The 56,804-nt window shown below is 65.5% G+C and carries 49 protein-coding genes and 3 pseudogenes (2 of these 52 cut by a window edge); 22 read left to right on the top strand and 30 right to left on the bottom strand.

The genetic code is table 11. The annotated features are described in order from the left end of the window. Positions 1-291 carry the start of an FtsX-like permease family protein gene (locus ACFLEY_RS45495; RefSeq protein WP_060909448.1) on the bottom strand. It extends 2,172 nt beyond the left edge of the window, so the window shows 291 of its 2,463 coding nt (coding positions 1-291); it begins with the start codon at positions 289-291; the stop codon falls past the left edge of the window. Then, positions 288-941 (bottom strand): ABC transporter ATP-binding protein, encoded by a 654-nt coding sequence (locus tag ACFLEY_RS45490; RefSeq protein WP_060909447.1) that lies wholly within the window; start codon positions 939-941, stop codon positions 288-290. Before ACFLEY_RS45490 ends, ACFLEY_RS45495 begins: the two co-directional genes overlap by 4 nt. A 145-nt stretch (positions 942-1,086) precedes the next feature. On the opposite strand from ACFLEY_RS45490, the gene ACFLEY_RS45485 reads away from it, so the two are divergent. Further along, the gene (locus ACFLEY_RS45485; RefSeq protein WP_060909446.1) at positions 1,087-2,421 is read left to right on the top strand and encodes an MFS transporter; all 1,335 of its coding nucleotides are present in this window, start codon (positions 1,087-1,089) and stop codon (positions 2,419-2,421) included. A gap of 206 nt (positions 2,422-2,627) precedes the next feature. Here ACFLEY_RS45485 and ACFLEY_RS45480 read toward each other — a convergent pair whose 3' ends face one another. From ACFLEY_RS45480 to soxX, 11 genes are all read right to left on the bottom strand, one after another. After that, on the bottom strand, positions 2,628-4,346 hold the full coding sequence (locus tag ACFLEY_RS45480; protein ID WP_060909445.1) for an amidohydrolase family protein: 1,719 nt from the start codon (positions 4,344-4,346) through the stop codon (positions 2,628-2,630). Between the two features lie 195 nt (positions 4,347-4,541). After that, a complete protein-coding gene (locus ACFLEY_RS45475) occupies positions 4,542-5,750 on the bottom strand; it encodes an MFS transporter (protein WP_060909444.1) in 1,209 nt (402 codons plus the stop codon). A gap of 307 nt (positions 5,751-6,057) precedes the next feature. Beyond that, positions 6,058-6,240, bottom strand: coding sequence for a hypothetical protein (locus tag ACFLEY_RS45470; protein WP_028172674.1), 183 nt, complete (start codon positions 6,238-6,240; stop codon positions 6,058-6,060). 89 nt (positions 6,241-6,329) lie between these two features. Further along, complete coding sequence (locus tag ACFLEY_RS45465) at positions 6,330-7,367, bottom strand: MBL fold metallo-hydrolase (RefSeq protein ID WP_011083827.1); 1,038 nt, start codon at positions 7,365-7,367, stop codon at positions 6,330-6,332. A 291-nt stretch (positions 7,368-7,658) separates the two neighbouring features. Further along, positions 7,659-8,117 (bottom strand): hypothetical protein, encoded by a 459-nt coding sequence (locus tag ACFLEY_RS45460; protein WP_211433536.1) that lies wholly within the window; start codon positions 8,115-8,117, stop codon positions 7,659-7,661. Then, complete coding sequence (soxB, locus tag ACFLEY_RS45455) at positions 8,114-9,865, bottom strand: thiosulfohydrolase SoxB (protein WP_028172675.1); 1,752 nt, start codon at positions 9,863-9,865, stop codon at positions 8,114-8,116. The genes ACFLEY_RS45460 and soxB overlap by 4 nt, the downstream gene beginning before the upstream one ends. A gap of 44 nt (positions 9,866-9,909) precedes the next feature. Continuing rightward, positions 9,910-10,215 (bottom strand): hypothetical protein, encoded by a 306-nt coding sequence (locus ACFLEY_RS45450; protein ID WP_011083830.1) that lies wholly within the window; start codon positions 10,213-10,215, stop codon positions 9,910-9,912. Continuing rightward, positions 10,212-11,075: a sulfur oxidation c-type cytochrome SoxA gene (gene soxA / locus ACFLEY_RS45445; RefSeq protein WP_060909443.1), complete on the bottom strand. Its 864-nt coding sequence runs from the start codon at positions 11,073-11,075 to the stop codon at positions 10,212-10,214. The genes ACFLEY_RS45450 and soxA overlap by 4 nt, the downstream gene beginning before the upstream one ends. After that, positions 11,075-11,386, bottom strand: a complete 312-nt coding sequence (soxZ, locus tag ACFLEY_RS45440) for a thiosulfate oxidation carrier complex protein SoxZ (protein WP_011083832.1) — start codon at positions 11,384-11,386, stop codon at positions 11,075-11,077. Before soxZ ends, soxA begins: the two co-directional genes overlap by 1 nt. Before the next feature lie 10 nt (positions 11,387-11,396). Then, positions 11,397-11,888, bottom strand: a complete 492-nt coding sequence (gene soxY, locus ACFLEY_RS45435) for a thiosulfate oxidation carrier protein SoxY (protein ID WP_011083833.1) — start codon at positions 11,886-11,888, stop codon at positions 11,397-11,399. Between the two features lie 25 nt (positions 11,889-11,913). Further along, complete coding sequence (soxX, locus tag ACFLEY_RS45430) at positions 11,914-12,267, bottom strand: sulfur oxidation c-type cytochrome SoxX (protein ID WP_028172677.1); 354 nt, start codon at positions 12,265-12,267, stop codon at positions 11,914-11,916. Positions 12,268-12,528: 261 nt separating this feature from the next. Here soxX and ACFLEY_RS45425 point away from each other — a divergent pair, with 261 nt between their 5' ends. After that, positions 12,529-13,203 (top strand): DUF938 domain-containing protein, encoded by a 675-nt coding sequence (locus ACFLEY_RS45425; RefSeq protein WP_211433537.1) that lies wholly within the window; start codon positions 12,529-12,531, stop codon positions 13,201-13,203. Between the two features lie 242 nt (positions 13,204-13,445). On the opposite strand, the gene ACFLEY_RS45420 is transcribed toward ACFLEY_RS45425, so the two are convergent. Next, positions 13,446-15,515 (bottom strand): prolyl oligopeptidase family protein, encoded by a 2,070-nt coding sequence (locus ACFLEY_RS45420; protein WP_060912781.1) that lies wholly within the window; start codon positions 15,513-15,515, stop codon positions 13,446-13,448. A 197-nt stretch (positions 15,516-15,712) separates the two neighbouring features. On the opposite strand from ACFLEY_RS45420, the gene ACFLEY_RS45415 reads away from it, so the two are divergent. Both ACFLEY_RS45415 and ACFLEY_RS45410 read left to right on the top strand, forming a co-directional pair. Beyond that, positions 15,713-16,960 carry an MFS transporter gene (locus ACFLEY_RS45415; protein WP_060912780.1) on the top strand — a complete coding sequence of 416 codons (1,248 nt, stop codon included), beginning with the start codon at positions 15,713-15,715 and terminating at the stop codon, positions 16,958-16,960. A 220-nt stretch (positions 16,961-17,180) separates the two neighbouring features. Beyond that, positions 17,181-18,419, top strand: a complete 1,239-nt coding sequence (locus ACFLEY_RS45410; RefSeq protein ID WP_060909442.1) for an MFS transporter — start codon at positions 17,181-17,183, stop codon at positions 18,417-18,419. A 96-nt stretch (positions 18,420-18,515) separates the two neighbouring features. Here the strand turns inward: ACFLEY_RS45410 and ACFLEY_RS45405 are convergent, their stop codons facing one another. Further along, positions 18,516-19,010: a VOC family protein gene (locus ACFLEY_RS45405; protein ID WP_060909441.1), complete on the bottom strand. Its 495-nt coding sequence runs from the start codon at positions 19,008-19,010 to the stop codon at positions 18,516-18,518. A gap of 90 nt (positions 19,011-19,100) precedes the next feature. Beyond that, positions 19,101-19,646, bottom strand: coding sequence for a carboxymuconolactone decarboxylase family protein (locus ACFLEY_RS45400; RefSeq protein ID WP_396604452.1), 546 nt, complete (start codon positions 19,644-19,646; stop codon positions 19,101-19,103). A 137-nt stretch (positions 19,647-19,783) separates the two neighbouring features. On the opposite strand from ACFLEY_RS45400, the gene ACFLEY_RS45395 reads away from it, so the two are divergent. Both ACFLEY_RS45395 and ACFLEY_RS45390 read left to right on the top strand, forming a co-directional pair. After that, positions 19,784-20,998 carry an acyl-CoA dehydrogenase family protein gene (locus ACFLEY_RS45395; RefSeq protein WP_060909440.1) on the top strand — a complete coding sequence of 405 codons (1,215 nt, stop codon included), beginning with the start codon at positions 19,784-19,786 and terminating at the stop codon, positions 20,996-20,998. A gap of 123 nt (positions 20,999-21,121) precedes the next feature. Continuing rightward, complete coding sequence (locus tag ACFLEY_RS45390) at positions 21,122-22,261, top strand: acyl-CoA dehydrogenase family protein (protein WP_060909439.1); 1,140 nt, start codon at positions 21,122-21,124, stop codon at positions 22,259-22,261. Between the two features lie 276 nt (positions 22,262-22,537). Here ACFLEY_RS45390 and ACFLEY_RS45385 read toward each other — a convergent pair whose 3' ends face one another. The 10 genes from ACFLEY_RS45385 to ACFLEY_RS45340 form a co-directional block, all read right to left on the bottom strand. After that, positions 22,538-23,575: an amino acid ABC transporter substrate-binding protein gene (locus ACFLEY_RS45385; protein ID WP_011083843.1), complete on the bottom strand. Its 1,038-nt coding sequence runs from the start codon at positions 23,573-23,575 to the stop codon at positions 22,538-22,540. A gap of 57 nt (positions 23,576-23,632) precedes the next feature. Further along, positions 23,633-24,226, bottom strand: coding sequence for a L,D-transpeptidase (locus tag ACFLEY_RS45380; RefSeq protein ID WP_060909438.1), 594 nt, complete (start codon positions 24,224-24,226; stop codon positions 23,633-23,635). A 444-nt stretch (positions 24,227-24,670) separates the two neighbouring features. Then, positions 24,671-25,645: a hypothetical protein gene (locus ACFLEY_RS45375; RefSeq protein ID WP_060909437.1), complete on the bottom strand. Its 975-nt coding sequence runs from the start codon at positions 25,643-25,645 to the stop codon at positions 24,671-24,673. A gap of 103 nt (positions 25,646-25,748) precedes the next feature. After that, the gene (locus ACFLEY_RS45370; RefSeq protein WP_011083846.1) at positions 25,749-26,312 is read right to left on the bottom strand and encodes a thioredoxin family protein; all 564 of its coding nucleotides are present in this window, start codon (positions 26,310-26,312) and stop codon (positions 25,749-25,751) included. Between the two features lie 30 nt (positions 26,313-26,342). Continuing rightward, complete coding sequence (locus ACFLEY_RS45365; protein WP_011083847.1) at positions 26,343-27,041, bottom strand: cytochrome c biogenesis CcdA family protein; 699 nt, start codon at positions 27,039-27,041, stop codon at positions 26,343-26,345. Positions 27,042-27,525: 484 nt separating this feature from the next. Then, a complete protein-coding gene (locus tag ACFLEY_RS45360) occupies positions 27,526-28,137 on the bottom strand; it encodes a sigma-70 family RNA polymerase sigma factor (protein ID WP_011083848.1) in 612 nt (203 codons plus the stop codon). Between the two features lie 447 nt (positions 28,138-28,584). After that, positions 28,585-29,322: a response regulator gene (locus ACFLEY_RS45355; RefSeq protein ID WP_011083849.1), complete on the bottom strand. Its 738-nt coding sequence runs from the start codon at positions 29,320-29,322 to the stop codon at positions 28,585-28,587. Between the two features lie 10 nt (positions 29,323-29,332). Then, on the bottom strand, positions 29,333-31,078 hold the full coding sequence (locus tag ACFLEY_RS45350) for a DUF3369 domain-containing protein (RefSeq protein ID WP_011083850.1): 1,746 nt from the start codon (positions 31,076-31,078) through the stop codon (positions 29,333-29,335). After that, entirely contained in the window at positions 31,048-33,126 is a 2,079-nt protein-coding gene (locus tag ACFLEY_RS45345; RefSeq protein ID WP_060909436.1) for a HAMP domain-containing sensor histidine kinase, read from the bottom strand. The genes ACFLEY_RS45350 and ACFLEY_RS45345 overlap by 31 nt, the downstream gene beginning before the upstream one ends. A gap of 6 nt (positions 33,127-33,132) precedes the next feature. Beyond that, the gene (locus tag ACFLEY_RS45340; RefSeq protein WP_060909435.1) at positions 33,133-34,128 is read right to left on the bottom strand and encodes a TRAP transporter substrate-binding protein; all 996 of its coding nucleotides are present in this window, start codon (positions 34,126-34,128) and stop codon (positions 33,133-33,135) included. A 187-nt stretch (positions 34,129-34,315) separates the two neighbouring features. Between ACFLEY_RS45340 and ugpB the strand changes: the two are divergent. The 12 genes and pseudogenes from ugpB (at position 34,316) to ACFLEY_RS45280 (ending at position 47,106) form a co-directional block, all read left to right on the top strand. Next, positions 34,316-35,655: pseudogene (ugpB, locus tag ACFLEY_RS45335) on the top strand (sn-glycerol-3-phosphate ABC transporter substrate-binding protein UgpB). A 205-nt stretch (positions 35,656-35,860) separates the two neighbouring features. Next, positions 35,861-36,892, top strand: coding sequence for a M4 family metallopeptidase (locus tag ACFLEY_RS45330; protein ID WP_161532981.1), 1,032 nt, complete (start codon positions 35,861-35,863; stop codon positions 36,890-36,892). Positions 36,893-36,918: 26 nt separating this feature from the next. Continuing rightward, positions 36,919-37,194: a protealysin inhibitor emfourin gene (locus tag ACFLEY_RS45325; protein WP_060909434.1), complete on the top strand. Its 276-nt coding sequence runs from the start codon at positions 36,919-36,921 to the stop codon at positions 37,192-37,194. Positions 37,195-37,218: 24 nt separating this feature from the next. After that, a pseudogene (locus ACFLEY_RS45320) lies at positions 37,219-38,226 on the top strand (aminoglycoside phosphotransferase family protein). Between the two features lie 408 nt (positions 38,227-38,634). Continuing rightward, on the top strand, positions 38,635-40,257 hold the full coding sequence (locus tag ACFLEY_RS45315; RefSeq protein ID WP_060909433.1) for an ABC transporter substrate-binding protein: 1,623 nt from the start codon (positions 38,635-38,637) through the stop codon (positions 40,255-40,257). Between the two features lie 269 nt (positions 40,258-40,526). Then, positions 40,527-41,540 carry an ABC transporter permease gene (locus tag ACFLEY_RS45310; protein WP_060909432.1) on the top strand — a complete coding sequence of 338 codons (1,014 nt, stop codon included), beginning with the start codon at positions 40,527-40,529 and terminating at the stop codon, positions 41,538-41,540. Positions 41,541-41,543: 3 nt separating this feature from the next. Further along, on the top strand, positions 41,544-42,443 hold the full coding sequence (locus tag ACFLEY_RS45305; RefSeq protein WP_011083858.1) for an ABC transporter permease: 900 nt from the start codon (positions 41,544-41,546) through the stop codon (positions 42,441-42,443). Positions 42,444-42,553: 110 nt separating this feature from the next. Continuing rightward, positions 42,554-44,388 (top strand): annotated as a pseudogene (locus tag ACFLEY_RS45300) (dipeptide ABC transporter ATP-binding protein). Between the two features lie 15 nt (positions 44,389-44,403). After that, positions 44,404-44,583: a DUF4089 domain-containing protein gene (locus tag ACFLEY_RS45295; protein WP_028172697.1), complete on the top strand. Its 180-nt coding sequence runs from the start codon at positions 44,404-44,406 to the stop codon at positions 44,581-44,583. 7 nt (positions 44,584-44,590) lie between these two features. After that, a complete protein-coding gene (locus ACFLEY_RS45290; RefSeq protein WP_060909430.1) occupies positions 44,591-45,985 on the top strand; it encodes an AtzE family amidohydrolase in 1,395 nt (464 codons plus the stop codon). A gap of 1 nt (position 45,986) precedes the next feature. Further along, positions 45,987-46,379, top strand: a complete 393-nt coding sequence (hpxZ, locus tag ACFLEY_RS45285; RefSeq protein WP_011083862.1) for an oxalurate catabolism protein HpxZ — start codon at positions 45,987-45,989, stop codon at positions 46,377-46,379. Between the two features lie 4 nt (positions 46,380-46,383). Beyond that, complete coding sequence (locus ACFLEY_RS45280; RefSeq protein WP_028172700.1) at positions 46,384-47,106, top strand: GntR family transcriptional regulator; 723 nt, start codon at positions 46,384-46,386, stop codon at positions 47,104-47,106. Between the two features lie 107 nt (positions 47,107-47,213). Here ACFLEY_RS45280 and atzF read toward each other — a convergent pair whose 3' ends face one another. Together atzF and ACFLEY_RS45270 are read right to left on the bottom strand one after the other, a co-directional pair. Then, positions 47,214-49,022, bottom strand: a complete 1,809-nt coding sequence (gene atzF, locus ACFLEY_RS45275) for an allophanate hydrolase (protein WP_396604451.1) — start codon at positions 49,020-49,022, stop codon at positions 47,214-47,216. A gap of 207 nt (positions 49,023-49,229) precedes the next feature. Next, entirely contained in the window at positions 49,230-49,745 is a 516-nt protein-coding gene (locus ACFLEY_RS45270; RefSeq protein ID WP_082755660.1) for a MarR family winged helix-turn-helix transcriptional regulator, read from the bottom strand. Positions 49,746-49,892: 147 nt separating this feature from the next. Here ACFLEY_RS45270 and ACFLEY_RS45265 point away from each other — a divergent pair, with 147 nt between their 5' ends. Beyond that, on the top strand, positions 49,893-51,749 hold the full coding sequence (locus ACFLEY_RS45265) for a feruloyl-CoA synthase (RefSeq protein WP_060909428.1): 1,857 nt from the start codon (positions 49,893-49,895) through the stop codon (positions 51,747-51,749). A 408-nt stretch (positions 51,750-52,157) separates the two neighbouring features. Here the strand turns inward: ACFLEY_RS45265 and ACFLEY_RS45260 are convergent, their stop codons facing one another. Further along, on the bottom strand, positions 52,158-52,664 hold the full coding sequence (locus tag ACFLEY_RS45260) for a MarR family winged helix-turn-helix transcriptional regulator (protein ID WP_060909427.1): 507 nt from the start codon (positions 52,662-52,664) through the stop codon (positions 52,158-52,160). Between the two features lie 83 nt (positions 52,665-52,747). On the opposite strand from ACFLEY_RS45260, the gene ACFLEY_RS45255 reads away from it, so the two are divergent. The 3 genes from ACFLEY_RS45255 to ACFLEY_RS45245 are packed head-to-tail and all read left to right on the top strand — an operon-like array spanning position 52,748 to position 55,556. Continuing rightward, complete coding sequence (locus ACFLEY_RS45255) at positions 52,748-53,956, top strand: cytochrome P450 (RefSeq protein WP_060909426.1); 1,209 nt, start codon at positions 52,748-52,750, stop codon at positions 53,954-53,956. Between the two features lie 12 nt (positions 53,957-53,968). After that, positions 53,969-54,292 (top strand): 2Fe-2S iron-sulfur cluster-binding protein, encoded by a 324-nt coding sequence (locus ACFLEY_RS45250; protein ID WP_028172706.1) that lies wholly within the window; start codon positions 53,969-53,971, stop codon positions 54,290-54,292. 52 nt (positions 54,293-54,344) lie between these two features. Continuing rightward, a complete protein-coding gene (locus ACFLEY_RS45245) occupies positions 54,345-55,556 on the top strand; it encodes an ABC transporter substrate-binding protein (protein ID WP_060909425.1) in 1,212 nt (403 codons plus the stop codon). Positions 55,557-55,846: 290 nt separating this feature from the next. Here ACFLEY_RS45245 and ACFLEY_RS45240 read toward each other — a convergent pair whose 3' ends face one another. Continuing rightward, a protein-coding gene (locus ACFLEY_RS45240; protein ID WP_060909424.1) for an NAD(P)/FAD-dependent oxidoreductase crosses the window boundary here: on the bottom strand, positions 55,847-56,804 show its 3' portion. It continues 308 nt past the right edge of the window; only the last 958 of its 1,266 coding nucleotides appear in the window; its start codon lies off the right edge, out of view; it ends in the stop codon at positions 55,847-55,849.

The following is a 56,804-nucleotide window of genomic DNA, read 5'->3' as shown; positions in this document are numbered from 1 at the left end:
CTGGACGCGGCCCTCCAGCACCGGCGAGACCGGCCAGCCCGCGCGTCGGAGCCTGACGAACAGGTCTTGCGAGAAGGTCGCCGCATTGGGTGCGACCAGCATCGGCGTCCGCACGCCGCCGAACGTCGCCGCGGCGCGGTCATAGGCATTGCGGGCCTGCTGGTTGATCGCCTGCACGCCGCTCCACAGCGCGGTCGCGGCGATCAGCCCGATCAGAAGTGTCGCGAACTGCATCCTGTGCCGCCGCCAATGGCTCAGGAGCACCGCGAGGACCCACAGCGCGCGCCTCATGCGATTCGCCCCGCATGCAAAGTGAGGTGACGGTCGAGCGTGCCGGCCAGATGCAGGCTGTGCGTCACCATCAGGAATCCGCAGCCGGTGCGCGTGACGAGGTCGCGCGTCAGCGCCAGCACGTCCTCGGCGGTCGCTTCATCCAGATTTCCGGTCGGCTCGTCCGCGAGCAGCAGCGAGGGTCTTGTCGCCAGCGCCCGGCCGATCGCGACCCGCTGCTGCTGGCCGCCGGACAATTGCTCGGGATAGCGCTTCAGGAGGGCGCCGAGCCCGAGCCGTTCGACCAGTTCACTGGACCAGGCTGCGTCGTGCCGGCCGGCGATCCGCGCCTGGAAGGCCAGATTGTCGGCGACCGACAGGCTCGGGATCAGGTTGTACTGCTGGAACACGAGGCCGATCCGGTCGCGCCGGAGGCTGGCGCGTCCCGCGTCGGACAGCTTGGTGACCTCGGTGTCTTCCAACCGGATCGAGCCGCTGTCGGCGGCATCGAGCCCCGCGATCAGGTGCAGCAGCGTGCTCTTGCCGCTGCCGGATTCGCCGGTCAGCGCGACGCGTTCGCCGGCCTTGAGGTCAAGGTCGACGCCGCGCAGCACGTGGACCGGTTCGGCGGCCGAGGAGAACGTCTTGGAGAGATTTCGGATGCTCAGCACGATGAATGGCGCCGGACGGAATTAACGGAAATGCTGCGTAGCACACCTGCCGCGGAAATGCCGGGGTTGCGTTGCCGTCGAAGCCGTTGTTAGCTCCAACAACGGCCAAATCAAAAAACTGCCAAAAAGACAGACGGGGAGAACGATGAGCGCTCAGGGAACGCCCATGGTGGCGGGCAAGACGACGACATCCAGGGAAACACCAAAGGGCGCCTGGACGGTCACCTTTCTGCTGTTTCTATTTATGCTGGTTAACTTCGCCGACAAGATCGTTGTCGGCCTCGCCGGCGTGCCGATCATGGCGGACCTGAAGCTCTCCCCGGAGCAGTTCGGCCTGCTCGGGTCTTCGTTCTTCTTCCTGTTCTCGATCTCGGCCATCGTGGTCGGCTTCATCGTCAACAAGGTGCCGACGCGCTGGGTGCTCCTGACGCTGGCGGTGGTCTGGGCGCTGGCGCAGTTTCCGATGGTCGGCACCGTCTCCTTCACCACGCTGCTGATCTGCCGCATCGTGCTGGGCGCCGGCGAAGGCCCGGCCTTCTCGGTCGCCGCGCACGCCATCTACAAATGGTTCCCCGACGAGAAGCGCACGCTGCCGACTGCGATCCTGTCGCAAGGCTCGGCTTTCGGCGTCATCCTGGCGGTGCCGGCGCTGAACTGGGTCATCGTCAATCACTCCTGGCACTACGCCTTCGGCGCGCTCGGCGTCGTCGGCCTGATCTGGGTCTGCGCCTGGCTCGCGCTCGGCAAGGAAGGCCCGCTGGAGGACACGCACACCCTTGCCGCCACCGAGACGAAAATTCCCTATCTTCAGCTTCTCACCTCGCGCACCTTCGTCGGCTGCGTCGCGGCGACCTTCGGGGCCTATTGGGCGCTGTCGCTGGGGCTGACCTGGTTCACGCCGTTCATCATCAAGGGCCTCGGCTTCTCGCAGAGCCAGGCCGGCTGGATTTCGACCCTGCCCTGGGTGTTCGGCGCCACCATCGTGATCCTGACGGGTTGGATCTCGCAACTGATGATGGCCCGCGGATCGACCACGCGCGTCGCCCGCGGCGTGCTCGGCTCGGTCCCGTTGATGGTCGGCGGCCTGATCCTGGCTGCGATGCCGTATGTTCAGGGCGCCGGCCTTCAGCTCGCCTTGCTCGTGGTCGGAACGGGCCTGTGCGGCGCGATCTACGTCGTCTGTCCGCCCATGCTCGGCGAATTCACGCCGTCGTCGCAGCGCGGCGCGATCCTGGCGATCTACGGCGCGCTCTACACGCTCTCGGGCATCATCGCGCCCGCCGTGATGGGCACCGTGATCCAGCGCGCCGGCAGCATGCTCGACGGCTACATGACCGGCTTCACCATCAACGCCGTGATCATGGTCGGCTCCGGCCTGCTCGGCCTGGCCCTGCTCTGGCCGAACAGCGAAAAGGCTCGGCTGACGCGCGCTGCCGCCTCGCAGGCAGCGGCGCTGAAAGGCGCGGTGTCGCCGACGTAAGGGGTGGCAGGCGTTCAAGGCCCGCCACAAACACCGCTGTCGTCCCGGCGAAGGCCGGGACCCATAACCACAGGGAGTGGATTGAGGCGAAGCTGATAACTCCGAGTCTTCGCAAAACAATTGCCGCGGCGTATGGGTCCCGGCCTTCGCCGGGACGACACCGAATGTGAGGCGCGGCCTTCGCGTCTCACATGCATCCTACCGCGCTAGTTCACCACCCCCTGCGCGCCACGAATCAACTTCCCCGGCCGGCGCCCCGTGGCCGCGCCATGCCGCCGCGTCACCACGCCCGACACGATGGTCGCTTCATAGCCGTCGACGTCCTGCAACAGCCGCCGCCCGCCGACCGGCAGATCGTAATGCACCTTCGGCGGATGCAGATGCAGGCGGTCATAGTCGATCACGTTGACGTCGGCCTTGTAGCCGGGCGCGATCAGCCCGCGATCGGTGAGGCCGACCGAGAGCGCGGTCTTGCGTGACTGTGCCGCGACCACGAACGGGATCGACAGCTTCTCGCCGCGCTTGCGGTCGCGTGTCCAGTGCGTCAGCAGATAGGTCGGGAAGCTCGCATCGCAGATGATGCCGCAATGCGCGCCGCCGTCGGACAGGCCCGGCACCGATTGCGGATCGATCAGCATCTCGCGCGTCGCATCGAGATTGCCGTCGGCATAGTTGAGGAACGGCACGTAGAGCATGCCGCGGCCTTCGTCCGACAGCATCGCGTCATAGGCGAGTTCCTCGGGCTTCCGGCCCTGCTTGCGCGCCCGCGGCCCCAGCGCGTTCTCCGGCGGCTGCTCGTAATCGGGAGGATCGCCGAGCAGGAACATCTTGTCGTAGTTGGGCCGGAAGAACAGCGGATCGTCGGTCGCGGTCGCCGTCTCGCTCAGGATCGCCTGACGGATCTCGCTCTGATGCAGCCGCGCCAGCCGCTCCTTCAGCGGCAGATGTGCGATCGCCTTGTAGCTCGGATGGGTCTGGAATGGGTTGCGCGACAGCTCGAGCCCTAGCAGCAGGCCGACCGGGCGCGCCGCGATCTGCGCGGTGATGGAGAGGCCGCGCTGTGCGGCGGCATTGATCTCGTCCAGCGTCTGGCGCCAGCGCTGCGGCGCCTTGTCGTTCTGCGTGATCGAGAACGAGATCGGGCATTTCGTCGTGTCGGCGACCCGCAGCATCATCGGCAGGTCTTCGTCGATGGTGGAGAGATCGAGCACGAATTGCAGCACGCTGCGGCCCTCGCGATGCATCGCACCCGCGATCGCGGTGAGCTCGTCTTCGCCGGCCTTCAAGGTCGGCGTGAAATCGCCGGTGGAGGTGCGGTGGTTGAGCGTGCGCGAGGTCGAGAAGCCGAGCGCGCCGGAGCGGACCGCTTCGCCCGCGAGCTTTGCCATCGCCGCATTGTCTTCCGGCGTGGACGGATCGCGGCGCGCGCCGCGCTCGCCCATGACATAGACGCGCAACGCCGCATGCGGCAGTTGCGCGCCGACGTCGATGTCGAAATCGCGCTTCGACAGCCAGCCCATGTAGTCCGGAAAGCTCTCCCAGGCCCAGGGAATGCCGGCGCTCAGCACCGGCTCGGGGATGTCCTCGACGCCTTCCATCAGCTGGATCAGGCGGGTGTGGTCGGCGGGCTTGCACGGCGCAAAGCCGACGCCGCAATTGCCCATGATCGCGGTGGTGACGCCGTTCTGCGAGGACGGCGTGATATCCTGGCTCCAGGTGACCTGCCCGTCATAATGGGTGTGGACGTCGACGAAGCCCGGCGTCACCAGTTTTCCGCGCGCGTCGATTTCTTCTTTGCCCTTGCCGGAGATCTTCCCGACCTCGCTGATCCTGCCGCCGGTGATGGCGACGTCGGCCTCGAACAGCTCGCCGCCGTTTCCATCCGCGACCGTGCCGCCGCGGATCACGAGATCAGGATTGGTCATGAGGTTTCTTCCCGTTTTGTTCTTGTTACACGCAGTTCTCTCTACTCGTCGTCCCGGACAAGCGTCAGCGCAGATACGGGACCCATAACCACAGGGAGTAGTTTGGCGAAGACTCGGAGTGACCAGTCTCGCGCGACAGATTCTCCCTGGGGTAATGGGTCCTGGCTTTCGCCAGGACGACAGTTGAACTTGTGGCTACGCCGCAGCCTGCCGCTTCCGCTCGGTGAACGGCGACAGCACCACCGTCGCCAGCATGAAGATCACGGAGGCGCCGAACACCCAGTGTGGCGCGCTCTGGTCCATGATCCAGCCGAACAAAAGCGGGCTGACGATGCCGCCGAGATTGAAGCCGGTGGAGACGATGCCGAAGGCGCGCCCCGCAGCGCCGGCGGGAGCGGCATTGCGCACCAGCATGTCGCGCGAGGGGGCGATCACGCCGGAGAGGAAGCCCGCCGCCGTCATCGTCGCGGTCAAAGCCCAGCCGGGCAATGTCACCAGTGCGATCAAGAGCACGATCGCCGCGTTTGCGGCAAAGCAGGCGGCGGCGACATAGCCGTGACGCTCGGTGTGGTCGGCGAGGAAGCCGCCTGCGAGCACGCCCGCGGCGCTGGCGCCGAGGAATGCGGTCAGCGCGATGTTGGCGATCGAATAAGAGGCGCCGTAGCCGCTCATCAGCGCCACCACGCCGAAATTGTTGATGCCGGCCACCGACAGGCTGAGCAGCATGAACAGCGCGGTCAGCGTGATCAGCGCCGGCGTGATGACGGCCTGCTTCGGCGCGCTCTCGTGACCGGGCTTTTTCTTGTGCGCGCCGGCCTCGGGAATGCTCATGGCGACCAGCAGCAGCGCCACCAGCACGCCGATCGCGCCCGACGCGATCAATGCGCCGACGCCACCCGATACGGTGACCAGCGCGGCGACGATCGCCGGCGTCACGGCGCCGCCGAGATAGCCGGCAAAGGTGTGGATCGAAAAGGCGCGGCCCATCCGCGCCTCGTCCATGTGCTCCGCCAGGATGGCGTAGTCGGCGGGATGATAGACGCTGTTGGCGAGCCCGAGCAGCACGGCGCAGGCGATCAGCGAGGCGTAGCTGAGGTGCAGGCCGAGCAGGATCAGCGCGCAGCCGCCGAGTGTCAGCCCGATCAGCAGGATCTTGCGCGCGCCGAAATGGTCGACGAGATAGCCGGTCGGCGCCTGCGTCAGGCCCGATACGACGGCAAGGGTCGTGAGCGCGAAGCCGAGCTCGACATAGCCGACGCCGAGCCTGTCCTTCAGGAACGGAAACAGCATCGGCAGAACCAGCAGATGGAAATGGCTGACCCAATGCGCGATCGAGATTCCCGTCAGCGTGCGCAGCGCGCTGTCCGCCTTGCCTTGCTGCGGTGCGGCGAGAACATCGACCATTGCAGTTCCGATTCACTCCCTGAAGGGAGCGCAAACTATCGGGCACAGCGGTTATTTGTCCATGAACGCAGGCGCATGGCAGGTAGTGCGGGTGGCGCCGCTGTCTCAATCATTACCCGATGATGCGATCGGGCACACTGCGCTCCCTCCGCCCTTGCGGGGGAGGGCGGGAGCCCAGCAAAAGGTCTATCCGTGGTCGATGCAAAGATCGTCGCGCTCTCGAAAGAGTGTGCCGTGTGGCACCCCTCTTCCTAACCCTCCCCCGCAAGGGGGGAGGGAACGCACCATTCGTGGAGCAGGCTTCAACTCACAACGGCTCGTCATCGGGACCGTACCGGTCACGCTTCGGTGTTGCGATGTCGCCGTCTTCGTAATCGTCGTCGTCGGTGTCGCGCGGCGGCGGCTTCTTCGCCTTGTCGTCCGCCGGCTTCTCGCTGGCGGTTTTGGGCGGCGCGCTCGGCTTGGCGGTCTTGTTGGCGATCTTGGCCATGGCTGTTCCCGGATGGTGATGCTGCATCCGATCCTAGTCCCAATATGTGGGCGGTTCCTGACTTATCTCAAGAATGGCGCGCCGGGGCGTCAGTGCACCACCGGTCCGCCCGCCTTCTTCCAGGCATCGATGCCGCCGGCGATATGGGCGGTATTGGCGAGGCCCGCCTCCTTCGCCGCAGCGACGGCCATCGCCGAGCGTTCGCCGAAGGCGCAGAAGAACACGATGCGGCGGCCGGTGGCGGCCGCGACCTCGCGCAGCATGCCGCCGGGCTTCAGGCTCTCCTCGACGGACGGATAGGGCGTGTGCAGGGCGCCCTCGAGCATGCCGTGTTTCATCCGCTCGTTGGTCTCGCGCAGATCGACCAGCAGGATATCAGGCCGGCCCAGGACGCGGATCGCCTCGCTGGCGGTCAGCGCGCGGCCCTCCTTTTCCAGCTCCTCCTGATGCAGGCCGACGCGCATGTTGGCGGGCACCGCCACGTCCATCATCTTCGGATTGGGCAGCTTCAGGTTCGCCATCAGCTCGATATATTCGTCGACCGAGCGCACCTGGAGCCGCGGATTGTAGCGCTTCTCCTCGCCGATGGTGGAGACGGTGTCGCCCTTGTAGTCATGCGCCGGGAACACCATCGTCTCGTCCGGCAGCTTGAGCAGGCGATTGAAGATCGAATCGTACTGCGCGCGCGAGGAGCCGTTCTGGAAATCGGTGCGGCCGGTGCCGCGGATCAGCAGCGTGTCGCCGGTGAAGACGCGGTCGCCCATCAGGTAGGAATAGGAATCGTCGGTGTGGCCGGGCGTGTACATCACGTCGAGCGACAGCCCCTCGATCGTCACCTTGTCGCCGTCGGCGACGCGCATCGCCACCACGTCGGCCTTGGTCTGGTCGCCCATCACGGTCATGCAATGGGTGCGGTCGCGCAGCTCGCCGAGGCCGGTGACGTGGTCGGCATGAAGGTGGGTATCGACCGCCTTGACCAGCTTGAGGTCGAGCTCGCGCAGCAATTGGCAATAGCGGTCGACCTTCTCCAGCACGGGATCGAGGATCAGCGCCTCGCCGCCGTGGCGGCTGGCAAGGACGTAGCTGTAGGTGCCCGAAACACTGTCGAAGAGCTGGCGGAAGATCATGGCAAGACCCGGCGTGGAACTGGCTTCCAAGATTCTACTATGTTCCGGGTTAGAAAGAGAAGCAATTCACTGTGTGAACAGGTAAATTTGGAAGATTTTTATTGCTTGCGAGGCGGGGATAAGCGCCACACACTCAGTGTCGTCCCGGCGAAGGCCGGGACCCATACCGCGAGATCCTTCGGGAGGGGCGGTGGGAGTACCGAACGACTGATCTTCGCCAAACACCTGCCTGGGAGTATGGGTCCCGGCCTGCGCCGGGACGACAGGGGAGTGTGACGCCCTGGCGACCCCCTACGGCCGCACCACCGTGTACCCATTCTCCGCCAGGAACAGGATCTGTCCGACCCCGACCTGCACCGGCGTCGCGGCGAGGATGAACTCCGGCCGCTTGCCTGTCTCCCGCTCGACCGTGTCGACGGTGTTGAGGCAGATGTCGAAGCGCACGCCTTGCGCGATCAGGCTCTCGACCTGCTTACGGCGCTCGCTGTTTGACAGCAGCAGGTCGATGCCGGGTCCGAATGCCACCACCTCGATCGCGACCTTGTCGGGGGCGTAGGCCTTCAGGAGATTGTTGGCGACGCTGAGCACCAGCGCCTGCTTCCTGGCGTCGCCGTCGGAGAGCTGCAGCACGATCTTGTGCTCGGCGAACGGCTTGTCCTGAAGCGGCACCTGCTGCGCAAAAGCCGGCGGCATCGCGGCCAAGGCGAGCAGCGCCAGCATCATCGCGCGAAACATTTGCGAGCGCGTCATCCCTGTCCCGCAATGCCCGGATTGTTCTCGACGCCCTTCAGCGTGACGCCGGAGCCGAGCCGCTCCGAAAGCATCCGGCCCGAGCGCAGATATTTGGCCACCACGTCCCACACCGGTGCGCCCTGCTGGCCGTTGACCGAGGCCCAGCCCGCGACCTTGTAGCGGTGGTTGGCGCTGATCGCCTTGCCGTTGTTGAGCTTCAGCTCAGAGATGCGGCCGCCGATCGCACCCGCCGGCGTGCAGGTGTAGCTGAGGCCGCCGGCGCGCACCATGTCGCCGCCCTGCTGGTAATAGGGATCGGCGTTGAAGAGATTGTCGCAGATGTCCTCCAGCACGTCCTTGATCTGGGCGCCGGTCATTTCCTGCACATAGGTCTCGGGATAGCTGATCGCGGTTTCCGCGAGCACGTCCTCCATGGTCAGCGCCTGGCCGGACAGCGCGGTGACGCCCCAGCGGAAGCCCGGCGACAGCGCGATCTCGGCGTCGAGCTCGCTGCGCAACGCGGTGCAGATCAGCTCGTCGACCGGGCCGGAGAAATTGCCGCGGCGATAGAGCAGGCGGTCGAGCGTTGCGATCTTCTCCGACCAGTCGGCCACGTGCGGCGCGCGAACCCGGCCGATCAGCTCGGCCATCGCCGGATCAGGCTTCAGCAGCTCGGAATAGACCGGCAGCAGGTGATATTTGACGCCACTGACCTTGCCCTTGTCGAGCGCGAGATCGAGCACGCCCAGAAATTTCCCGTTGGAGCCGGCATTGGTGACGAGTGTCGTGCCGCCGGCGTTCGTCACGGGAATCGGCTGCGGCACGGCGTCGTGGGTGTGGCCGCCGAGGATGACGTCGATGCCGGTGACGCGGCTCGCGAGCTTGAGGTCGACGTCCATGCCGTTGTGCGACAGCAGGATGACGGCATCGACCTTCTCGGCGGTGCGCAAGGCATCGACATGCTTCTGGAGCTCTTCCTCGCGGATGCCGAAGGTCCAGTCCGGCGTGAACCGCTTTGGATGCGCGATCGGCACGTAAGGGAAGGCCTGGCCGACGATCGCGATGCGATGACCGCCGAGCTCCTTGATCACGGAGGGCTTGAAGACGCGCCCCGTCGCCTTGTCGAAGGCGCGGGCGTCGTTGAACGCGGCTTCCTCGGTCAGAAACACGTTCTGCGCCAGGAACTCGCCCTTGAAGCGCTCGAGATTGTCGCGCAGCGCCTGCTCGCCATAGGTGAATTCCCAATGCCCGGTCATCGCCTCGATGCCGAGCAGATTGGCGACCTCGACCATGTCGCGGCCCTGCATGACGTTGGCAAGCCCCGTGCCCTGCCAGAGATCGCCGCCGTCGACGAGCAGCGAATCTCTTTCGCCGACATCGCCGCGCAAGCGATCGACCAGCGTCTTCAGATGGGCAAAGCCACCGAGCTTGCCGAAGCGCGCCGCAGACTTCTCGAACTCGAAGCAGGTGAAGGCATAGGCATCGGCGCTGTCGGGCCGGATTCCGAACCGCTCGAGAAAGGCGCGGCCGACCAGATGCGGCGGCCGTCCCGCCATCTCCCCGATTCCGATATTGACGCTGGGCTCGCGGAAATAGACCGGGTTGAGCTGCGCATGCGTGTCGGTGATGTGCAGGATCCGGGCATGGCCGAAACGTTCGAGGTCGTAAATGCTCGCCGCTTCAGTGCCGCGCGCAAGCCGCGGCAGGCCGAGCGATGCTGCGGCAACGCCTGCACTCTTCAGGAAATCACGGCGGCGGATCGCCATCCAGAATCCTCCGCGCCTCATCGGCAGTTCAACTGAGGTCCAGTCTAGCGGATTTCCATCGCCTTCCAGGCCTCTTTTTCGGACGTGGCCTGGAAGATCGACGCCTTCGCCAGCGCCTCGGCCTCCTTGGCTGCGGCCAGGGCGCGGTCGAAATCGCCGCCATCGGCTGCCTTCTTCGCCGCCGCCAGCGTCGAGACGGTCACGGTCCACTGATTGCGCATGCCGGCTGCCTCCTTGGAGGCGGCTTCGGCGGCGGCATAGGCCGCCTTGTAATCCGCCTCATTCGCCGCGCGCGCCGTTGGCGCGAGGCTAAGGGCGAGCAGCATGGCGAGAGGAAGTGACCGCTTCATGGCCGCGCTCCCGGTCCTGATATCGGCAGTCCGTTGGCGACGTAGGACAGGAAATATTCGACGTCGCGATATTCATCTGCCTGCGGCTCCAGCGGAACCGCCCGGGTCTGGCTGTTGCAGGTGACGAAGCGGCGGCTGGTCGTGCCCATGCCGCTCCATTCGGAGCGGTAGATCGGCATCGCGTTCAAAATGCCGAGCGCCGGCGCCAGGATCTCGGCGCGGATGCGCTCGCCCGGGTTCTGCACATGGCAGCTCGCGCAGGAGAAATTCATCTGGCCGCGCCGCGTGTAGAAATAGCGCTTGCCGTTCTCGAACGCGGCGAGCGCGCGGGGATCATCGGGAATCTTGATGTCCATCAGCTTGCCGCGCGAGGTGAAGGCCATATAGGCGGTCAGCGAGGCCATCTCGTCCTTGACGTAGGAATAGGGCGCCTCGCCGTTGGCCTCGCGGCAGCGGTTGAGCGCGAGCTCCAGCGTGACGACCTTGCCCTCCTTCTCATCGAAGTAGGGATAGTTCTGGCGGATGCCGATGCCGCCATTCGGGAAGCAGTCGGCATAGGTCTTGCCGTTCTTGAACGGGGTGGCGAACATCTCCTTGCCGGCGTCGAGCGCGAACTCGTAGGGCGGGAATTCCTCCTTCTCCTGCCACTGCCGCTTCATGTCCTCGTTCATGGAATAAGGGCCGTTGACGAAATCCTCGTGCTTCACGGTCGGAAACTTCTGGAAGAAGAAGTTCTGGAACGCTTTTGCGTCGGCAACTGGATCGGCCTTGTCGGCCGCGATCACGCGCGGCGAGGTGAGGGCGACCGCGACGAGCGCGGCGCTGAGCGAACCAAGCAGGAGGGCGGAGCAGGCCTTCATCACGCGATCTTCGCGGTGGTCGTATCCGACCCGCCCTTGTTGTCGGTCCAGGAGATCTTGATGTCGTCGCCCTTCTTGGCGCCCTTGAAGCTGAACTTCACATAGGGGTCCTTGGAGATGGCGGTGCCCCAATCGGCGACGAAGACGTCCTTGCCGTTACATTCGAACTTCAGCTGCTGGATGAAATGCGCGGGGATCACCTCGCCCTTGGCGTCCTTGACCAGGCCGGTGTCCATGGGGTGCTGGATCAGCGCCTGCACCTCGGTGATGTCGCCGTTTGCGGTCGCGCGCACGCGAATGCTGGATGCCATGTCGATCTCCTTAGCCGCCGCAGCCGCCGACGGTGACTTTGACTTCCTTGGTCGCGCTGTAGAGCTTGCCGTCGGCTTCCACGATCGCGGTCACGTTGGTGGTCTTCGCCATCTTCAGCCGGTTGGCGACAGCAGGGATCGTGCCGTCGGGAATCTTGTAGGACGCGGCGAGCGCGTTCGGGTTCTCGGCCACGAAGAACGAGATCGAGGTCACCTTCTCCAGCGTCGTCGTCACCGAGATCGGAACCACGCCGCCATTCTCGGCGATCTCCGGCGCATCCAGCTTGACCTTGTCGGAGGGCTCGGCGGTCTTGCCGTAGAGCGCCTTGATCGCGTCCGCTTCGTTCTTCAGCTTGAACGCTTCTTCCGGATATTTGTCGTTGGCCGCGGCGTACGCGGGCGCCACGCCGAACGGCAGATTGCCGAGGCCGAGCAGCGCGACGGAGGCTGCGCCCTGAAGGATCAGGCGCCGCGTCGCAAGGGGGCCGGTGGTCGTGGTCATCTGAGCTCTCCTGGCGTGCCTGAAGTCACAGGGTTTGCAGGAAATCAACGATTGCGCTGATCTCCTGGTCGGTCAAAATCCGGTTCCGGCCGAACGGCGGCATCATGGTCTGCGGATTGCGTTTGGTCTCGTCGAAGATGATCGCGGCCAGCTCGTTGCGATCAGGGTATTTCGCCTTGAGGTCCTTCAGCTCCGGGCCGATCGTTCCCGGCAGGTCGCCGCCCTTGATGACGTGACAGGTCAGGCAATTGCCCTTGCCACGGTCGAAGGCGAGCTTCTGGCCCTCGGCCACGGCGGATTGCGCCCGCGCCGGGCTGGCGAGGCCGGCGGCGAAGGCCAGCAAAAGGAGCAGGGCAGGCATCCGGGAAAAGGCGGTCAAGGCGTCATTCCGAGGCGTTATGGCGATGCACTCGATCGCGGAAATAGCAGCGTTCCAAAGCACAAAGGGCATCACCTGACAATCAGGACTATGCACGCGGCAAAATGGAGTTAATATCTTCCGCATTGCAACTAAAGAGATTATTTGTTCGGCCGATTTGGCCGCGAGAGTAAGGTCCGTGAGCGCGGGCCGGCTGTTTCGAGGGCGTTTGGGCGCTCCTGCTGTTTTCATCGTGTTCTCGTTTTTTCAAGGGGACGTCACTTGGCTGAATATGTCGTCGAATTTGGCAGGGACGGCGGACGGGTCGAGCCCGATGGGCGGCTCGATGCACCGGCATTCCATCGCAATCACGAGCCGCTCCGGGCGGCTCTGGAAAAGCACCTTGCCGGCTGTTCCGGAAACGTTGTCGAGGTCGGCAGCGGAACCGGCCAGCACGTGGTCTATTTCGCCCGCCATACGCCCGACCTGGTCTGGTGGCCGAGCGACCTCAACCAGCGGCACGTGAAGAGCATCGAGGCCTGGCGCGTCCATTCGGGCCTGCCAAACATCCGCTCGCCGTTGCGGATCGATCTCTCCGATCCCGGCTGGTGTCCGGAAATGCGAAGCGGGCAGGGGCCGACGAACCTCGCCGCCGTGTTCTGCGCCAACGTCATCCATATCGCGCCATGGACCGTGGCCGAAGGCCTGTTCGCCGGCGCCGGTCGCTATTTGCGGGCCGACGGCAAGCTGTTCCTCTACGGCCCGTTCAAGCGCGACGGCAAGCATACCGCGCTCAGCAACGCCGTGTTCGACACCTCATTGCGCGAAGGCAATCCCGACTGGGGCGTGCGCGACATCGGCGATGTCGAGACGCTCGCGCGAGGCGCCGGCCTTGGTCTCGTCGATACGATCGAGATGCCGGCGAACAATCTGACGCTGGTGTTTGCGCGGGGGTGAGTCACTGCTGATCTGGGTGCACGCCGCGAAGGCGGTGCGCTCCCTCCCCCCTTGCGGGGGAGGGCGGGGGAGAGGGGTGGCCCGGGAAAAGGTCTATCCGTCTGCGACTGTACGGCGCGCGCAAATCGAGAGAGTCCCCGTGTGATACCCCTCTCCCTGCCCCTTCCCCGCAAGGGGGGAGGGAATGAGAGAGTGGTGCCCGCCTCACGTCGTGATGGTGAGAGTTCGAAGAGGCAGCGCAATCACGCCTCCCCATCCTTCCACCCGATCTTGTCCCTGAGGAATCGAAAGCCGAGCACCTCAAAACCGGCGCGCTCCTTGTTGTCCTTGCCGTAGCCGTGACCGCCGGCTGCCGGCTCGTAGAACCAGGCCTCATAGCCCATCGCCTGGAGCTTTGCCGCCATCTTGCGGGCGTGGCCGGGATGGACGCGGTCGTCGCGCCGCGTGGTGGCGATCAGGATCGGCGGATAGGCCTGGCCGGGCTTTGCGTTGTGATAGGCGGAGTAGGTCTTCAGCCACTCCCATTCGTCGGGCTTGTCGGGGTCGCCATATTCCGCGATCCAGCTCGCGCCCGCGAGCAGCTTGGTGTAGCGGCGCATGTCGATCAGCGGGATGGTGCAGAACAGCGCGCCGAAGCGTTCGGGGTAGCGCACCAGCATGTTGGTGATGAGGATGCCGCCGTTCGATCCGCCCTGCGCTGCGATGCGCTTCGCGCTCGTCACGCCGCGGCGGACGAGATCGGCGGCAACGGCGGCGAAATCGTCATGCGACAGCTTCTTGCCGGCGAGCCGGCCGGCATCGTGCCAGCGCGTGCCGAATTCGCCGCCGCCGCGCAAATTCGCCTGCACCGTCGTGCCGCCGCGCTCCAGCCACAGCTTGCCGAGCGAGGCGTTGTAATACGGCTTCACCGCGACGGCGAAGCCGCCATAGGCGCTCATATAGACCGGCGCATCGCCGGTCTCCTTGGCAGGACCGGTCTGCACATAGGGAATGCGCTCGCCGTCGATCGAGATCGCCTCGTGTTGCGTCACCACGAGGCCGTCGGCGGTGAACGTCTTCGGCGCCTGCTTCAGCACGGTCGGGCTTGCGACGCCGCGCTCCAACAGCAGCAGCGAGGGCGGCGTGAGCGGATCCTGCACGTTGGCGAGCAGGTCGCCATTGCTCTCGGAGGGATGACGGTCGAGCGGCCAGATATCGACGACGCCGATCTGCGGGAGGCCGGGAAGCGTCGCGCGGCTCCAGCCCGCGGCGGACGGCGTGCAGATCTCGAATTGCGGCTTGAGCTCGTCGAGGATCGACAGCACCAGCTTGCTGCCCGCCCAGAACAGGCCCTGCAATGCGCGCCGCGGGCCGGGCTCGAACAGGACCGCGAAATCGCGGCTGCCGGCGAGGAACGCCGAGAGCGAGATGCCGAGCACGGTGTCGGTGGCAAAGGTTCGGCCTCCGGCCGACCAGTCCTTGCGCAGCTTCATCGCGAACCAGTCGCCATGCGCCTGCATCCAGACGCCGGTCGGCAGGTCGAGCTTCGTCGTCGCACCGGTCGCATCGCGCAGCCAGATCGCGTGATTGAAGAAGTCGATCTGATCGACGATCCAGACCCGCGGCACCGATCCGGTGTCGTCGGCCATGCCGGAGACCGCCATGTGATCGGCGGTGGTCTCGATGATCACCTGCGCCTGATCGGCAGGCTGGCCACGCCGCCACAGGCGAACGGTCCGCGCATATCCGGAGCTCGTCGCCATGCCCTCGCCATGCGCGCTCGACAGCAGCAGCGTGTCCTGATCGAGCCAGTCAACGCCGCCCTTGGCTTCCGGCAGCGTAAAGCCGTCCGCCACGAAGCTCTTCGTGTCGAGGTCGAATTCCCGCAAGGTGACGGCGTCGCTGCCGCCGCGCGACAGGCTCAGAATCGCCCGCGAGCTTGCCGGCATCGTGACGATCGAGCTCAGCAGCCAATCCTCGCCCTCCTTTGCCGCGAGCTGGTCGATGTCCAGCACGATCTCCCACGCCGGGCTTGCTTTGCGAAACTCCGCCAGATTGGTTCGCCGCCACAGGCCGCGCGGGTTGGTGGCGTCCTTCCAGAGGTTGTGCAGATCGCTGCCGCGCCGGCTGACATAGGGGATGTTGTCGGGACGATCGTAGATCGCCGCGAGGATATCGCGGTCGCGCGCGAAGGCCGCTCCGCCGAATGCGTCGAGCGTCAGGCTGTTCTGCCGCTCCACGAAATCGAGCGCGTGCTTGCCTTCGATCTCCTCCAGCCAGAGCCAGGGATCGTCGTCGGGAGCGCTGAGCGTAGGCCTGTCGTCGACCGTCATGAACGAAACTCCCAAAAGTCGCGGCGGATAGGATTTGATCGAGCGCAAGCCGTCAAGAGCGCAGCCCGCTATCATCTGCCCGATTGCGTCAGAGGCATGGCCTGCGCCCGTTTGCGCCGGTTGCCCGCCCTCCCGCGCCGCTCCATAGTGCCGGGAATCAACAAAGCCCTTGTGAGCCCGTTGGGGCGGAAATGCCGATGCTTGACGTGACTTCAGCCAATCAGATCGCCGCCGACGCCCGCGTGCGTGCCAATGTGGTGCGCCTTGCTGCCGCGCAGGCGCTGACCGGCGCCAACTCGGCTGTGATCTTCGCCACCGGCGCGATCGTCGGCGCCAAGCTCGCGCCCGACATGTCGTTCGCGACCGTGCCGATCTCGATGTATGTGGTGGGCCTTGCTGCCGGCACGCTGCCGACCGGCGCGATCTCGCGCCGTTTCGGCCGCCGCGCCGCCTTCGTCATCGGTACCGGTCTGGGCGCGCTCACCGGCCTGCTCGGCTCGTTCGCCATCCTGCACGGCTCGTTCGCGCTGTTCTGCATCGCGACCTTTCTCGGTGGTCTCTATGGCTCGGTGGCGCAGTCCTATCGCTTCGCCGCCGCCGATGGCGCCAGCGCGGTCTACCGGCCCAAGGCGGTGTCCTGGGTGATGGCGGGCGGCGTGTTCGCCGGCGTGCTCGGTCCGCAGCTCGTGCAGTGGACCATGGATGTCTGGCAGCCCTATCTGTTCGCCTTCAGCTTCCTGGTGCAGGCTGCGGTGGCGCTGGTCGCCATGGGCATCGTCGCCGGCGTCGACATGCCGAAGCCGGCGCCGGCCGATCTGCATGGCGGCCGGCCGCTGCTCACGATCGTGACCCAGCCGCGCTTCATCGCGGCGGCGCTGTGCGGCGTCATCTCCTATCCCATGATGAATCTGGTGATGACCTCGGCGCCGCTCGCCATGAAGCTGTGCGGCCTCAGCGTTTCCGATTCCAATTTCGGCATTCAATGGCACATCGTCGCCATGTACGGGCCGAGCTTCTTCACCGGCGCGCTGATCGCGCGCTTCGGCGCACCGAAGATCGTCGCCGCCGGCCTGCTGCTCGAGGCCGGCGCGGCCACCATCGGTCTCTCCGGCCTCACGGCGATGCATTTCTGGGCCACGCTGATCGTGCTCGGCGTGGGGTGGAATTTCTCCTTCATCGGCGCCTCCGCCCTGGTCTTGGAGACGCACCGGCCGCAGGAGCGCAACAAGGTGCAGGCCTTCAACGATTTCCTGGTGTTCGGCATGATGGCGATCGGCTCGTTCTCGTCAGGGCAATTGCTCGCCAATTACGGCTGGTCCGCGGTGAACATGGTGGTGTTCCCGCCGGTCGTGCTGGGGCTTGCCGTGCTCTCGCTCGTCTCCTGGGCGCGCCGCCGCAAGGCGCGGCTGGACGCCGCCATGGGCGAGTTCCCGGACGCGGTCTGATGGCGGGAGGCTGTCAGCAACGTTGATACTTCGATCCAGGTCGAAGTGATTTTTGGGAGCCGCGTTGTTACATGATGCTCGTCATGAACAGGCTCGTCAGGCCAGCAACGTCCTTCATTTTCTGCCGTCATTCCGGGGCACCCGAAGGGTGAACCCGGAATCTCGAGATTCCGGGTTCGATGCTTTGCATCGCCCCGGAATGACGGCGAGGAGCAAAGAAATGCTCGACAATCCCCGCCACGCAGCTCCGATCGACGAATCCTCCCTCCGCTATGAAGGCTGGCGCATCGTCGCGGCTTGCTTCCTGCTCGCGACCTTCGGCTGGGGGCTCGGCTTTTATGGCCAGAGCGTCTATGTCGCCGAGCTCCAGCGCGCGCGGGGCTGGCCGGCCTCGCTGATCTCCGCGGGGACGACGTTCTTCTATCTGTTCGGTGCGCTGCTCGTCGTCTTCGTCGGCGAGGCCGTCCGAAAATACGGCCCGCGCCTCTGCCTGATCGCGGGCACGCTGGCGATGGCCGCCGCGGCGGTCGCGATCGGCGCGGTGCGCGAGCCCTGGCAGCTTTATCTCGCCGACGCCGTGCTCGCCTTCGGCTGGGCCGGCACCAGTCTCGCCATGATCACCAACACGATCAGCCTATGGTTCGACCACAAGCGCGGCATGGCGATCAGCCTCGCGCTGAACGGCGCCAGCTTCGGCGGCATTGTCGGCGTGCCGCTGCTGGTGACCATGATCAGCCATGTTGGATTCGCGACGGCGATGTACGCCACCGCAGGCGCCATGCTGGTGCTGCTCGTGCCGGTGATCCTGCTCGCCGTCGGCCGGCCGCCCGAGCACCATGGCTGGCATGCGGCAGCGAAGGCAAAGCCGCAATCGTCGGCGCAAATCCGCGCGCACGCGCTGCGCGACGTCGGCTTCCTCACGGTGACGATTGCCTTCGCGCTGGTGCTGTTCGCGCAAGTCGGCTTCATCGTGCACCTGATCTCGTTCCTCGACCCGGTGATCGGCCGCGAGCGCGCCGCGGTAGCCGTCGCCGTGCTGACGGCAATGGCGGTGGTCGGCCGCGTGCTGTTCTCGATGGTGATCGACCGGCTCAACCAGCGCCTCGCCTCGGCGCTGTCGTTCCTGAGCCAGGCCGCGGCGTTGTGCGTCGTCATCAACCTGCACAACGACTACGTGCTGATTGCGGCTTGCGCCATGTTCGGCTTCTCGGTCGGCAACCTCATCACGCTGCCCTCGCTGATCGTGCAGCAGGAGTTCGATTCCGCCTCGTTCGGCGTGTTGATCAGCCTGAACACCGCGATCAACCAGGTGACCTACGCGTTCGGCCCCGGCGTGGTCGGCTTCCTGCGCGACTTCTCCGGCGGCTATGCGCTGCCGTTCTATCTGTGTGTCGCGCTGGAGGTGGCGGCGGCGGCGCTGATCATGGTGCGGGGGAGGCCGCGGACGAAGCTCTCGTAGGGTGGGCAAAGGCGCGTAGCGCCGTGCCCACCGCCCGACTCTCCAATCGTGTCGAAAGAATTGGTGGGCACGCTTCGCTTTGCCCACCCTACGACATCACGCCTCCCGCTGCCGCAGCAACGCCTCCACATCCAGCCGCTTCGTAATCATCGCAAGCTTGCCATCCGGTCCGAACGGCCATTGCTCCCTCGGCCGATCCCAATACAGCTCGACGCCGTTCTGGTCGGGATCGCGCAGGTAAAGCGCCTCGCTGACGCCGTGGTCGCTCGCGCCGTCGAGCGCAATGCCGGCCGAAAGCACCCGGTGCAGCGCATCCGCCAGCGCGGGGCGCGTCGGGTAGAGGATCGCGGTATGAAACAGGCCGGTGGTGCCCGGCGGCGGCGGCGAGCCGCCCTTGCTCTCCCAGGTATTGAGCCCGATGTGGTGATGATAGCCGCCGGCCGAGATGAAGGCCGCGCCCGAGCCCATGCGCTGCATCAATTCGAAGCCGAGCGCGCCGCAATAGAAGCCGAGCGCGCGATCGAGATCGGCGACCTTGAGATGAACGTGGCCGATCCGGGTGCCGGCATGGACGGCTGGGTTCTGCGACATGGCAATGCTCCGTTGATCAACCCCACATAGGCCGCGCCCCGGGACAGTGCCACTGGCCTATCCCGAAACCCAGCGTTTCCGGATGGGAAACTAAGAGAGCTCCGGCTCCTCGCCCTCGGGCAGCCCGAACTCGAACGTGTTCAGCGTCATCGACACCATTGTGTAGTAGCCGCACAGCCCGATCACCTCGACCACGCCGCGTTCGCCGAGCAACTTCACCGCCTCATCATAGAGGCCCTTCTCGACGCCGCGGCCCTCATGCAGCGACTTCGCGACGTCGTAGATCATCCTGGCCTTGGGATCGTCGAACTCAGGCGTGCGGCGGTCGCGGATCGCGTCGATGATTTTTGGATCCATGCCGCCTGCAAGCGCGAGGCGCTTGTGCGAGTACCATTCGTAATGCGCGGTCCAGTGCCGCGCCGTCACCAGGATCGCGATCTCCGAAAGCTTGGCGGGGAAAATCGTATCGAAGCGCAGCACTTCGCCGAGCCGTGTCGCGTGACGGGCCATCTCCGGGCTGTTGAGCCAGGCCATCATCGGTGCCGGCGGCTTGCCGCGCTTGCCGGCAATCGACTCGTCATAGGTCTGCCGCTGGCTCTCGTTCATTTCGCCAGGCGAAAGAAGTGTCAGGCGCATTCTCGTTTCCTCTTTGTTTTCAAGCACCGTCGTGGTCGCGACTATAGCCGAATGCGCCTGCGGAAGTGGTTGAATTCCACGGTGCGATGGCCCAGAGTCGCGCCCAACAAGTCGATTTTGATTGATGGAAACGACCAATGACTGACTCTAAAACCAGCGATTCTGAAACGGCCGATCTCGAAACATTCCGCAACGAGACGCGCGCCTGGCTTGAAGCCAACTGCCCGCCGGAAATGCGCAAGCCCGCAACGTCGGACGCCGACGTGTTCTGGGGCGGGCGCAACGCAAAATTCTCGTCCGAGCCGCAGCGCATCTGGTTCGAACGCATGCGCGACAAGGGCTGGACCGTGCCGGATTGGCCGAAGGAATATGGCGGCGGCGGATTGAGCGCTGCCGAGCACAAGGTGCTGCGCGCAGAGATGGCCAAGATGGGCGCGCGGCCGCCGCTGTCGAGCTTCGGCATCTGGATGCTCGGGCCGGCGCTGCTGAAATACGGCAACGAGGCGCAGAAGAAGGAGCACCTGCCAAAGATCGCGGCGGGCCTGATCCGCTGGTGCCAGGGCTATTCCGAGCCGAACGCCGGCTCCGATCTCGCTTCGCTCCAGACCCGCGCCGAGAGCGACGGCGATGATTTCGTCATCACCGGCTCGAAGATCTGGACCTCCTACGCCAACTATGCCGACTGGATCTTCTGCCTCGTCCGCACCGATCCGGCCGCTAAGAAGCACGACGGCATCAGCTTCATCCTGTTCGACATGACCTCGAAGGGCGTGACGACCAAGCCGATCCTCCTGATCTCCGGCTACTCGCCGTTCTGCGAGACCTTCTTCGACGGCGTCCGCGTGCCGAAATCGCATGTGGTCGGCACCGTCAACCGCGGCTGGGACGTCGCGAAGTATCTGCTCCAGCACGAGCGCGCGATGATCTCGGGCATGGGCGAGCGCGGCGTCGGCCGTCCGCTCGGCCAGATCGCAGCCGATTCCGTCGGCAGCGATGCGCAAGGTCGCCTCGACGATGCGATGCTGCGCGGCAAGATCGCGAGCTTCGATGTCGATGAAGCCGCGCTAGCCGCCTGCGCCGAGCGTGCCGTCGATCTCGCCAAGGCGGGGCAGGCGCATCCGGCGTTCTCCTCCGCGATGAAATATTACGGCACCGAGCTCAACAAGCGCCGCTACGAGATCCTGATGTCGGCCGGCGGCGTCGATGCGCTGGAATGGGAGAGCGAGCGCTCCAAGCAGGGCGCCCGTCCGCGCGCCTGGCTGCGCACCAAGGCCAACTCGATCGAGGGCGGCACGTCCGAAGTGATGCTCGGCATCGTCGCCAAGCGCATCCTCGATCTGCCGGGGGCCTAACTCCGCCGTCGTTCCGGGGCGGTCCGCAGGACCGAACCCGGAACCTCGAGATTCCGGGTTCGCGTCTTCGACGCGCCCCGGAATGACACCAACAGATTTACAAAGACGCTAGAGACTGAAGCCATGGCCCTCGTCCTCACCGAAGAACAATCGATGCTCCGTGACTCTGCGCGCGGGCTGATCAGCGACAAGGCGCCGGTGTCGCACCTGCGCCACTTGCGCGACTCCAGGGATCCGACCGGCTTCTCCAAGGAGTTCTGGCATTCCTTCGCCGAGATGGGCTTTGCCGGCCTGCTCGTGCCGGAAGAGTTCGGCGGCTCCGGCCTCGGCTTCGTCGAGGCCGGCGTCGTGATGGAGGAGATCGGCCGCACCTTGATGCCGTCGCCCTTCCTCGCCACCAGCGTGGTCGCAGCCTCGGCGTTGAACCGCGGCGGCAATGCCGCGCAGAAGTCGGAATATTTGCCGAAGATTTCCAACGGCTCGCTGCTGGCGACGCTCGCGATCGACGAGGGCGCCAAGCATCGCCCGCTCCGGACCAGCCTCCAGGCCGTGCGCGCCGGCAACGGCTTCAAGCTCTCCGGTGCCAAGGCCCTGGTCGTCGACGGTCACGTCGCCGATCTCCTGATCGTCGCCGCACGCACCGCGGGCTCCGCCGGTGAGCGCGACGGCCTGACGCTGTTCCTGGTCAACCCCAAAGCCAAGGGCGTCGCGATCGAGCGCACCATCATGGTCGATGCGCACAACGCTGCGCGGATCGAGCTTGCCAATGTCGAGGTCAATGCCGACAGCGTGCTCGGCGAGGTCGATCAGGCTGCCGGTCTGCTCGACGGCGTGCTCGATATCGGCCGCGGCGCGGTGGCCGCCGAAATGGTGGGCCTCAGCGACGAAGTGTTCAATCGCACCGTCGAGTACCTGAAGAGTCGCAAGCAGTTCGGCAAGCTGATCGGCGAATTCCAGGCGCTGCAGCATCGCGCCGCCGAGCTCTATGTCGACATCGAGATCACCCGCGCCGCGGTGATGAAGGCGCTCCAGGCGCTGGATGCTGACGTCGCCAAAGCCACGTCAGCCGTCGCGGTCGCAAAAGCCCGCGCCGGCACCACCGCCACGCGCGCGGTCCAGGAAGGCGTGCAGATGCATGGCGGCATGGGCATGACCGACCAGTTCGACATCGGCTTCTTCATGAAGCGCGCACGGGTGTGCGAGGAGCTATTCGGGGATGCGAATTACCACACCGAGCAGTTGGCAAGGGCGCGGGGATATTGAGGCGGGTGGACGTGAGGCGCAGGACGCCGCCTCACAATCAGTGTCGTCGCCCGGCTTGACCGGGCGACCCAGTACGCCGCGGCGTCTCGATCAACAACAACTGGCTCTGGAATACTGGATCGCCCGCCTTCGCGGGCGATGACGGTTGAGAGTGTGGAAAGCTCGTGCCTCATCTAGTCATTGCGAGCGCAGCGAAGCAATCCAGACTGTCACCGCAGCGGGATTCTGGATTGCTTCGTCGCTGCGCTCCTCGCAATGACGGCGGAGGAACCGCCGTTACCGCATCGGCGGCGCGTACTGCACGCCGCCGGCGTTCCACAGCTGGTTCATGCCGCGCGGAATCTTCAGCTTCGACTTCTCGCCGATATTGCGCTCGTACATCTCGCCGTAATTGCCGACATTGCGGATGATGCGGACGACCCAGTCCTTGGTGAGGCCGAGCTGCTCGCCGTAATTGCCTTCGGTGCCGACGAGGCGCATCACTTCCGGCTTCTTCGACTTCAGCGCCTCGTCGATGTTCTCGGAGGAGACGCCAAGTTCTTCGGCGTTGATCATCGCGTACAGCGTCCACTTCACGATCATCATCCAGTCGTCGTCGCGCTGGCGCACCACGGGGGCGAGCGGCTCCTTGGAGATCATGTCCGGCAGGATCATGTGATCGCCGGGCTTCGACAGGTTCAGCCGCAGCGCGTAGAGCTGCGAGACGTCGGCGGAGAGCGTATCGCACTTGCCGGTGTCGTAGGCCTTCACCACGTCGTCCAGCTTGTCGAACTTCACCTCTTCGTACTTCATGTTGTTGGCGCGGAAGTAGTCGGAGACGTTGAGCGCCGTCGTGGTCCCGGTCTGCACGCAGACCTTGCTGCCGGTCAGGTCCAGCGACGTCTCCTTGTTGCGCGAACGCGGCAGCATGAAGCCCGCGCCGTCGTAATAGGCGACCGCCGGGAAATAGAGGTCGTAGTCGAGCTCGCGCGCCATGCTCCAGGTCGAGTTGCGCGAGAGGATGTCCACCTTCCGGCTCTGCAATTCCTTGAAGCGCTCGCTGGCGTCGAGCGCGACGAACTTCGCCTTGGCCGGATCGTTGAAGATCGCCGCCGCCACCGCGCGGCAGAAATCGACGTCGAAGCCGGTCCAGTTGCCCTTGTCGTCGGGGATCGAGAAGCCCGGCAGGCCCTTGTTGACGCCGCACAGCACTTCGCCACGGCGAACCGTACGCTTCAGGGTACGGGTGTCGTAGAACTCGTAGATGACGGCGAGCACGCCGACCAGCACGGCGACCGCGAGCCCGATGAGCAGGCCGCCTCGAAAAGTGCGCATGATGTCTCTCTCTCGAAATAATCGGGAAGAAAAGGAAGTGTTGCGAAGGCGGGGAACTTAGAGTTCGGGCTTCTGCCGGATGACCACCTTGGTGCCGACAGGGACGCGATCGTAGAGATCGGCGACGTCGTTGTTGACGAGACGGAAGCAGCCCGAGGACACCTTGGTGCCGATCGTATCGGGACGGTTGGTGCCGTGAATGCGGTACACGGTGGTGCCGAGATACATGGCGCGGGCGCCGAGCGGATTGCCGGGGCCGCCGGCCATGAAGCGCGGCAGATAGGGCTGGCGCTGGATCATCTCGGGCGGCGGCGTCCAGTCCGGCCATTCCTTCTTGTTGGTGATGTTCACCAGCCCCTGCCACTGGAAGCCGTCGCGGCCGACGCCGATGCCGTAGCGGATCGCGCGCCCGCCCGGCTGCACCAGATAGAGGTGGCGCTCTGCGGTGGAGATGATGATGGTGCCCGGCGTCTCGGTGGTGCGGAAGTAGACCACCTGCTTCTGCCATTCCGGCTCGAGCTGGTAGGCGTCGTCAGCGACCAGACCCGGCTCGTCGCCGCGGTCGGGCTGCTGCGCGACGGCCTGTGGTGCGGACAGGATCAGGCCGATCGTGGCCACGAACATCCCGGTCAGGCGACGAAAATCCGTCATTTCAAGCTCTCCCCGCTGCCACAGCGCAAATCATTCAAAGCCATCAAATCTCAGGGGCATGTTCATGGCAAGTTGATGGCGCGCCCGGCTGGTATGTCACGAGAATGCTTTGCTTTTTTGACGGGCCCACGGCAATGCCACAAACAGGGATGGCGCGAAAAGCAGTACTCGCGACATCGACCGCGGGTTGAGGCATTCCTGAGCGCGATGTTTGAAGTCCGATCGAGTTTGGCCAACACAGTGCTCTCTCCGTTCCCTCCCCCCTTGTGGGGGAGGGGCAGGGAGGGGGGCCACACGGGGATTCTCTCCGTCGCACAACCACATGCGAGGCATCGTCAATAACCGACACCTTTTCCGGGGCCACCCCCCTCCCTAGCCCTCCCCCACAAGGGGGGAGGGAACGCACCTCGGTTGGGGGGCTCGTCGAGTCTCATCCATCATCGACTAAATCTTGTTGTTCTCCGCCGCGATCCCGAGCCGCCGCACGATTTCGGCTCCCACGGCGCGGGCCTCGAGCCGCGAGCCGATGCGGGGGCTGCGAAAGCGTCGGCCCGAGCGCAACCGGATCGTGACGATGCAGTGCTCGTCCTCGGACCGGCCGCGGCGGTCGACGGTGATCGTCTTCACCTCGTGCCCCTCGATATGGTCGGTGCGCGGCTGGCCGTCGCCCCACAGGCGTTCGACGCGGATGTCGCCCTCGCGGATGATCCAGAACGCGCCGGTCACGAGGTTGGCGTAGCGATACACGGCGAACGCCGCGATCGCGCCGAGCGGCAGCAGCAGGATATCGACATGGCTCGGCGGCCATCCGCGCCAGAGCTTGTAGGCGTAGGGCACGGCGGACAAGGCGACGGCGATCAGTGTGACGATCCTTATGTCCCGTGCGGAAAACGCCTCGAGCGGCTCGCCGAGATGCATCTCGGAATTGCTGGCATCGAGCGGATTGACCGGCTCCTCGACGTGGGGAACGTCGAATTGCGTGGCGATCCGTGCCACGGTGTCGCGCACATGCGTGACATCCGAGATCGGCGGCGACGTCAGGCGCTCGCCCGAGACAAGCGTGAAGACCAGCTGAAAGCGGGCCTTCACCCGCTTGCTGCCGGGAACTTGCAACCCCGTGATGTCGTCCTTCGGAACGATCCGCGTCTGGAGTTTTCCGAAGGGACGCTGATGCCCGATCAGGATCTCGTCGGGTGTGATGATCCACACCACCGCCGGCGCCATCATGATGCCGACGACAAATCCCGCTCCCACCAGCAGCGCGACCACCGAGATGATGATTTCCAGCGTGTCGTGCGTGAACAGGCCGGGCGTGAAGCAGAGCGCAACGGCCGCCGCAGAGCCGGCCACGACCAGCCGCTGCGCGATCGATGAGCCTTCACGAAGGCGGATGTCGTTGCTGGTGGTCGCGTCGTCCATTGCGGGCGGCTGATTGCGTCGGTTGCGAAACTCCACGGACGGGTCCGTGGAGTCAAGCAACAAGGCCGTCAGGTGAAACCAGCCGCGCGATGTCCGTGCCGCGTCAGCTGCTGGTGTTCAGCAGCCTCGCCACCGTCCGGTCGATCTCGTCGTAGCGGCCTTCACCGGCATGCTGGAACACGATCTTGCCGGTCTGGTCGATGATGTATTGCGCCGGCCAATACTGGTTGCTGTAGGCGTTCCAGGTCTTCGAATCGTTATCCTGCGCCACCGGATAGGTGATGCCGTGACGCTTCAGGGCGGCCTGCACATTGGAGGCAGAGCGCTCGAACGGGAATTCCGGCGTGTGCACGCCGACCACGACCAGGCCCTTGTCCTTGTATTTTGCATAGAGGTCGGTGACGTGCGGCAGCGTGTTGACGCAGTTGACGCAGCCATAGGTCCAGAAATCGACCAGCACGACCTTGCCGCGGAGATCGGCGATGCTCAGCGGCTTCGAGTTGAACCAGGTGTTGATACCGGTGAAGTCGGGCGCGGTCTGCTGGCTTGCGGCCGCGCTGACGACAGGCGCAGCGCGTGCGGCCTCGTCGCAGATGCCGGGGATCACGGCGCCGGTCACGGCCATGCCGATCAGGGCTGCGGATACGGCGAGCAGTTTCAAGGTCATGGAAGCGTCCTCCGTTGAGATGCGAAGCAATCACAGGCCGATCTGGCCGGTGGGATAGAAGCCGGTGAGCCACGCCACGATCAGCGTGTCGTATTGGAAGTAGGCGGCGACCGCGAAGCCGATCACGACGACGCCAAAGCCCTGCTGCAGGCGTGGCGAAATGCGCGCGAGGCTGCGCACGCGCGTCGTCGCGGCCTGTCCGCCATAGGCGATCGCGAGCATCGGGATCGCCGCGCCGATGGCGTAGGCGACCAGCAGCGTGCCGGCCCAGGTCGCATTCTTCGTCGTCGCCACCAGCGTCAGGATCGAGCCGAGCACGGGCCCTGCGCAGGGCGTCCAGACCAGGCCCAGCGTGGTGCCGAGGATGAGCCCGCCAAGCGCGCCCTCGCGCTGCGCGGCGCTCGCAGCACCAAGATCGAGCCAGCCATTGAGTCGGATCGACAGCCATTCGAACGGCGCCGGCCACAGCATCAACAGGCCGAAGCCGAGCAGCAGGATGGACGCCGCTTCGCGCAGCACGTTCGGATCGAAGTCGAACAGCCGGGTGATCGCGCCGAGCAGCAGCGCTGTCGCCGAGAACGAGATGACGAATCCGAGCGCGATCATCGCCGGCCGCAGATGCCCCGCGCGTCCGATCGAAGCGCCAAGCAGGATCGGCAGCATCGGCAGCGTGCACGGCGCAGCGATGGTGAGGACGCCGGCAAGGACGGCGAAGATCAGGTCGAGCATGGGCCACTCGCGAGGGAGGTCACGAGGGCAGTTCGGGATGGGAGGGGCAGTCGTTACGTGGCGTCACGGCTTCGTGACGGGGTGCCCATCAGGGTGACGGTGCGCTCCCTCCCCGCTCGCGGGGGAGGGTTGGGGAGAGGGTGTCTCCGCAACGGGATACTCCCCGAGAGGAGAGAGCCCTCACCCGCCGCGCGCGGGACGATGCTTCGCATCGCCCGGGCACGTCGGCCTCTCCCGCAAGCGGGAGAGGCGGGGCTCGCGGTGGCCACCTCAGGCCCAAACACAAAACGACCCGGAGGGGGGCATCCCGTCCGGGTCGTTGGAAGTCTTGGGAGGTTTAAGCAAAACCGTATGTGAGCTTTATAGGAGAGAAGTTTTTCCGCCTGATGTTGTGGTTTGTTTCAATTGTTTCGTCCGCGGTAACACTTCCGTGTCCGGGAATAGGGCCGCTGGTCCGGTCCTATCCCTTTGAAATCATGAGCTTTCAGGCAGCGAAGCGGTCGACGCCGCAGCCCTTAAGCAAATCCGCCAATTGCTTGCGGGCATAGAACATCCGCGTCTTCACCGTGCTCTGGGGGATGCCGATGATCCGACCGACCTCCTCCACGGACTTCTCGTGGTAGTAGACGAGGGTGATGATCTCGCGATGCGCGGGCGACAGTTTCTGCACGCAGGCGCGCAGGATGGCGCTGGTGTCGCTGCGGTCGAGCGAGGTCTCCGGGGTGTCGGTGTCGTCAGGGATCTGGCGCACGTCTTCCTGGTCGATGTCCTCGAAGCGGCGCTGGCGCATCGCGGTCAGCGCCTTGAAGCGGGCGATCGACAGCAGCCAGGTCGAGACCTGCGAGCGGCCCTGGAACTGGCCGGCGGTCCGCCACACGTCGAGGAACACCTGGCTGACAAGGTCTTCCGCGGTGGTGGCATCACGCACGATACGCAGGATGAAGCGGTAAACCCGCACATTGTGCCGGCAATACAGGATGTGCATCGACGTCCGGTTGCCGTCGGCAATGCTTTCCAGAAGCATATCGTCCGAAGTCGCCTGAGCGGCGATGATGCTCTGGCTGGCCTGGGCGTTGATGGCGATGACGTTCGGCATAGACTTGGCTCCCCGTAGCGCCGCAACCGAGCGGCGTTTCCTTGGACCAAAGTGTTAATCAGCCACCGTTTCGGGACGTCTGCGCGAAAAGCGGAAAATGGTTTCGTGCGCCGCCAAATTGTTTCGTCGGACAGGGCGCGACGAAACATTCGGGGCAAAAAAGCGTGGAATTTCAATGTACGGAAAATACGGGGGTGGGGATTTGGCAGCGAGCGGAGGCGCCGGGAACGAATTTTCGGGGTTTGCGTTCAGTCGCGCCCCGCACTCCGCCGTCGTCCCGGACAAGCGCGCCAAAAGCGCGCGCCGATCCGGGACCCATAATCACAGGGAGGCGTTGTGGCGCGAGGCTGGTAACTCCGAGTCTTCGCCAAACCCAATTTCGTGGCTATGGGTCCCGGATCTGCGCTGGCGCTTGTCCGGGACGACAGCTGTATTTGCCTGGCGCCCCTACGTCTTCTCGCCAGCCGGCGAGAACAGATAGCCGCCGCCGCGGATGGTGCGGATCACGGCGGGTTTTGCCGGGTCGGGCTCGATCTTGCGGCGGATGCGCATGATGCGCAGGTCCACGGCGCGGTCGAAGGCTTCGGCGTCGCGCGCATTGGCCAGTTCGAGCAGACGTTCGCGCGACAGCACGCGCTTCGGATTGGCCGCGAACACCTTGAGCAGCCCGAACTCCGATGCGGTCAGCGGATGCTCGTTGCCCTCGTCGTCGCGCAGCGCCTGGGCTTCGAGGTCGAGCCATTTGGTGCCGAAGCGGACCAGCTGATCCTTGTCCGATTTCGCCGCCGCAGCCTCCGGCGCCGCGGCCTTGGCCGGCCCGCTTCTGCGCAGCACCGAGCGGATGCGCGCCATCAGCTCGCGCAGCTCGCAGGGCTTTGCCACGTAGTCGTCGGCGCCAAGCTCAAGCCCGACGACGCGGTCGATCGGGCTCGCGGTCGCCGTGAGCATGATGACAGGCACGTTGATGCGGCTCTTGAGGTCGCGGATGATCGACAGCCCGTCTTCCTCGGGCATGTTGAGGTCGAGCACGACGAGATCGGGCATGCCGCCGTCGATCGCGGCGCGCAACGACTTGCCGCCGTCGCACAGCGTCACGGTGAAGCCGTGCATCTTGAGGTAATCGCCGACCATCTCCCGGGCCGGGGCCTCGTCGTCGACGATCATGATGTGCTGGCTTTGGGTCATGGTCTTGAGATCACGGCAGTTCGGTCGCGGGGAGGGTGATGGTGAAGGTCGAGCCCCTGCCGGGGCCGTCGCTGTCGGCGGTCACCTCGCCGCCATGCATGTCGATAATACGCTTGACGATGGAAAGCCCAAGCCCCGTCGAGCTCTCGCCGGCGGTCGGTTTTGCCGACAGCCGCTGGAACCGGCCGAACAGGCGGCCGAGATCCTCCGGCGACAGGCCGGCGCCCTCGTCGCTGACGCGGACGATGGTCTCGCTGCCCTCATGGGCGACGGCCACGCTGATCTTGCCGCCGATCGGTGAGTACTTGATGGCGTTGCTGATGAGGTTGTCGATCGCTTCGCGGATGCGGTCGGTGTCGCACATGGTGACGATGTTGGACGGCGCGGCGACGCTGATCGCCTGCTGCTTGTTGACGGCGAGCGGCTGGTTGGCGTCGGCGACCTCCTTGACCAGGGCGGCGACGTCGACCGGCTCGCGGCGGATGGTGATGTCGAAGGCATCGGCCATCGCGTCCGAGATCAGGTGATCGACCATCGTGGTCAGGCGCTTGGTGGCGTCGCGGATGTGATCGACCTGGGCGACCACGCCGCTGGACGAGGCGCCGGTCGAGATCAGCTCCTTCAGCATCTCGGTGCGGCCGAGGATGACGCCGAGCGGATTCTTCAGATCGTGCGCAACGGTGCCCAGGATCTCGTTCTTGAAGCCGTTGGCGCGCTGCAGCCGCAGCCACTGCGCCGAGAGGCGGCGGTTGGCCTGCATCAGGGCGCGGGTGCGCTGGGCGACGCGGTCTTCCAGCTGCGTGTTGGCGTCCTGGAGCTGCTGATAGAGGATGACGTTGTCGAAGGCGATCGAGAGCCGGCTGGAGAAGATCTCGACCAGTGAGCGGTCGGTCTCGGACAGCTCGCGCTCGGCCTGCAGCAGCACGACCACCTCGCGGCCGCTTCCGGTGCGCAAGTAGATCACGCTGCGGTGGTCGGCGAATTCGTTCTTGCGGCGCTGGAAGGCGGCCTCGACCATCTCGCGCAGGTCGGGGTCGAGCGCCTTCGACGTCGTGGTGCCGATGAAGCGGCTGTAGCAGCCGCTGCCGGCGAGCACCGAGAGCTCGGGGTCGACGCCGCCATTGTCGCGCAGGACCAGTATTCCGGCGCAATCGACATTGAGCAGCGAAGCGAGCTGGGTCAGCACGCCCTCGGCGAGCCGCTGCATCGACTTGAAGTCGTACAGCGTCGAGGCCGCGTCGATGATGATCTCGAGGCCGCGCCGCGTCTGCACCATGCGCTCGAGCTGCTGATAGGAGCGCAGCGCCGCGGTCAGCGAGGTGAACAGCTTGTCGGCGGTGAGCTCGGTCTTGGCCTTGTAGTCGTTGATGTCGTACTGCACGATCACGCGCCGCTCGGGCGCCTGGCCGGGCTGGCCGGTGCGCAGGATGATGCGCACGGTCTCGTTGCGGATCTCGTTGCGGATGAACTCGACCAGCTCGAGGCCGGCGACGTCGGTCTCCATGATGACGTCGAGCAGCACCGCGGCGATGTCGTTGTGCGCGGCCATCAGCTTGCGGCCTTCGGCCGCGGAATAGGCGGAGAGGATCTCCAGGCCCTGGCCGTTGAGGCTGTAATCGGACAGCGCGAAACGGGTGCCGTCATGCACGGCCGGATCGTCGTCGATGACGGCGATCTTCCATTTCCGGGCGTCCGTATCCTCCGACGCGGTGCCGGTGTCGTCGATCAGGTGGAGGACATCGTCCTGTTCGGCCATTGAGAAGTCCCGTCAGTCTCTGTGCTTTGCGCGCCGCCCTTGGCGACCCGGGGCATGATAATGCGAAAAGTAGTGCCTTGTCCCAGCTTGGATTCCAGCATCATCCGCCCGCCGAGCTGCTGGGTGACGAGGTTATAGACGATATGGAGGCCAAGTCCCGTACCACCTTCATTGCGCCGGGTGGTAAAGAATGGGTCAAAGGCCTGGCGCTGCACGTCCGGGGTCATGCCGGCCCCGTCATCGGTGAAGATGATCTCGATGTCGTCGGCCCCGCGCGGCCGCGCCGAGATCGTGATCGTGCCGGCGCGCCCGTCGGCGAAGGCGTGGTTGGCGGCGTTGAGGAAGAGGTTGGTCAGGATCTGGCCGTAGGAGCCGGGGTAGCCGTCGAGCAGCAGCCCCTCGGGCACGTCCACCTGGAGCGTGATCGGCGAGCGCTTCAGCACCGGGCGCAGGCTGGCGATGATCTGGTCGGTGGCTTCGCTCAAGCTGAACTGCCGCCGCTCGGCATGGGAGCGGTCGACCGCGACCTGCTTGAACGACTGGATCAATTCGCCGGCGCGCTGGAGATTGGCGACCAGCTGCTGCGAGGCATCGCGCGAGGCCTGCACGAACTCCTCGAGCTGCGAGCGGCGCAGGCCGCCCTCGCCCTTGAGCTGCGCCTCGAAGATATCGCTGCGCCGGGCAAAGCTCGACGCAACGGTGAGGCTGATGCCGATCGGGTTGTTGACCTCGTGCGCGACGCCGGCGACGAGGCCGCCGAGCGCCGCGAGCCGCTCGGCGTCGATCAGGTTCTGCTGCGCGGTGTTGAGCTCGAGCAGCGCGCTCTCGGCCTTCTCCTTGGACGCGCGCAGCTCGTCCTCGGTCTCACGCTTGGCGATCGCGTTCTCGCGGAACACCTCCACCGCGCGGGCCATGGCCCCGACCTCGTCGCGTGCCTTGGTGCCCTGCACCTCGCGGTCGAGGTCGCCGAGCGTGATCGCGCGCATCGCCGCCATGATCTGCTGCAGCGGCAGGCGGATCGACAGCGCGATCAGCACGCCGGCGGTAAGGATGATGCCGAGGAAGATCACCGCGATCGACAGCACGCGCCGCGAAATATCCGCCAGCGTGCGGTCGAACGTCTCCTGCGCCTTCTGCTCGCGCTGGCGCATCTTGGTCGAGAGGTCGTCGATGGCGCCGATCGCCTCGGCCTGGCTGGCGTCGATGGTGTTGCGCAGCAGCTCGGTGCGGCTCATCAGCTGCTCGGAGAGTTTTGCAAAGCCCTCGCGCAGCGCCACGGTGCGGGTCGCGAGCCGTTGCAGCGCCATGCGCTGGAGGTCGTTGTCGGCGAGGTCGATCATCACGGGGATGGTCTTCTCGATCGTCTCGGTGTTGTGGCGCGCGTCGTCGGCCGCGCCTGACGACTGCGACAGATAGTAGGAGTTGGCCGCGACCAGCATCGCGGTGAAGGCCTCGCGCGACTTGCCGAGCGAGGGCCAGATCAGCGCGTCGCGATGGCCGGTGGCGCCTTCGATGATGGAATACAGGCCCGCCATGTCCCTGGCCGGGCCCTGGACCTGGTCCTCATAGGTCTTGGCGATGGTGGCCTGGACGCTGCGTAGCTCGCCGAAGCCGTTGAGGAAGCGGTCGGTGGTGCGCTCCAGCTCCTCGACCGAGCCCGACAGCATCGGGTCCTTGGCGGCGCGGTTGGCGAGGGTCCCCAGCACCGCCTCGCGCAGCAGCAGGATCTCGGCGAACAGGTCCGGGCTCGGCTGGTTGATGTAGCGGTGGATCAGATTGTGCAGCCGCCCGGTCTCGCTTTCGAGCAGCGCCAGGATCCGGTCGGATTCGCGCACCTGGCGCACGTCGTCCCAGGCCGAGCCCAGCACTTGCGAGCCGTTCCAGATCAGCGCCACCAGCACCACCACCACGGCGGAGTTCAGCGCCGCGATCGACAGGATGCGCCAGCGGATCGGCACCGCCCGGAGCGCGCCGACGAGGCGCGCGCGCAGCCGCCCGAGCGGCCCGGGCTGCCTGTCTGCGTGCTCGCTGTGTCCAGACGCGGGCAACGAGGCTCACTCCACCTTGCGAATGCGTTCGATCAGTGCGGCCGCGGCGGGATCGCGCCCGGCCTTGGCGTAGATCGCCGCCATCGCGTCCTCGAACGGCTTGCGGTCGATATCCCTGACGATGGTGACGCCGGCTTCCTCCGCCTTGCGCTGCGACTGCTCCTCGAGGTCGCGCCACTTCTCGCGCATGAAGCGGCTGGAGCGCTGCGCGGCCTCCCGGAAGATGGTCTGGTCGTCCGCCGACAGGCTGCGCCAGGCCTTGAGCGAGATCACCAGCACTTCGGGGCTCATCGTGTGCTCGGTGAGCGCGAGGTAGCCGGCATGTTTGTAATGGTCCGTCGTCACGAAAGATGGCCAGTTGTTTTCGGCGCCGTCGATCAGGTGGTTGGCTAGCCCGGCGAGCACCTGTCCATAGGGCATCTCGACCGGCTCGGCGCCGAGCGAGCGCATCATCTCGCTCATCAACTCCGATTGCTGCACCCGGATCCGCAGGCCCCGGAGGTCTGCGATGCGTCTGACGGGGCGGGCGCCGTTGTAGATCGAGCGCGCCCCGGAATCGTAGAAGGCGAGCCCGACGAAACCGTAGGGCTCGAAGCTGCCAAGGATCTCGCTGCCGATCGGCCCGTCCAGCACCTTCTGCATGTGCTCGATGGACCGGAACAGGAACGGCATGGCGAGCACGTTCATCGCCGGGACGAAATTGCCGATCAGCGCCACATTGGTCCGGTTGAGGTCGATCGCGCCGGCCCGGGTCTGCTCGATGGTCTCCTTCTCCTCGCCGAGCTGGCGGGAATGAAAAACCTTGATCTCGTGCTGGCCGCCGGTGCGCTCGGCGATCAGCGCACCCATGTAGCGCAGCGCCTGGACGGTCGGGTAATCCTCGGTCTGGGTGTCGGCGGCGCGAAATTCACGCGCAACGGCGCTCGTCGCGCAAATGGCGAACAAAAGCGCGATGAAAACCACCCCGGTCCGTGAGAGTTCGGCACGGTTCAACACTGGCACACTCAACCCCTCAGTGGTGGAGTCTATGGCGAGACCAAAAGGTTCAATGCAATCTAGCAGATGGTTAAGGGAAGGCCATCCCGCCGCGGCCCGCGGGGTGATTGTGCGGCGCGGCCGGCCCTCATTCCCGGTTGAAACTGGAAATGCCGCGCCGTAAGCAGGACGGGGTCGCCTTTTGCCGCGCGACATGGAAAGAGCCATCGTGATTTCAGCATTGCGCTGTTTGCAGGTCGTTGCCACCGCCGCGGCCTTCACGTTCACCGCGCAGGCCAACGCCGCCACCGAATCGCGTGGTGGCACGCCATGTCGGGCGAGCTCGGCCGGCAACTGGAAAAGCTCGCCGCCGACTTCAACGCCTCGCAGTCCGATTACCGGATCGTGCCTGCTTACAAGGGCAACTACACCGAGACGGTGACGGCGGCGATCTTCGCCTTCCGCTCGCGCAGCCAGCCCGCGATCGTCCAGGTCAACGAGGTCGCCACCGCCACCATGACCGCGGCCAAGGGCGCGATCTATCCGGTGTTCAGCCTGATGCGGGACCAGGGCGAGCCGTTCTCGCTCAACGACTACCTTCCCGCCGTCTCCGGCTACTACACCGATGCGGCCGGCAATCTGTTGTCGTTCCCGTTCAATTCGTCGACGCCGATCCTCTACTACAACAAGACCATGTTCCGTGACGCCGGCCTCGATCCGGAGGCGCCGCCGAAGACATGGCCGGAGCTTGGCGCGATCGCAAAGCGTCTGCGCGACCGCGGCGCTCCTTGCGGCTTCACCACGTCCTGGCCGTCCTGGATCCACATCGAGAATCTCTCCGCCTTCCACAACCTGCCGCTCGCGACCCGCACCAACGGTTTTGCCGGGCTCGATGCCGAGCTGACCATCAACAATTCGGTCGTCGTCAAGCACGTCGCCCAGCTGGCTGAGTGGCAGAAGACCAGGCTGTTCGACTATGGCGGCCGCGGCCAGTCGGCCGAGCCGCGCTTCCAGAACGGCGAATGCGGCATCTTCATCGGCTCCTCGGCGACGCGCGCCGACATCAACGCGAACTCGAAATTCGACATCGGCTACGGCATGATGCCGTACTGGCCCGAGGTGAAGGACGCGCCGCAGAACTCGATCATCGGCGGCGCCACGCTGTGGGTGCTGCGTGATCGGCCGCGCGCGGAATACAAGGGCGTTGCGCGGTTCTTCGCCTATCTGTCGCAGCCCGGCGTGCAGGCGGCCTGGCACCAGAACACCGGATATCTGCCGATCACCCGCGCCGCCTACGAGCTGACGCGCGCGCAAGGCTTCTACGAGCGCAATCCGGGCTCGGCGATCTCGTTCGAGGAGATCACGCTGCATCCGCCGACGTCGAACTCGAAGGGCATCCGGCTCGGCTCCTTCGTGCTGATCCGCGGCGCGATCGAGGACCAGCTGGAGCAGGCCTTTGCCGGCCAGAAGAGCGCGCAGGGAGCTCTGGATTCCGCCGTCGAGCGCGGCAACAAGCTGCTGCGCCAGTTCGAGCGCGCCAGCCCGGAGCGATAGGCGCTGCTCGGCCCGCTGCGCGCGCACGCGACTCCACATCACGAAATTTGAAGCGATGCACGGATCCGCGGGCGGTCCGCAAATCCACGCTCTCGAAACAATGACGCCCGTGTGAGCCACATCACTTGTGCCGCGGGCGCGCAGCGATAATCTTGAGGTTGTTTCATCTATCATTTTTCCGGAAAAGTTGTGATGGAGATCGCTTATGTTTTGCTCATGTTGCATCATCCCGAACGACGTTCTGACCAGACTTTCCCAGGACAAGAAGCTGTCCGCCGTGCTTCGCAAGCAGATGGTCGACACCGTCCAGGTCAGTCATGAACTGCGCGAATTGCGGACGCAGACGGCGAAATTGACCAGCGTCGTGGCGGCGCGCGCCGCAGGTCTGGTCACGCTGGCCGCGGCGCCGTCGGTCACGGTCTACGACTGCAAGCACACGCAGACGCTGCCCGGCACGCCCGTGCCGAAGCCGAAGACGTCCTCGGACGGCTCCGTCAAGCGCACCTTCAACCAGACCACCAAGGTGGCCAGGTTCTACCAGCAGGTCTTCAACCGGAATTCGATCGACGATCACGGCATGACCATGATGTCGTCGGTTCATTTCGGCGAGAAGTACAACAACGCGATGTGGAACGGCTCGCAGATGGTCTATGGCGACGGCGACGGCAGCATCTTCCTCGACTTCACCCGCGGCAACGACGTCATCGGCCACGAGCTGACCCATGGCGTGACCCAGCACAGCCTCCAGCTCGCCTATAGCGGCGATGCCGGCGGCCTGAACGAGAGCATCTCCGACTGCTTCGGCTCGATGTTCCGGCAGTGGGAGGCCAAGCAGGACGTCAAGAAGGCCGACTGGCTGATCGGGCGCGACATCATGGGGCCGGCGGCCAAGAAGAAGGGGTTCGCCTGCCTGCGCGACATGGCCGATCCCGCCGCCAAGCACTGCCTGGCGCCGCAGCCGACCAAGTATTCGCAAGTGACGCCCGGCATGGACCCGCATTACGCGAGCGGGCCGCCGAACCTCGCCTTCTACACCGCCTGCACGACGCTTGGCGGATACAGTTGGGCCAGGATCGGGCAGGTGTGGTACCATTCGCTCACTGGTTTCGGGCCGACGCCGAACATGACGATGAAGGCATTCGCGGCGCGGACCCGGCAGGGTGCCCACACATTGTACCCTGGCGATGCCGCAGTCCTCGCCGCCGTCGATACCGGATGGAAGAAGGTCGGGCTCTAAAGCGTGCGATACGAAAGGAAGGAAGCGTGGATCGCTTGAAGATCGAGCGCGTCGGAGGGTTCGCCGGCTTCGGCGGCCCTCACCTGAAAAGTCGTGGTGAAGTGGCGCTGTCGGATCTGTCCGCCGCCGATCAGAAGACGGTGGAGCAGCTGTTTGCCGATCCGAAGAAAGTCGCGCCCGCACATCCGGGTCAGGCCGACGCGTTCAGTTACCGGATCACGCGCGGTGCGCAGACCATCGAAGTCCCCGAGCATGCGGTCCCCTCGGCCATCAAGAACAGCGTCAAGGATGTCCTGGAATAACACCGGGCGGAGCCGGGCGCTGTGATGGAGGAGATGCTGCCGCCGGATTCCGCCGCTGCTTGTTCGGCAGGTGCTTGTTCGGCGGGTGCCTGGGGCGTGTCCGCGTCGACGAGCCTCGAGGCCTACCGTGCCTTGCGCGCCGACCAGTCCCGATGGCTGCCGATCGCGCTCGACATCGCGCGCAGCCACGGCCTCGACGTCGGCGCGCCGCAGGTGTTTGTAACAGGTACCAATCTCGTGGTCGGCCTCGGTGAGCGCCTGATCCTGAAGATCTTCCCGCCGCTGCTCCACGCGTAATTCGTCTCCGAGCGCGGTTCGCTGACGCAGCTTGCGGGACGTCTTTCCTTGCCAATTCCGCAGGTCGTCGCGGAAGGGATGCGCGACGGCTGGCCCTATCTCGTCATCACGCGTCTTGCCGGCACGCTCGGCTCGGAGGTCTGGCCGTCTCTGCCGGAACAGCAGAAGGAGCGCCTGCTGCGCCAGATCGGCGAGACCATCGCGGCCGTGCAGCGCGCGCCGCTTGACCCTCTCGCAGCAATAGAGCCGCGCTGGGACGCGTTCATGCGCAGGCAGATGCAGGGGTGCCGCGCCAGGCACCAGCGTCTCGGCCTTGCGCCCAAATTCCTTGGAGGCCTCGACGATCTGCTGCGCGATGCGGCGCGCCTCATTCCGATGGACGCGCCGCCGGTGATCCTGACCGGCGAATACATTCCGGAGAACTTTCTGCTCGCCTGCCATGACGGGCAATGGTCGCTCGCCGGCCTGTTCGACTTCGGCGACGTGCGGGCTGGATGGCGCGACTACGACCTGCTCGGCCCCGGCGCCTTCATGGCGGCGGGCCGGCCGGGGAGGGTGCGCAGCCTGCTCGAAGGGTTTGGCTATGCGAAGCTGGACTATGCGCTCAAGCGGCGCCTGATGGCCCTGATGCTGCTGCACCACGCCAGCGATCTCAACAGCCACATCTGCATCGAGGGCTGGCAGGACAAGGCGAAGGATCTCGTCGAGCTGCAGGACCTGATCTGGGCGGAGTGAGTGCTCCGGCCCCACCCCTCTCCGTCATTCCGGGGCGCCGCGAAGCGGCGAGCCCGGAATCCATTTTCCCACGCATTCTGTGGCCCGATGGATTCCGGGCTCGATGCTGCGCATCGCCCCGGAATGACGGCCGGGCCTGTTGGCTTCAGCACGGGCGCCGCGCTACCTGCGCGATGAGTCCTGCCGTCGCCTCCCGAATGGGCTCTCACGCTTTATCGATGAAATTTTTTGAGCAATTCTCCGTCTTTGTATGCAAGCAGGAACTGCGCCGCTCTCCGGAAAATCAGGCAAAAATCAAAAAGATCAAGTTATATCAGTTGATTAGCGCGAGACTAACGCCTCGTTAAGCTCTGGCACGAACCTTGCGAATCCAGTTCCAACCAGAAACTTTTGTGTTGGAGCGATTTCATGAAGCGCCGCGATTTCCTCAAGTCCGTTTCCGGATTGGCCGCAGGCGCGGCGCTTCCGGCCATGCCGTCCGTGATCTGCTCGGCCAAGGCCGATGCGCGTTCGGAGACGCTGCTGATCGTCTCGGAGGGCGGCCCCAACAATCTCGACATCCACGGCGTCGGCACCAACGTGCCCGGCTATGAGGTGTCCTGGAATTGCTACGACCGGCTGATCAGCCACGAGATGAAGAGCGGTCCCGGCGGCGTGCCCTATTACGACCGCGACAAGTTCAAGGGCGAGCTCGCCGAGGACATGAAGATCGACGACATGTCGGTCACCTTCAAGCTGAAGAAGAACGCCAAATTCCACGATGGCGCGCCGGTCACCGCCAAGGACGTGAAGTGGTCGTTGGACCGCGCCGTCAGCGTCGGCGGCTTCCCGACCTTCCAGATGAGCGCGGGCTCGCTGACCAAGCCCGAGCAGTTCGTCGTGATCGACGACTACACCGTGCGCGTCGATTTCCTGAAAAAGGACAAGCTGACGATTCCCGATCTCGCGGTGATCGTGCCCTGCATCGTCAACTCCGAGCTGGTGAAGAAGAACGCCAGCGAGAAGGATCCCTGGGGTCTCGAATTCACTAAGCAGCAGACCGCGGGCTCCGGCGCCTACAAGGTGACGAAGTGGACCGCCGGCACCGAAGTGATCATGGAGCGCAACGAGGATTGGGTCGGCGGGCCCTTGCCGAAGATCAAGCGCGTGATCTGGCGCATGGTGCCGCAGGCGGGCAATCGCCGTGCGCTGCTGGAGCGCGGCGACGCCGACATCTCCTACGAGCTGCCGTTCAAGGATTTCCAGGAGATGAAGGCGAGCGGCAAGCTCAACGTGGTGTCGCTGCCGTTCTCCAACGGCATCCAGTATATCGGCATGAACGTCACCAAGCCGCCGTTCGACAACGTCAAGGTGCGGCAGGCGATCGCCTATGCGCTGCCCTACCAGAAGATCATGGACGCGGTGCTGTTCGGGCTCGGCAATCCCATGTTCGGCGCCGCCAAGGACAAGGCCACCGAGGTCGCCTGGCCGCAGCAGCACAAATACAACACCGACATGGAGAAGGCGAAGGCGCTGCTGACGGAGGCCGGCTACGCCAACGGTTTCGAGACCACGATCTCGTTCGACCTCAATTTCGCCGGCGTCAACGAGCCGCTCTGCGTGCTGGTGCAGGAATCGCTCGCCCAGCTCGGCATCAAGACCACCATCAACAAGGTGCCCGGCGCCAACTGGCTCACCGAATTGAACAAGAAGGAGATGCCGCTCTTCACCAACGTGTTCTCGGGATGGCTCGATTACCCCGAGTACTTCTTCTACTGGTGCTATCACGGCAACAATTCCGTCTTCAACACCATGAGCTACAAGTCGGCGGAGATGGACAAGCTGATCGACGGCGCGCGCGTCGCGGCCGCGAGCGGCGACACCGCGACCTACGATACCGACGTGAAGGGTTTCGTCGATCTCGCCTACAGCGACATCCCGCGCATCCCGCTGTACCAGCCCTTCGTCAACGTCGCGATGCAGAAGAACATCAGCGGCTACCAATACTGGTTCCACCGCCGCCTGGACTACCGCGCGATGGCAAAGGGGTGAGGTGTCATGCTGATGGTCGGCGACGCATCGGCATGTGTTGGTCTCTTCCACTGGAGTGAGGTGGGCACTGTCATCTCATTCCCTCCCCCCTTGTGGGGTCCGAGGCGAGCGAAGCTCGCTCTCGAGGGCAGGGAGGGGGGTAGCCACGAACTCCGACCCCTCCCGGAGCCACCCCCCTCCCTAGCCCTCCCCCACAAGGGGGGAGGGAACGCAGCTGAGCAAGTCGTTCGAATTTGCTTCCAATGGCTAGGCAGAAGGAGAGCACTCCCATGCTGACCATGATCGGCAAGCGCCTGATGTTCGCGATACCCTCGCTGATCGGCGTCGTCATCGTCACCTTCCTGCTGACGCGCGCGCTGCCTGGTGATCCCGCCGCGTATTTCGCCGGTCCCGCCGCGACGAAAGAGGCCGTCGAGCAGATCCGGAAGAAGCTCGGCCTCGACCGGCCGCTGATCGAGCAGTTCTTCCGCTACACCAACGATCTCGCCCATGGCGATTTCGGCAACTCGCTCACCACAGGCCAGCCGGTCGCGGCCGAGATCCGCAACCGCCTGCCGGCCTCCGCTGAACTTACGTTGCTCGGCCTCATCGTCTCGATCGTCATCGCCATTCCGCTGGGCGTGCTGGCGGCGACGCGGCCGGGGTCATGGGTCGATCACCTCTGCCGGGTCACGACGACGGCGGGCGTCTCGCTGCCGGTGTTCTTCACCGGCCTCGTGCTGGTCTACGTTTTCTATTTCCGGCTCGGCTGGTCTCCCGCGCCGCTCGGTCGTCTCGATGTGTTCTACAGCGCGCCGCCGACGGTGACCGGTTTCTATCTGATCGACACCCTGATCGCGCGCGACCTCGAGGCGTTCCGCTCGGCGCTGAGCCAGCTTATTTTGCCGGCCACCACGCTTGCGATCTTCTCGCTGGCACCGATCGCGCGCATGACCCGCGCCTCGATGCTGGCGGTGCTCGCCTCCGAATTCGTCCGCACTGCGCGCGCCAGCGGCCTGTCGCCGGCGACCGTCATCGTCACCTACGCCTTCCGCAACGCGATGCTGCCCGTGATCACCACGCTCAGCATGGTGTTCCCGTTCCTGCTCGGTGCGAACGTGCTGGTGGAAAAAGTGTTCGCCTGGCCCGGCATCGGATCCTATGCGGTGGAAGCGCTGATCTCGTCGGACTTCGCGCCGGTGCAGGGTTTCGTGCTGACCATGGCGGTCATGTACGTGCTGCTCAATCTCGTGATCGACATTTTGTACGGCGTAATCGATCCGCGCGTCAGGTTGGAGGGCTAAATCATGAGCTCCGTTGCGCCTGCTGTTGAACCCGTCGGTCCCGCCCGTACCTCGGGACTGGTCGCGATCCTCGAACAGACCCGCTACGTTCTCGGCGAAAACAAGGTCACGGGTTTTGCCTTCGCCCTGCTGATTGTGATCCTCATCGCCGCGATCTTCGGTCCCTATGTGGTGCCGTATGATCCGCTCGCCTCCGACACCGCCGCGGCGTTGAAAGCGCCCTCGGCGGCGCACTGGTTCGGGACCGATCAGCTCGGCCGCGACATCTTCAGCCGCGTCGTCGTGGCCACGCGTCTCGATACCTTCATCGCGATCGCCTCCGTCGTGCTGGTGTTCCTGATGGGCGGCCTCGCCGGCATCGCGGCCGGCTATTTCGGCGGCTGGACCGACCGCATCGTCGGCCGCATCGCCGACACCATCATGGCGTTTCCGCTATTCGTGCTGGCGATGGGCATCGTCGCGGCGCTCGGCAACACGGTGCAGAACATCATTCTTGCGACCGCGATCGTGAACTTCCCGCTCTATGCCCGCGTCGCGCGTGCCGAGGCCAATGTCCGCCGCAATGCCGGCTTCGTGCAGGCCGCGCGCCTGTCCGGCAACGGTGAATTCCGCATCCTGCTGGTGCATATTCTCCCGAACATCATGCCGATCATGATCGTGCAGATGTCGCTGACCATGGGCTACGCCATCCTCAACGCCGCCGGCCTGTCCTTCATCGGCCTCGGCGTCCGCCCGCCGACCGCCGAATGGGGCATCATGGTCGCGGAAGGCGCGGGCTTCATGGTCTCAGGCGAATGGTGGATCGCGCTGTTCCCCGGCCTCGCTTTGATGATCGCCGTGTTCTGCTTCAACCTCCTCGGCGACGGTCTCCGCGACATCGTCGATCCGCAGCGGAGGACGTAGGTGATGGTTCCTTCACCTCCAAATTCCCCGTCGAAATTGTCCAATGAATCCAACGCCCTTCTACTGTGCATGGGGTTGTTTTCGACCTTTTTGAGTGACGGGAGCCATCCATGACCGCCCAGCCGCTGCTCGACGTCCAGGACCTCACGGTCGAATTCACCACCCGCCGCGGCATCGTGAAGGCGGTGCAGCACGTCAACATCTCCGTCGCCAAGGGCGAGACGCTCGCCATCGTCGGCGAGTCCGGCTCCGGCAAGTCGGTGACGTCCTATGCGGTGATGCGCATCCTCGACCGTGCCGGGCGGATCGCCGAGGGCTCGGTGATGTTTTCCGGCATCGACGTGAAGGCCGCGACCGAAGACCAGATGCGCGACCTGCGCGGCCGCGAAGTCTCGATGATCTTCCAGAACCCGCGCGCCGCGCTCAATCCGATCCGGAAAGTGGGCGACCAGATCGAGGACGTGCTGCGCACCCATGTGCAGCAGGCCCAGGTCGCCGATCACGGTGAGAAGGCGATCGAGGCGCTGGAGCAGGTTAAGATCGCCCGCCCGCGCGAGCGCTACCACGCCTATCCGTTCGAACTGTCCGGCGGCATGTGCCAGCGCGTCGTCATCGCGCTGGCGCTGGCCTGCAACCCGCAGCTCCTCATCGCGGACGAGCCGACCACGGGCCTCGACGTCACCACCCAGAAGGCGGTGATGGATTTGATCGTCGAGCTGACCAGGCGCCGCGCGATGTCGACCATCCTGATCACGCATGATCTGGGTTTGGCCGCCGCCTATTGCGACCGCGTCGTGGTGATGGAGAAGGGCCGCGTGGTCGAGACCGCCAAGGCCGCCGATATCTTCGCCAATCCGCAGCACCCCTATACGAAGAAGCTGATGCGCGCGACGCCGCGGCTCGGCGTGAGCTTGCGGGATCTGTTGCCGGAGGAGGAGGGGGCTTCCTTCGCCTCTCCCCGCGTGCGGGGAGAGGCCGACGCACGAAGTGCGGGGGGTGAGGGGACTCTCCAAGCACCGTGCTCGCGGAGACGCCCCCTCACCCCAACCCTCTCAGCGCGAGCGAAGCTCGTCGCGACCCCGCAAGCGGGGAGAGGGGGAGGAGCGAACAGCCTCTCCTTCTCATCGAAAAGCTCGTGAAAGAGTATCCCCGCCAGGGCGCCACGGCCACGCTCGGCAGACTGTTCGGCCGCAAGCCGCCGGTGGAGCCGGATGTATTCCGCGCCGTCGACGGCATCAGCTTCTCGATCGGCCATGGCGAGAGCGTCGGGCTCGTCGGCGAATCCGGCTGCGGCAAATCGACCACCTCGATGATGGTGATGCGGCTCCTGGACCAGACCTCCGGCCTGATCCAGTTCGACGGCGAGAACATCGGCGGCATCGCGCCGGCCTCGTTTGCCCGGCTGCCGCAGCGCAGCCGCATCCAGATGGTGTTCCAGGACCCGACCGACAGCCTCAACCCGCGCTTCACCGCCGCGCGCGCCATCGCCGACCCGATCATGCAACTCGGCGACGTCAGGGGCCGCGACGCGCTGCGCGCCCGCTGCGAGGAGCTGGCCACCATGGTCGGCCTGCCGCACAATCTGCTGGATCGGTTTCCGCACCAATTGTCCGGCGGCCAGAAGGCCCGCGTCGGCATCGCCCGGGCGATTGCCCTGCACCCGAAACTCGTCATCCTGGACGAGCCGACCGCGGCGCTCGACGTCTCGGTCCAGGCCCTGGTCCTCAATCTGCTCCAGGACCTCAAGGCGCGGCTAGGTATGAGCTATCTGTTCGTCTCGCATGATTTGAACGTAGTGCGCTTGCTGTGCGATCGTGTCATTGTGATGCGGACGGGTCGAATCGTCGAGGAAGGCTCTTCCGAGAGGGTTTTGAGCGATCCGCAGGACGACTACACCAAGGAGCTGCTGACGGCGATCCCTCATCCGCCGTTGCCGGTACACTGATTGTTTGGGAGCGTGATGGCCGAGCCGCTGGACGATTATATCGACGCCGTATCGAAAGCGCTGGCATTGCCGATCGAGGAGGCCTGGAGGCCGGCGGTTCGCGCCAATCTCGAAGTGTCGCTGCGGCTCGCCCGCCTCGTCGACGAATTCGCGCTGCCGGACGAGACCGAGCCGGCGCCGATCTTCTCCGTCTGACGCCGCCATGACCACCAAGCCAGAGATGAGTGCTGCCGACATCGCGAAAGCGGTGGCTGGCGGCAAGATGTCCGCCCTCGCTGCCACCGAAGCCGCGCTTGCGCGCATCAAGCAGCACGACACCATCCTCAATTCCTTCACCGACGTCACCGCCGAGCGCGCCCTTGCGAAAGCGCGTGCGATCGACGCCGACATTGCCGCCGGCAAGGAGGTCGGCCCGCTCGCCGGCGTGCCCTTCGCGGTGAAGAATCTGTTCGATGTCGCGGGCCTGCCGACGCGTGCCGGCTCGAAGATCAACCGCGACCTCGCGCCCGCCAAGCGCGACGCCACCTTGATCGAGCGGCTGGAAGCGGCCGGCGCGGTTCTGGTCGGCGCGCTCAACATGGGCGAGTACGCCTACGACTTCACCGGCGAGAACATTCACGACGGTCCATCGCGCAATCCGCACGACACGACGCGCATGAGCGGCGGCTCCTCCGGCGGCTCCGGCAGCGCCGTCGGCGGCGCGCTGGTGCCGATCGCGCTGGGCTCGGACACCAACGGCTCGATTCGCGTACCGTCCTCGTTTTGCGGCATTTTTGGTCTGAAGCCGACCTATGGCCGGCTGTCGCGGGCGCGGTCGTTTCCGTTCGTCGCGAGCTTCGATCATCTCGGCCCGTTCGCGCGCTCCGTCACCGATCTCGCGCTCGCCTACAATGCGATGCAGGGGCCGGATGCCGACGACGCCGCCTGCACCACACGCGGCCTGGAGCCGACGGTGCCGCTGCTCGCCAATCCGGTCTCGGACCTGCGCATCGCGATCGCCGGCGGTTACTTCCAGAAGAACGTGTTTCCCGAGGCCGTCGAAGCCGTGAGCCGCGTCGCCAAGGCGCTCGGCGCGACGCAAATCGTCGAGGTGCCCGAAGCCGCGCGTGCCCGCGCGGCGGCTTACGTCATCTCCACCACCGAAGGTGCCTCGCTGCATCTCGACCGCCTGCGCAAGCGCCCGAACGATTTCGATCCCGCCGTGCGCGACCGCCTGATCGCGGGCGCCATGGTGCCCGCGCCGCTGGTCGATCGCGCGCAAAAATTCCGCCGCTGGTATCGCGCGCAGTTTTCCGAGATCTTCAAATCGGTCGACGTGCTGCTGGCGCCGGCGACGCCGTGCACTGCGCCAAAGCTCGGGCAGGTGAATTTCAATCTCGACGGCGTCGAACTGCCGGTGCGCGCCAATATCGGCATCCACACCCAGCCGATCTCCTTCATCGGCCTGCCCGTGGTCGCGGTGCCGGTGCCGCTCGAGCCGCTGCCGATCGGCGTGCAGATCATCGCCGCGCCCTGGCGCGAAGACATCGCGCTGCGTGTCGCGCATGCATTGGAACGGATGGGCGTTGTCGCAGCGCCAGCCCCGAGAGGATTCTGAGATGGAGATCGATCTCCCAGAGGTGATCGCGGAAGTCAAAGCCGCATTCGATCGTTATGAGCAGGCCCTGGTCACCAACGACGTAACCGTGCTCGGCGAGCTGTTCCGCAACGATCCCCGCACGCTGCGCTACGGCATCGGCGAGAACCTCTATGGCTATGAGGCGATCTCCGGCTTCCGCGCCGGCCGCTCGCCGGTCGGCCTGAACCGTCGCACCGCGAAAACCGTCATCAGCAGCTATGGCCGCGACACGGCCGTCGCCTCCACCCTGTTCTATCGCGACACGGCGCCCGGCAAGGTCGGCCGGCAGATGCAGACCTGGATTCGCTTCCCGGAGGGCTGGCGCGTCGTCGCCGCCCATGTCAGCATCATCGACGAGTCGAAAGAGACCTGATCGAATGACGCTTGACGACCTTCCGCAGGGAACTCTGCCGGCCGAGCCGGTGGTGCCCCGCGTCGACCGGGCCCTGCCGTCGGTGCAGAAGGTCACGCGCGCCGAGGAGCTGCGTCTTCAGCTCGCCGACGAGATCGTGCGCGGAGCCCTGGCTCCCGGCTCGCCGCTGGACGAGACCGACATCGCGCGGCGTTTCAACGTCTCGCGCACGCCGGTGCGCGAGGCCCTGCGCCAGCTGGTGGCGAGCGGCCTCGTCGAGGCCCGGCCGCATCGCGGCGCGGTGGTGGCGCAGCCGTCGATCGAACGGCTGAAGAGCATGTTCGAGGCGATGGCGGAGCTGGAAGCGCTGTGCGCCGGCCTTGCCGCCGAGCGCATGTCCGCCGCCGAACGCCACGGCCTGGAAGCCATCCACGAAGAGCTGCGTGTCCTCAGCTACACCGGCAATCCCGATCGTTTCCACGAGGTCAACGAGCGCTTCCACAACGCGATCTATGCCGGCTCGCAGAACGGCTACATCGCCGAGATCACGCTGGCGACCCGCGTCCGCGTGCAGCCGTTCCGCCGTGCCCAGTTCCGCAACCTTGGCCGTCTCGCCAAATCGCAAGCGGAGCACGACCGCGTCGTCGTCGCCATCATGCGCGGCGACAAGCAGGGCGCCGCCGCCGCCATGCGCGCCCATATCGAGTTGGTGCGCGGGGAGTACGAAATCTACGCGGTGTCGGTGTAGGCGACGCGCACTCCGTGCCGTAGGGTGGGCAAAGGCGCAAAGCGCCGTGCCCACCACCTGGCTGGTGGTAATGGTGGGCACGCTACGCTTTGCCCACCCTACGAGAGCTACGCCGTGGCCGCCTCCGCCATATACGCGCGCCAACCGCCGTAGCTTGTGATGTCTCGCGCTTCGCCGAGCACTTCCGGCTCGACGAGAAAGCCCTTCACGCTGCGGCCGTCGGCGAGCCTGATGGTGCCGATCGCCATCGGCGCCGGAATCGCGTTGACGAACTTGCCGAACGCAGCCGCAGAAAGCGACCAGATCTCCAGCTCGATGGCCGCGCCTTTGCCGGCTGCGACGCGCAGCATGCCCGGCTTCGGTGGCGTCGTCGGAAGCGCATAGAGCTTGTAGTCCGGTGCGGTTTTGGTCGCCTCGATCAGCTTTCCGTTCAGCGCCTTCAACTCGCCGTTCAGCGCCATGCCGGACAGATGCGCGCCGACGACGGCGATCGGAATCTCGTCGATGCCGCCTGCGGCAAGCGGCGAGAGCGCGGGTTGCGCGACGCCCTTCGCGCCGACGCTCAGCCTGGTATCCGCATGGAACACGCGGCCGATGCTCGCAAGCAGCGCATCGCGGCCGGCCGGCGCCAGCAGCGTGATCCCGAACGGGATGCCGTCGGCGCGCATCGATGCCGGCACGGCGAGGCCGCAGAGGTCGAGCAGGTTGACGAAATTGGTGTAGGTGCCGAGCCGGCTGTTGAGCTCGATCGGGTTGGCCAGCACCTGCGCGGTCGTATACGCGGTCGGCGCCGTCGGCAGCACCAGCGCGTCGATATTGGCAAAGGTGCGCTCGGCGATCTTGCGCAGACCCTGCAGGCGATAGAGCGCGGAGAAGGTGTCCGCCGCCGTCAGCCGCGCACCGGCCGCGGTGATCTCGCGCGTCACCGGATGGATCATTTCGGGCGCGGACGCCAGCAGGTTCTTGATCACGAGATAGCGCTCGGCGACCCAGGGCCCTTCGTAGAGCAGTCGCGCCGTCTCGTAGAACGGCTCGAGGTCGAATTCGACCAGCGTCGCGCCGAGCGCAGTCCAGCGCTTCAGCGCATCGCCGTAAGCCGCTTCCGCCTTCTTGTCGCCGAAGAAGATCAGCTGCCCGTTGCGCGGCACGCCGAGGCGCAGGTTTGCGGGAAACGGCGTCAGCGCGCCGAGCGGCCGGTCGCGCGAGAATGGATCGGCCTGGTCAGGTCCCGCCATCACGGAGAGTGCGAGTGCAGCATCGTCCACCGTCAAGGCGAATACCGAGATGCAGTCGAGCGTGCGGCAGGCAGGCACGAGTCCCGCGGTCGAGATCATGCCGAGGCTTGGCTTCAGCCCGACGATGTTGTTGAGCATGGCCGGCACGCGGCCGCTGCCGGCGGTGTCGGTGCCGAGCGACAGCGGCACCAGCCCGGCGCCGACGGCGGTCGCCGAGCCCGAGCTGGAGCCACCGGGAATCAGATCCTCGCGAATCGAATTTTTGGGAATGCCGTAGGGCGAGCGTACTCCGACGAGGCCGGTTGCGAACGGGTCGAGATTGGTCTTGCCGATGATGATGGCGCCGGCCGCGCGCAGGCGCTCCACCGCGGTCGAGTCATGGGTCGGTGTGTAGGAGAAGGCGGGGCAGGCCGCCGTGGTCGGAAAGCCCAGCGCGTCGATGTTGTCCTTCACCGCGACCGGGACGCCATAGAGCGGCATACTGGCGGCATCCGGGCGCGCGGCAAGCTTTTCAGCTTCCGCGATCGCGTCCTTCTCGTCGCGCAGGCTGATGAAGACGGCGGGATCGTTGTGGTCGCGGATGCGCTGGTAGCTGCGCGCGATCGTCTGTGCCGGCGTGAGCGTGCCCGCGCGATGCGCGGCCACAATCGCGGCGATCGTTTCAGGCTGCTCAGCCCCCATTTTCAGCCCTCATGGCGACAAAACTCCGGCAACATGTCCTCACCCGGATTGAAGCAAGCGATGTGCCATTGTGTACAGAATCCGGGCAGCGCGGCTGCTCCGGATATTATCGGGAGATCAGTAGGTTGGGGGATATTTCGGCGGCCCAGCGGGCCGTCGCGCCAACGCCTTGTTCCGGGCATTTGCGCAAATTTTGGGCAGTCTGGATCAGGTGAAGCCAGCGAGGATCTGGAGCAGCCGCTCCCGGTTCTCCTTGCCGATCTTCGCCTCGACATGGCGCTCGTGCTCGTCGGCGAGCCGCTTGAACTTCGCCAGCGCCGTCTCGCCCTGGGCGGTGAGGTGCAGGGCGTGGGAGCGCCGGTCCGCCTTCGACTTGACCCGTTTCACCAGCTTGCGCTGTTCGAGGCTGTCGAGCAGATGCACCAGCCGGGCGCGCTCGATGCCGAGGCGCTTGGCCACCGCCATCTGCGACAGGCCCGGATTGGCGCCGATTACCGTCAGTACCGAATATTGCGTCGGCCGGATGTCGACATCGCCCAACGTCTTGATGAAGTCCTGAAAGATCCAGATCTGGAAGCGCCGCACCGCGTAGCCGGCGTGTCCGACCAGCGCGTCGAGCCCGATCTCGTCCGCGTCGTTCCGCCGCGCCGCGCCGTAGCCGGCGCGTTTGCGTGGGGAAGTTTGGGCTACGGTGGCTGTCACGTCGCGTCTCCTGCCATGCATCCCTTGTAGCGCCTCGGACGGCCGTACGGAAGATTGTTGTTGACGACAACAATTGTCGTGCCCAACATTATGGCCAAGGCAGAATGGCCAAGGCAGCCCGGAACGAGGCTGCGGCCGATCCCGACATCCGGGCGGAGGAGGAAACACATGACAGCCGCCTTACGCGGTGACGCGTCAAGTCTGTTCGCAGCGCCCAAGACGATCGCCGAGCATCGCGCCGACGGCAGCATCGTGCTGCGCTCGCCGGAGCCGTTGCGCGACAGCGCGCGCTGCATCGGCGACTGGCTGGAGCAATGGGCGCGGCAGACGCCCGATGCGATCTTCCTCGCCGAGCGCGGCAATGCCGAAGCGCCATGGACCACCGTCACCTACGCGCACGCCTTGCGCCAGGTGCGTGGTGCGGCGTCGTGGATCCTGGCGCAAGGCCTCAGCGCCGAACGCCCGCTCGTGATCCTCTCCGATAACAGCATCGACCATGCGCTGCTTGCGCTTGCCGCGCAGCATGTCGGCGTGCCCTCCGCCGCGATCTCACCGGCCTATTCGCTGATGTCCAGGGATTTCGACAAGCTCAAGAGCATGATCGCGCTGCTCGAGCCGGGCGCGATCTACGTCTCCGCGACGAAGCCGTTCGCGGCGGCGCTGGCTGCGATCGAGCCGCTGCACAAGGCGCAGATCATCAGCGGCAACGGCGCTGACGCCGACGCACTCGCCTTCAGCGCCGTTGCGGCAACGCCCGAAATTGTCGACGTCGCAAAAGCCTTTGCCGCGGTGACGCCGGACACGATCGCAAAATTCCTGTTCACGTCAGGCTCGACCGGCACGCCGAAAGCCGTCATCAACACCCAGCGCATGCTGACCTCCAGCCAGCAGGCCAAGGCGCAGACCTGGACCTTCCTCGAACAGGCTGGCAGCGATCTCGTCATTCTCGACTGGCTGCCCTGGAGCCACACCTTCGGCGCCAACCACAATTTCAACCTGGTGCTGCGCAACGGCGGCTCGCTCTATATCGACGGCGGCAAGCCTGCGCCCGGTCTCTTTGCGACGTCGCTCGCGAACCTGAAAAGCGTGATGCCGACGGTCTATTTCAACGTGCCGCGCGGCTTCGACATGCTGATCGCGGCATTGCGCGGTGACGAGGAATTGCGCCGCCGCTTCTTCAGCGAGGTGAAGTTCGCCTTCTATGCGGGCGCAGCGCTGCCGCAGAATCTCTGGGACGCGCTCGAACAGCTCTCCGTCGAAACCATCGGCCGCCCGCTGCCGATGGTCTCGGCCTGGGGCTCGACGGAAACCTCGCCGCTGGCGACCGACTGCCATTTCCTCGCCGAGCGCTCCGGCAATATCGGCGTGCCGATACCCGGTACCGAGCTGAAGCTCGTCACCTCCGGCGACAAGCTCGAAGTGCGCGTGCGCGGCCCCAACGTCACGCCGGGTTACTGGAAGGCGCCCGAGCTGACCAGGCAGGCGTTTGACGACGAGGGCTTTTATCTCATCGGGGATGCGGTGAAGCTTGCTGATAGCGCGCGGCCGGAGCGCGGCCTGTTCTTCGACGGCCGAGTCGCGGAGGACTTCAAGCTCAATTCCGGCACCTGGGTCAGCGTCGGCACGCTGCGGCTCGCCGGCATCGCCGCGCTGGCGCCGCTCGCGCAGGATATCGTCGTCGCCGGTCATGGCGGCGACGAGGTGCGCTTCCTGGTGTTCCCGAACATCCTGGCGTGCCGTGGGCATGCCGGTTTGCCGGAGACGGCCGATGTGAATGATGTGCTGGCACATGACAAGATCAGGGGTGCGATCGCTCAGGGGCTTGCGAAGCTGAAGCAGCAGGGCGCCAATTCCTCCGGCCACGCCACGCGCGCCCTGCTGCTCGCCGAACCGCCATCGGTCGACGGCGGCGAGATCACCGACAAGGGCTACATCAACCAGCGCGCGGTGCTGACGCGACGCGCGGAGGCGGTGGCGCGGCTGAATGACGATGCGGCGGGGGAGTGGATTGGGTGCGTCGGGTGAATTGACGCGGAGGCGGCGCCTCATCGAGGCGATGACGCAACCGCGCAATAGCGCAGTCCTGGTCGTCTCGATGTCATTCCGGGGCGCGCCTCTTGGCGCGAACCCGGAATCCATTTCACCGCAGGGGCTGTTTCACGATGGATTCCGGGTTCGCGGTACGCGCGCCCCGGAATGACGAGCTGAGTGTGAGACAGGCTGCCAATAGGCCAGCCAACCTGCCGCAATATCCTGTCTGATTATTTTGTTGCCTAAGCAACTAATTTGTGCGAACCGTTCCGGACAAGGATGACGGTGGACGAACCGCCGCGCCTGATCTCGGAGGAAACAATGCTCGGCAGGAATGGTGCCGCGGGCAAATGCCGGCGCATGCCTGAAAGCGGCGATGCGGCGCGCTTCACGCGCGGTGCGTCACGTGGTGCTGCTGCCCGTCACCGCGCCGAGATTTTCGTGCAGCCGGCGGAGCAGATCGATCAGCACCTCGCGCTCGTCCTTGCTCAGGCAGGACAGCAGGCGCCGTTCGCGCTCGAACGCCGCGACGATCACCTTGTCATGGGTGGCGCGGCCTCTCGCCGTCAGCGCGATCGAATGGGTGCGGCCGTCATTCGGGTCGGTGCGGATCGACACCAGCCCGCGCTTCTCAAGGCCGGCAAGCGTCCGGCTCACCGGCCCTTTGTCGAAGCCGATGACGTGGCAGATCCGCGAGGCGGGAATACCGGGCTCAATCGCGAGCAGCGACATGATCCGCCATTCCGTGACGTTGACGCCGAACTCGCGCTGGTAGAACGCGGTCGCGCTGTTCGAGAGCTTGTTGGCGATGAAGGTGATGAACGCCGGGACGTAACGATCGAGATCGAGCGTCGGCCCGGTCTCGGCGGGCGCGGGCTTTTGGCGGGCTCTGGTCGAAGACGTCGGCATATCGGGCTTTTGACTCGCGTGGTGCCCGGAGACCTAAGGGCAAGCGCGGCCCTTTCACAAGATCAAAATGAGGGAGGACTTCCATGAGCGCACCCGGCTCCGCCGCATCAGGCGTCCCGCATCTCGACGTCGATCCCTTTGACATGAACTTTTTTGCCGACCCCTATCCCACGCACGAGTTGCTGCGGGAGGCAGGGCCGGTGGTCTATCTCGACAAGTGGAACGTCTTTGGCGTGGCGCGCTATGCCGAGGTCCACGCCGTGCTGAACGATCCCGCGACGTTCTGCTCCAGCCGCGGCGTCGGCCTCTCCGATTTCAAGAAGGAGACGCCGTGGCGGCCGCCGAGCCTGATCCTCGAGGCCGATCCGCCCGCGCACACCCGCACCCGCGCCGTGCTGTCAAAGGTGCTGTCGCCGACCGTGATGAAGCAGGTGCGCGACCGCTTTGCCGCGGCGGCCGAGGAGCGGGTGGACGCGTTGATCGAAAAGCGCAGCTTCGATGCGATCGCCGACCTCGCCGAGGCCTATCCGCTCTCGATCTTCCCGGATGCGCTCGGGCTGAAATCCGAGGGGCGCGAGCATCTGATTCCCTACGCGAGCGTCGTGTTCAACGCGTTCGGGCCGCCCAACCAGCTGCGCCAGGAGGCGATCGCGCGCTCGACGCCACACCAAGCCTATGTCGCCGAGCAATGCCAGCGCGAGAACCTCGCGCCCGGCGGGTTTGGTGCCTGCATTCATGCCCAGGTCGACGAGGGCGCCATCACGGCGACCGAAGCGCCGCTGCTGGTGCGCTCGCTGCTGTCGGCCGGCCTCGACACCACCGTCAACGGCATCGGCGCGGCCGTCTATTGCCTCGCTCGCTTTCCGGAGCAATGGCAGCGCCTGCGCGGCGATCTCTCGCTCGCGCGCAGCGCCTTCGAGGAAGCGGTTCGTTTCGAAAGCCCGGTGCAGACCTTCTTCCGCACCACCACACGTGAGGTCGAACTGTCGGGCGCGACGATCGGCGAAGGTGAGAAGGTGCTGATGTTTCTCGCCGCCGCCAATCGCGATCCGCGCCGCTGGGACAAGCCCGACAGCTACGACATCACCCGCCGCTCGTCCGGCCATGTCGGTTTCGGCTCCGGCATCCACATGTGCGTCGGCCAGCTCGTTGCGCGCCTCGAAGGCGAAGTGATGCTGACGGCGCTGGCGCGGCGCATCGCGAAGATCGAGATCACGGGCGAGCCGAAACGCCGCTTCAACAACACGCTGCGCGGGCTCGACAGCCTGCCGGTCACTATCACCCCGGCCTGACGAGGAGCCTCGATGCCCGCCATTACTTTCATTCGTGCCGACGGCAAGTCCGATCGTGTCGAAACGTCAGCCGACGAAAGCGCCATGCAGGCCGCGACCCGCCATGGCCTCGACGGCATCCTGGCCGAGTGCGGCGGCAATGCCATGTGCGCGACCTGCCACGTCTATGTTGACGAAGCCTGGCTCGCGCGCCTGCCCGCGATGGCAGATGACGAAGACGCGCTGCTCGACGGCACCGCCGCCGAGCGGCTGCCGAACAGCCGGCTGTCCTGCCAGATCATGATCACGCCCGCGCTCGACGGGCTCGTGCTGAGACTGCCGGAACGACAGGTCTGAATTCCAAACGTGCCGGCGACGACCGGCGCGACACACATAAGGGGAGGGAACGATGAAACACCTGAAATGGACGCTCGCGCTGGCCGCAAGCCTCGTGAGCGGCGCGGCAAGCGGCGAAATCTCCGACAACGTCGTGCGCATCGGCGTGCTCAACGACATCTCCGGGATCTTCCAGGACACCAACGGCATGGGCTCGGTCGAGGCCGCGCGCATGGCGGCCGAGGATTTCAACGGCGGGGCTAAGAACATCAAGGTCGAGATCGTCTACGCCGACCACCAGAACAAGGCCGATGTCGGTAATGCGATTGCGCGCAAATGGCTCGATGTCGAGGGCGTCGATGCCATTGTCGACGTGCCGAATTCTGCGGTCGGCCTCTCCATCAACACGCTGCTGCGCGACAGCCGCATGACTTTCCTGGCGTCGTCCACGGCGAGCTCGGATCTCACCGGCAAGGCCTGCTCGCCCAACACCATCCAGTGGGTCAACGACACCTGGGCGACCGGCAACACCACGGCGGCCGCGATGGTGTCGCGCGGCGGCAAGGACTGGTACTTCCTCACGGTCGATTTCGCGCTCGGCAAGGGCATCGAGGCCGAAGCGCAGAAATATATCGAGGCGCACGGCGGCAAGGTGATCGGTTCCTCCAAGCACCCGCTCGGCACGTCTGACTTTGCCTCCTTCCTGTTGCAGGCGCAGAGCTCGAAGGCGCAGGTGATTGGCCTTGCCAATGCCGGCGGCGACACCATCAATGTGGTGAAGCAGGCCGCCGAGTTCGGCATTCAGCAAAGCGGGCAGAAGCTCGTCGCCTTCCTGCTCTTCATCAACGACGTCCACGGCATGGGCATCAAGGTCGCGCAGGGGCTCCAGCTCATGGAAGCCTTCTACTGGGACATGAACGACGACACCCGCGCGTTTGCCAAGCGCTTCGGTGCGCGGCCGGGGATGAACGGCAAGATGCCGAGCGGCAACCAAGCCGGCGTCTATGCCTCCACGCTCGCCTATCTCAACGCGGTTGCCGCAACCGGCAGCGACAACGCCAAGGACGCCGTGCCCGAGATGAAGAAGTTCAGGGGCAAGGACAAACTGTTCGGCGACACCGCCATGCGCCAGGACGGCCGCGTCGTGCATCCCATGTATCTGTTCGAGGTGAAGAAGCCGGAGGAGTCAAAATACCCTTACGACTACTACAAGCTGGTCTCGACGATTCCGGCGGAGCAGGCGTTTCGCCCGCTGGCGGAGGGCGGGTGCGAGTTGGTGAAGTAATTGCTCTTTGCCTCTCCCCGCTTGCGGGGAGACGCCGGATTGCATCGAAGATGCAATCCGGGTGAGGGGGTGCTTCCGCGAGTCACATGTCCGCGGGAACGACGATCTTTCAACGCGTCATTGCGAGCGCAGCGAAGCAACCCAGAATTCCTCCGCGGGAAGACCCTGGATTGCTTCGCGGCGCTCGCAACGACGGTGGGGGAGCATCGAAGGATTCGACTCCTACTGTCCCCGCGGAGACTCCCCCTCACCCCGACCCTCTCCCCGCAAGCGGGGAGAGGGAGAAGCCGTCACCCCACCACCTTGCTCGATCCCTGCGTGATCAGCCTCGCCGCGCGCTGATCTCGCGCGTAGATCCAGAGCCAGCTCAGGGCGACGCTGAGGCGGTGGCGGAGGCCGATCAGGAAGTAGATGTGGGCGATGCCCCAGATCCACCACGCGATGGTGCCGCGCAGCTTGATGCGGCCGAAATCGATCACCGCGAGGCGCTTGCCGATCTGCGCGAGGCTGCCAGAGTGCTTGTAGCGGAACGCTCCCTTCGTCTCTCCGCGCAGGCGCGCCTTGACGGTCTCGGCGACGTGCCGCCCCTGCTGTTTGGCGGCGGGCGCGATTCCGGGCACCGGCTTGCCCTCCCAGGCACTGATCGTCACGGTGTCGCCGATGGCAAAGATCTCGGGATGGCCGGGGATCGTCAGGTCGGCCTCGACCTGCACACGGCCGGCGCGATCGGCCGGCACGCCCAGCCATTCGGCGGCGGGCGAGGCGCGCACGCCCGCGGCCCAGATCTTGGTCTTCGCGTCCAGGCGCGTGCCGCCATAGACCACGCCGTCGCGGTCGATCTCGGTGACGGGCTGGCCGAGCACGACCTCGACGCCGATCTTCTCCAGCGACGCTTGTGCATAGGCCGAGAGCTCGTCGGCGAAGCCTGCGAGCACGCGCGGCCCCGCCTCGATCAGCACCACGCGCGCCTTGGTCGTATCGATGTTGCGGAAATCTTCCGGCAGGGTGTGATGCGCCATTTCGGCGATGGTGCCGGCGAGCTCGACGCCGGTGGGGCCGGCGCCGACGATGACGAAGGTCAGCCGCGCCGCGCGCTTGGCCGGATCGGTCTCGCGCTCGGCGCGCTCGAACGCCACCAGGATATGCCGGCGCAGCGTGGTCGCGTCCTCCAGCGTCTTCAGGCCGGGCGCGAACTGCTCCCATTCGTCATGGCCGAAATAGGCGTGACGCGCACCGGTGGCGAGCACC

It is taken from the genome of Bradyrhizobium sp. YCK136, assembly GCF_044570075.1.
Lineage (GTDB): Bacteria > Pseudomonadota > Alphaproteobacteria > Rhizobiales > Xanthobacteraceae > Bradyrhizobium > Bradyrhizobium diazoefficiens.
The sequence above is the reverse complement of the archived record's forward strand: the minus strand, read 5'-3'. Positions and strand labels throughout refer to the sequence as shown.

Excerpts from the sequence above, each read along its gene's own strand:
- ACFLEY_RS45485 (WP_060909446.1), top strand. The coding sequence starts at position 1,087 with ATGAGCGCTCAGGGAACGCCCATGGTGGCGGGCAAGACGACGACATCC.
- ACFLEY_RS45480 (WP_060909445.1), bottom strand. The coding sequence starts at position 4,346 with ATGACCAATCCTGATCTCGTGATCCGCGGCGGCACGGTCGCGGATGGA.
- ACFLEY_RS45475 (WP_060909444.1), bottom strand. The coding sequence starts at position 5,750 with ATGGTCGATGTTCTCGCCGCACCGCAGCAAGGCAAGGCGGACAGCGCG.
- ACFLEY_RS45470 (WP_028172674.1), bottom strand. The coding sequence starts at position 6,240 with ATGGCCAAGATCGCCAACAAGACCGCCAAGCCGAGCGCGCCGCCCAAA.
- ACFLEY_RS45465 (WP_011083827.1), bottom strand. The coding sequence starts at position 7,367 with ATGATCTTCCGCCAGCTCTTCGACAGTGTTTCGGGCACCTACAGCTAC.
- ACFLEY_RS45460 (WP_211433536.1), bottom strand. The coding sequence starts at position 8,117 with ATGACGCGCTCGCAAATGTTTCGCGCGATGATGCTGGCGCTGCTCGCC.
- soxB (WP_028172675.1), bottom strand. The coding sequence starts at position 9,865 with ATGGCGATCCGCCGCCGTGATTTCCTGAAGAGTGCAGGCGTTGCCGCA.
- ACFLEY_RS45450 (WP_011083830.1), bottom strand. The coding sequence starts at position 10,215 with ATGAAGCGGTCACTTCCTCTCGCCATGCTGCTCGCCCTTAGCCTCGCG.
- soxA (WP_060909443.1), bottom strand. The coding sequence starts at position 11,075 with ATGAAGGCCTGCTCCGCCCTCCTGCTTGGTTCGCTCAGCGCCGCGCTC.
- soxZ (WP_011083832.1), bottom strand. The coding sequence starts at position 11,386 with ATGGCATCCAGCATTCGCGTGCGCGCGACCGCAAACGGCGACATCACC.
- soxY (WP_011083833.1), bottom strand. The coding sequence starts at position 11,888 with ATGACCACGACCACCGGCCCCCTTGCGACGCGGCGCCTGATCCTTCAG.
- ACFLEY_RS45420 (WP_060912781.1), bottom strand. The coding sequence starts at position 15,515 with ATGACGGTCGACGACAGGCCTACGCTCAGCGCTCCCGACGACGATCCC.
- ACFLEY_RS45415 (WP_060912780.1), top strand. The coding sequence starts at position 15,713 with ATGCTTGACGTGACTTCAGCCAATCAGATCGCCGCCGACGCCCGCGTG.
- ACFLEY_RS45410 (WP_060909442.1), top strand. The coding sequence starts at position 17,181 with ATGCTCGACAATCCCCGCCACGCAGCTCCGATCGACGAATCCTCCCTC.
- ACFLEY_RS45405 (WP_060909441.1), bottom strand. The coding sequence starts at position 19,010 with ATGTCGCAGAACCCAGCCGTCCATGCCGGCACCCGGATCGGCCACGTT.
- ACFLEY_RS45400 (WP_396604452.1), bottom strand. The coding sequence starts at position 19,646 with ATGCGCCTGACACTTCTTTCGCCTGGCGAAATGAACGAGAGCCAGCGG.
- ACFLEY_RS45395 (WP_060909440.1), top strand. The coding sequence starts at position 19,784 with ATGACTGACTCTAAAACCAGCGATTCTGAAACGGCCGATCTCGAAACA.
- ACFLEY_RS45390 (WP_060909439.1), top strand. The coding sequence starts at position 21,122 with ATGGCCCTCGTCCTCACCGAAGAACAATCGATGCTCCGTGACTCTGCG.
- ACFLEY_RS45385 (WP_011083843.1), bottom strand. The coding sequence starts at position 23,575 with ATGCGCACTTTTCGAGGCGGCCTGCTCATCGGGCTCGCGGTCGCCGTG.
- ACFLEY_RS45380 (WP_060909438.1), bottom strand. The coding sequence starts at position 24,226 with ATGACGGATTTTCGTCGCCTGACCGGGATGTTCGTGGCCACGATCGGC.
- ACFLEY_RS45375 (WP_060909437.1), bottom strand. The coding sequence starts at position 25,645 with ATGGACGACGCGACCACCAGCAACGACATCCGCCTTCGTGAAGGCTCA.
- ACFLEY_RS45370 (WP_011083846.1), bottom strand. The coding sequence starts at position 26,312 with ATGACCTTGAAACTGCTCGCCGTATCCGCAGCCCTGATCGGCATGGCC.
- ACFLEY_RS45365 (WP_011083847.1), bottom strand. The coding sequence starts at position 27,041 with ATGCTCGACCTGATCTTCGCCGTCCTTGCCGGCGTCCTCACCATCGCT.
- ACFLEY_RS45360 (WP_011083848.1), bottom strand. The coding sequence starts at position 28,137 with ATGCCGAACGTCATCGCCATCAACGCCCAGGCCAGCCAGAGCATCATC.
- ACFLEY_RS45355 (WP_011083849.1), bottom strand. The coding sequence starts at position 29,322 with ATGACCCAAAGCCAGCACATCATGATCGTCGACGACGAGGCCCCGGCC.
- ACFLEY_RS45350 (WP_011083850.1), bottom strand. The coding sequence starts at position 31,078 with ATGGCCGAACAGGACGATGTCCTCCACCTGATCGACGACACCGGCACC.
- ACFLEY_RS45330 (WP_161532981.1), top strand. The coding sequence starts at position 35,861 with ATGTTTTGCTCATGTTGCATCATCCCGAACGACGTTCTGACCAGACTT.
- ACFLEY_RS45315 (WP_060909433.1), top strand. The coding sequence starts at position 38,635 with ATGAAGCGCCGCGATTTCCTCAAGTCCGTTTCCGGATTGGCCGCAGGC.
- ACFLEY_RS45310 (WP_060909432.1), top strand. The coding sequence starts at position 40,527 with ATGCTGACCATGATCGGCAAGCGCCTGATGTTCGCGATACCCTCGCTG.
- ACFLEY_RS45305 (WP_011083858.1), top strand. The coding sequence starts at position 41,544 with ATGAGCTCCGTTGCGCCTGCTGTTGAACCCGTCGGTCCCGCCCGTACC.
- ACFLEY_RS45295 (WP_028172697.1), top strand. The coding sequence starts at position 44,404 with ATGGCCGAGCCGCTGGACGATTATATCGACGCCGTATCGAAAGCGCTG.
- ACFLEY_RS45290 (WP_060909430.1), top strand. The coding sequence starts at position 44,591 with ATGACCACCAAGCCAGAGATGAGTGCTGCCGACATCGCGAAAGCGGTG.
- hpxZ (WP_011083862.1), top strand. The coding sequence starts at position 45,987 with ATGGAGATCGATCTCCCAGAGGTGATCGCGGAAGTCAAAGCCGCATTC.
- ACFLEY_RS45280 (WP_028172700.1), top strand. The coding sequence starts at position 46,384 with ATGACGCTTGACGACCTTCCGCAGGGAACTCTGCCGGCCGAGCCGGTG.
- atzF (WP_396604451.1), bottom strand. The coding sequence starts at position 49,022 with ATGGGGGCTGAGCAGCCTGAAACGATCGCCGCGATTGTGGCCGCGCAT.
- ACFLEY_RS45270 (WP_082755660.1), bottom strand. The coding sequence starts at position 49,745 with ATGCATGGCAGGAGACGCGACGTGACAGCCACCGTAGCCCAAACTTCC.
- ACFLEY_RS45265 (WP_060909428.1), top strand. The coding sequence starts at position 49,893 with ATGACAGCCGCCTTACGCGGTGACGCGTCAAGTCTGTTCGCAGCGCCC.
- ACFLEY_RS45260 (WP_060909427.1), bottom strand. The coding sequence starts at position 52,664 with ATGCCGACGTCTTCGACCAGAGCCCGCCAAAAGCCCGCGCCCGCCGAG.
- ACFLEY_RS45255 (WP_060909426.1), top strand. The coding sequence starts at position 52,748 with ATGAGCGCACCCGGCTCCGCCGCATCAGGCGTCCCGCATCTCGACGTC.
- ACFLEY_RS45250 (WP_028172706.1), top strand. The coding sequence starts at position 53,969 with ATGCCCGCCATTACTTTCATTCGTGCCGACGGCAAGTCCGATCGTGTC.
- ACFLEY_RS45245 (WP_060909425.1), top strand. The coding sequence starts at position 54,345 with ATGAAACACCTGAAATGGACGCTCGCGCTGGCCGCAAGCCTCGTGAGC.